Genomic DNA, 56,804 nt, shown 5'->3' with positions numbered 1-56,804 from the left:
GGCCCTTGCCGTAGTTATGAGGCAAGCCGAAAATCACTCTTCGCGGATGGAAACCCTGTGGGCGTGTTTTCTTGCTCCAATCGTGATCGGCTTTGAATCGTTCTTCCCGCCGCTCGCCCAAAACCTTTCCGTCTTTTCCCCAACTGCGATACATCAATTCCCCTCGCCCGAATCCATCGAGCGCCTGATAGGGGGACGCCGTCTCCAGCAATACATCCACCCGCGTGGTATTGGCGAATGCGGAATAAGGCGGTTCGGTCGAAGTCGTGCGTTTGCCGGCGAAAAGATCGCGGACGGCCTTGATGTAGTCTTCTCGGTTGGCCGGCGCCTTCCAGACCGGCTCTTCATTTTGCTGCAATTCGATCAAGCTCAGGCTGCCCATGCCATGACGGGATCGGCTGCCGAGACCCCCCAGCAAGCCCAGAGCAATCAATGCTTCTCGAACAGATTGGCCTTCTTCGCCCCGGCACAGTAGCTTGACTTTGAAGCTCTGGCCTTCATCGATGCAGCCGCGCATGAGTTGCCCGGCTTGGGTATTTTTTGCCTTGCTGGCGAATGCTTCCATGAGGCCGTAACCGAGGTAGCGCGCCGCATCATGGGATTGGAACCGTGCGTGGACGTGGTTCTTGCCCTTGAATTTCAGTGCATTCGATTGAACGGTGAGGAGAAAGCGGCTTTGGCCCCGTTTTACGCTCTTCTCCTCTGCCGCTGCGCCAAACAAATCCGCTTCGGCTTCGTGAAGCCTGCGCAAGGCGGTAGCATCATCGGTGTCTGCCCGAAACCGCCCCCAATTCAACGCCCGCCACCAGAACCGCAGGGCGCCTTTGACCGAAGGCGGGCGTATTTCGGTGGCGTTCTGTTCGGCGTCGCCGAGAAACATCGGGGTGACGATGCGGTAGGTCGCGGTGAGGGTGTTCATGGTGTTCTCCTTGTTTTTATTTGCCGAACAGTTGCTTGCGAATCTCTTTCAGGGCGCTCCGCAGGCTGGCTTCGTCTTTGATCGTCGCCAAAGTTCGTTTATCGTCGGGCTTGACCCCGTGCGCCATCGCGTTGCGCAGATGGGTCAGCCGCCGGAAAGACTCGTTATCGTCTTTGGCTCGGCAGCGGGCCGAATCCCGTGTGTCGAAATCGTTCGTGTCGCCCTTTTGCTCCCGCACCTTTTGAGAAATGAAGGCTTCCTGAAGGTAAATCGCTGTCCGCAGATAATCCCCGCGCGCGAGGCTGGCATCGGCCAGCTCGGATTCCCAGGCATCCCGGTTCGGCGGACGGAACCAGCGAATGCGCTCCGACAGTTCGGGCCGGAACAAACCGCCGATGGCCGTATTCAGGGTTTCGATACCGGCAAACACGCCGGACAAGACCGGGCGGGCCCGGGCCGGATTGGTGGTTCGCTCGAAAAACGCGGCCTTGCCGAGTTGTTCCGCTTGATTCCCGGGAAAACCTTCCTGCCGCAAGAGGTCCGCGAATACCCCATAGTCGCCGTCCTTGTCATAAGCGGCAAGAGCCTGTATCCAGTCCATCAGGCGCAGGAGTCCTGTCAGTTTGAGCACCGGCGTTTCTCCTCCGGGCGGCGTCATTTCCAGCGCGCCGTAGTAAATCTCTTCGATGGCGTTGCCGTTTATCCGCTCCAGATAGCGCGCCGCGACCAGGGACAGCATGGGTAAATGACGGAAGCCGTGCGTCACGTCCAGGATGACCTGTTCGCCGCTTCCGATTTCGGTGGCCAGTATCCTGAGGATTTCGACCTGTTCTTCGAGCGTTTTGGCGTAGGGAATCAAGACCAGTTTGGCGGGGATGCCGAGACGTTGCTCGACCAATGGCGTCACGGCGTCCAATAACGCCGGGCCGACCGTTTCGTTTTGCACGGCTTCCATGAGTTTGATCCGCGCTTCCTCCAGGGCGTCGTCTTTCGCATGGTGTTCGATGAACACATCCCACATGCTCCCGGCGGTGCCGAGCACCACCATCCGATCCGGCCGGCTGAACTCCCGCAAAGCGAGACCGAAAAAAGGCACTTCGCGCACGAATTCGCCGTCGAACCGATAGCGGGCTTTCTTGTAGCCCGTTTGCGGATCGAGCCGGGATTTGCCGAGCGTGCTAACCAATACTTTCATCGTGGGGTTTCCTTGCGACAGGTTGAATGACGAATTCCTCCACCCGTGCCCCGCAGCGCCGCATGTCCTCGGACGAAAGTTCGCTGCCGCGCAGTTCGGGAGTAAGGTCCAGCGACAGGTGCAGATAGCGGCCGCCGCGGGAGCAGACTTCGGCGACCAGGTTCACCGGCAAGGTGCCTATGACCACATCGCCAGGCTGAATGTCGGTTATGTCCAAGTGGTCGATGAAGTGCGTGACCTCGATGCCTTTTTCGTGCGCCCAGGTCACCGCGCCGGGATGCCGAGTGATGAAATAGATAGTCATGTAATGTCCTCTGGAATCGAAACAAGCCGTAAATTTCAGCGCGTACTGTGCCACACGCCGCGTGCGGCTTCAGGGGTTGGCAAGCTTGTCGTCCGGGGGGCGAAAACAAGTGTAGTTCGGCCGAAAAGAATTTCCGGTCTCGTTACACATACAGCACCGGAAGCTCCCCGCCGTTCTCTTCCGGCAAGAGGCCGACGTCGTTCGAGTACCCGACATCGCTGACCTGGACGAATAAGCCGGGCTGCCATTCCTGCACATCCCCAAGCTGTACCCAGCGTTGCACGTCCCGCCGCGGCACCGAGACGGCATAGCGCTGCAATTTGCGCATCAGCCAGCGTTCCGGCCCCTCCTTGCGGAGTTTGCCCAGGAGCGCGTCCACGGTATCGTCGGAATCGTCCAGGCCGCGGTAGCGGACCACGACGGTCGCGCTGTCCTCGTCCCGGATCAGGCGGAACTTCTCGGCGGCGGTGCGGAAGTTGATGGCGAGGGAACGGCCGTCCACTTTCAGCAGTTCGCCGATGCCGTGTTGGTCGAGTCGGCAGGCGTAATAGAACTGCTCGAAATAGCGGGCGAACAGGGCGCGGTCCAAGGGATCGGCAACCTCTCCGTGGAGCACGGCACGGCTGGCGTCTTCGGCTTTGCGCAAGTGGCCGGGCGGGGCCGCTTTGGGAGGCATGAAAACGACCACTTCGCCCTGTTCCAGCCGTCCTTCCCGATTGCATCGGCCGGCCGCCTGGGCGATGGAGTCGAGTCCGGCGAGCGCTCGATAAACCACGGGAAAATCCAGATCGACCCCGGCTTCCACCAGTTGCGTACTGATGACCCGCACGGATTCTCCGGCCTTGAGCCGTTCCTTGATCAGCCGGATCACATCCGAACGGTGCGCGCCGCACATTAGGGCCGAAAGATGGAGCGTGCCTTCGGGCATGAACTTGAAAAGCTCGCGGGCATCCTTCCGGCGGTTGACGATGCACAGGACGCTGTCGCGTTCTTGCAGTTCGCCGGCCAGCGACTCCCATGTCAGCGGAGTGTTCCAGTCCGCCGGAAGACGGACATCGATTCGCTTGAGCGTTTGGTAAAGATCGTCCGGATCGCGGACGAAGGGGCCGTCCTTCATCAGTTCGCGCACATTGTCCAAGCCACGCAAGTTCTGGCCGGGGTCAAAGTACTCGCGGGTGGACAAAGCCGGTTGCGTGGCGGTGGACAGCACGACGCTAACGCCATAGTGGCGGGCGAGAAGATTGAGAACGTCGAGGATGGGTTGCAGAAATTCCGGCGGCAACAGTTGCGCTTCGTCCAGCACCACCACGCTGTCGACGATGTTGTGCAGCTTGCGGCAACGGGAAGTCCGGGCGGAGAACAGGGATTCGAAGAACTGGACGTTGGTGGTGACGACGACGGGCGCGTCCCAGTTCTCACAAGCCAGCCGGCTTTTCAGGGTTTCTTCGCTCGCGTCCGCGTCGGCGTTGCTGTGGTGTTCGACGACCGGATCGGGGTCGAGATCCCTGAACACTCGGCGGAATATGTCGGAGGTTTGCTCGATGATGCTGGTATAGGGAATGACGTAGATGACGCGGCGCTTGCCGTGGCGTTTGGCATGTTCCAGGGCGAACGCCATGCTCGACAGGGTCTTGCCGCCGCCGGTGGGGACGGTGAGGGAGAACAGGCCGGGCGATTCGGCGGCGCGTTCCCGGCACTGGCGCTGAATGTCTGCTCGCAGTCGATTGACGGGCGTCAGCGGGCCTTTCTCGGCCAACCGGTCGGCCATTTCTTTCATATAAAGATCGAAGCATTCCAGAAGCGCCGGAATCTCCGGATAGCCGCCGCGCCGCTCGGCCTTGCCGTCGTCCATGAAAGCTTCGGTGTCGAGAAAATCGGCGTCCACCAGACAGGAAAACAGCATCCGTATCCACAGGGCGAAGCCGTCCTTGAGACCGGGCACGCGGCGCAGATCAGGCCGGAAAGCATCGCCGGCCGCGAGAATTTCAGGGGGATGGATGGCGTTGACGGCTTCTTGCAGTTCTTGGCGGGCGTCTTCGCCGTTTAGCCGCGATTCGAGTCCGCCGTGCCAGTCGTACAGCCCGGCATGATGTCCCGCAATCAGGTAAGCCAGAACCCGTCCCGCTTCCTCGAACCGATCGCAAGCCAGCAAGGCGCCCGCCGTGGAATGGGGCGCCTTGCCGGGCTTGCCTTCGATGTGGGCGTCGGAATCGTAGCCGCTGGACCGGCGGATGTAGCGCTGAAACCGCTCCCGGTATTTCCCGAGATCGTGCCAAATACCCGCCAGATAAGCCCAATCGCTGCTTCCGAATGTTTCCGCGAATTCGCGGGCGCGTTCGGCGACGCCGAGGAGATGTTCGGCAAGGTCATGGGTGATGAATTCACCGGTTTCGGCTTGGCGGACGTGGGCGATCGGATTTGTCATGGCTCGGATACCTTTTTAGCCATCAGCTTAGTCCATCGATCCCGCTGAGCCTGATGCCCCGGCGGATATACGTCGGAATGTCGTAGTTGACGCGCGCGGGGGCATCCGGCGTTTGACCGGACGACGGCCGAGGTTTTAAAGGGCAGGCGGGACGGTCGACGGGGGTGCTTGCAAGAATCCGCGCGTTACGGCATTTCAGGATCGAAAAGAAGACGTTGAACATGATCGTATCTCCGATGGATGTCACGACGGAGATACTCTATGACAGGTAGTCGCTCAGGGCGTGAGCCATTGAATCGGTCGGTAAAATTTTTTATTCGTAGCGGACCGCCATCGCCCGAGTCGTTTCTTGCAGTTTTTTCCGAAGCGATTCGGGCGCAATCACTTCGACCTCGGCGCCGTGTTTGAGGATGTCCATGACCAGTTCGCGGTCGTCGGAGTAGGGGATTTCGAGCAGGTAATCGCCGTTCGGCTCGAAGTGGCTTTTTTGCTCGGGATGCCAGATTTCGCGGCTGACCCAGCGCGCGCGCTCGGGCGTGAAGCGCAACTCGGCCCAGCGGATTTCGGCGCCCGAGAAAATGCCGTAACCGGAAGCCAGTTCCCGATCCAATTCTTCGTCCGGGATGTCTGCCGCGGGTTCGTTCAGCGTCGATGCGGAGCGGAGCGCATCGACGGCAAAGCTTCGGAGGGCTTCGCGGAGGTGGCACCAGGCGTCCAAATACCAGTTTTCGCGGTAGTGGATCAGGCGCTGCGGCGATACGGTGCGCTCGGAGGTTTCGTCGGTACCTCGGTTGTAATGGACGATCCGAAGACGGCGGCGTTCGAGCAGGGCGGTCGCGACCACTTCGAAATGCTGAAGATCGACCGTTCGCCGTGCGACGTGGAACACCCGGACGCGCTTTTCCACTTCCTGCCATTCATGGTCGCCGGTGCCGAGGAGAGCGTTGAGTCGGGCGACTAGCGGCTGAATATGCGGTTCGAGCAGCCCCGGCTGAAGGTCCGCGAGCAGTTGTCGCATGGTGAGGAGGGCGTGGATTTCCGAGGCGTTGAACCAAAGCCCCGGCAGTTCGTACGCCGCCTCGCCGGCGCGCGGCTGAAAGCGGTAGCCTCGGGTTTTCCGGTCCCAGACGATCGGCGCGTTGAACCGGTTGCGCATATATTCGATGTCGCGCTTGAAAGTGGCCGCCGATATGCCCAATTCTTCAAGGAACGCCTTTTGAGATACGTTTTGCCGATCGCGGATCAATTGGTCGATTTTGTAGAAGCGTTCGGTGCGGTCCATGTTCTTTTTCTCGGAGTAGGGTTTCGCACGAACGGAATCTTAGCTCATGAGGAATCCGAATTTGCGCGACTGTTTCACGCAGGGCGCGCGAGTCCCGACCTTGACATGAAATATTCGACGGCTATGATTGGCACTCGTTTTGGTCGAGTGCTAACAATGGAGGGTTCGGTCGATCGCTCCGTTAGCCCATAAATCATCAGACAGAACAGGAGAGTATGATGAAAATTCGTCCCTTGAGTGACCGTGTCATCGTGAAACGCCTCGAAGAGGAGCGTACTTCGCCGGGCGGAATCGTGATTCCGGATACGGCTGCGGAAAAACCGATGCGCGGTGAAATTCTTGCGGTGGGTAACGGCAAAACGCTGGACAACGGTCAAGTGCGCGCGCTGCAAGTCAAAGTGGGCGACAAGGTGCTGTTCGGCAAATATTCCGGCACCGAAGTGAAACTCGACGGCGAGGACATCCTTGTCATGCGCGAAGAAGACATCATGGCTGTGCTCGAAGACTGAGCGCGCCCGGAATTCAACATTAACCAACGAAGGTAAATCGTAATGGCAGCGAAAGACGTAAGATTCGGCGATGACGCGCGGACCCGCATGGTACGCGGGGTTAATATTCTGGCGCAGGCGGTGAAAGTGACCTTGGGTCCGAAGGGCCGCAACGTCGTGCTCGAAAAGAGCTTCGGCGCGCCCACCGTCACCAAGGACGGCGTGTCCGTGGCGAAAGACATCGAACTCTCCGATAAATTCGAGAACATGGGCGCGCAGATGGTGAAGGAAGTCGCGTCCCAGACCTCCGATGTCGCGGGCGACGGCACCACCACCGCCACCGTTCTGGCTCAATCCATTCTGGTCGAAGGCTTGAAAGCCGTTGCCGCCGGCATGAACCCGATGGATCTGAAGCGCGGCATCGACAAGGCGACCGCCGCCGCGGTGGAAGCCATCCACGCCATGGCCGTGCCCTGCGCCGACAGCAATGCGATCGCCCAGGTCGGCACCATTTCCGCCAATTCGGACGAGAGCATCGGCAAGATCATTGCCGAAGCCATGGATAAGGTGGGCAAGGAAGGCGTCATCACCGTGGAAGACGGCTCGGGCCTGGAAAACAGCCTCGACGTGGTCGAAGGCATGCAGTTCGACCGCGGCTACCTGTCGCCGTACTTCATCAATAACCAGCAGAGCATGGGCGCCGAGCTGGAAAACCCGCTGATCCTCATCTGCGAGAAAAAGATCTCCAACATCCGCGACATGTTGCCGGTGCTCGAGGGCGTGGCCAAATCCGGCCGCCCGCTGCTGATCATCGCCGAGGACGTCGAAGGCGAAGCCCTGGCCACCCTGGTGGTCAACAACATGCGCGGCATCATCAAGGTCTGCGCCGTTAAGGCGCCGGGCTTCGGCGACCGCCGCAAAGCCATGCTGGAAGACATCGCCATCCTGACCGGCGGCATCGTGATTTCCGAAGACGTGGGCCTGAGCCTCGAAAAGGCCAGCCTGAACGATCTCGGCAGCGCGAAGCGGGTTCAAATCAGCAAGGAAGAAACCACCATCATCGACGGCGCCGGCAGTTCGGACAAGATTCAGGGCCGCATCGCTCAGATCCGGAAACAGATCGACGAGACCACTTCGGATTACGACAAAGAGAAGCTGCAAGAGCGTCTGGCCAAGCTGGCCGGCGGTGTCGCGGTGATCAAGGTCGGCGCGGCCACCGAGGTCGAAATGAAGGAAAAGAAAGCTCGCGTGGAAGACGCGCTGCACGCGACCCGCGCCGCGGTCGAAGAAGGTATCGTGCCGGGCGGCGGTGTGGCCCTGATCCGCGCGCTGCAAAAGATCAAGGATCTAAAAGGCGCGAATCACGACCAGGACGTCGGCGTCGGCATCGCCCGCCGCGCGATGGAAGAGCCGCTGCGCCAGATCGTGGCCAATGCCGGCGACGAAGCTTCCGTCGTTCTGAACAAAGTGGCCGAAGGCTCGGGCAATTTCGGCTACAACGCCGCGACCGGCGAGTTCGGCGACATGGTTGCCATGGGCATCCTGGACCCGGCTAAAGTGACCCGCACCGCGCTTCAGAATGCGGCTTCCGTGGCCGGCCTCATGATCACCACCGAGGCGATGATCGCCGAAGAGCCGAAGGAAGAGGCTCCGATGCCGGGCGGCATGGGGGGCATGGGCGGCATGGGCGACATGATGTAATCGCCGTTCGGTCCCTTAAACGTAAAAAGCCCCATCTTCGGATGGGGCTTTTTTTATAGTGATGGAAGCTTGGTTATCGCTAATTCCGGAGTTTGCTCGGGCCGAGCGTCAAGCCGGTTGTAACGAATACCCTCGTAGCGCCAGAGCGAAATCGTGCAAGGCCTGGATGCGGGTTTCTTCGGCGCGCTTGCACCAGTCTCTTAGGGATTGAATGCGTGCTTCGTAGCTGATCGACGAATTGCTCCAGAGCTGTTTCAGTTCCTCCTTGAAGCGATAAACCGTGTCGAGCTTCTGGCTCAGATTCAGCGCTTGGTTAAGGGTGTGAGTAGTCGCTTCGTCTAGCTGGATGTCCTCCCGAACCAATAATTTTTTTACGCTGCGCAAGAGGCGGCGGTCGGCAGGATGTGCGCTTTTCCATTCGTGGTTCAGCACCGGCATGACCACGTTGCGGCCATATAAGGCCAGCACATGGACTCGGTTGCGCACCACGGCTTGCGCCGTCGCGAGATCGATCGGGTTTTTATTGGGCAGGATGCGGATTTTGGGAGCGACCCGGCGGACCTTTGCCAATCTCAAGAATTCCATCAGCCGGATATAGGCCCAGCCGATATCCAATTCCCACCAACGAGAGGATAGCCGTGCCGAAGAGGGATAGGCGTGGTGATTGTTGTGCAGTTCTTCGCCGCCGATCAGAAGGCCGATGGGGATGAGATTGGTCGCGGCATCGCGGGTTTCGAAGTTGCGGTAACCCCAGTAATGCCCTAGGCCGTTGACTACGCCGGCCGCCCAAAAGGGTATCCAGAGCATCTGCACCGCCCACACGGTGATGCCGAACAAGCCGAATAGCGCGATATCGGCGAGAAACATCAGGGCGACGCCCAGGCCCGGGTGCGGCGCGTAGAGCTTCCGCTCGATCCAGTCGTCCGGAGTGCCGTAGCCGTATTTTTCCAAGGTTTCCGGGTTGGCGGCTTCGATCCGGTAGAGCTCCGCACCTTCCCACAGCACTTTGTTTATGCCGAACACGCGCGGGCTATGAGGATCTTCCGGCGTTTCGCATTTGGCGTGGTGTTTCCGATGAATCGCGACCCAGGCCTTGGTGGTCATGCCGGTCGTCAGCCACAGCCAGAGCCGAAAAAAATGACTCACCGCGGGATGCAGCCCCAAGGCGCGATGGGCTTGATGGCGATGGAGAAAAATCGTGACGCTGGCGATGGTGACGTGGGTCAGGCCGAGCGTGATGGCGATCAGTCCCCACCAGGGAGCATCGAGTAAACCGTCGATCATTTTTTACTATCCAATGAGAGAAGAAGATAAAGGGTAGGTATCAACAAAGGTCATCATGGTCGTTAGAAACCGTCCATAGAGTCGCGCAAAGAAATCGATATGAAAAGAGCGGCCGGCATTGAGAAAGTTTCGATGATCCCGGTCCCGGCACCAAGAGGGCGAGGCCGAATGACGATCGAGTAAACCGTCGATCATCGGCTAGAAGCCGAACTGAAAGCCAAACCCGATACCGAAGCGAGGTCCTGCATCGTATTCGGAGAGCAATTTGATCTCCAGGGGACGTAACAGCGGAAACGCACGGTTCGTATTATCAGTTTTTGCCGCGCGCTCACCGATTATGCGGCCGGCAGCCACGATTCGCCGCCCCTGTTGATAGATGAGGGTATCTAAATAACCGGGGTACAGCAGAAAGAATCTGCCCAAGGCGGGCTCGTCGAGCTGCGGGTCGCCGCGTCTGTCGGTGGGATAGGTTAAAACTTCGACCAACGTGCCTTCCTGTAGATTCTCGGCGTCGAGAATAGTTCCGCCGACGAGAACGGTTTGGCCGATAAAGGCTTTGGGGTTGTTCAGGACGATGCCGGGAGAAAGATTCGGACTGACCTGATCCATGGTTTTTCGCGAAAGCACCGATCCGCATCCGCCGAGCTGGAGGATGGCCGCAAGCAGGGCGGCAATGCCGAGAAAACGAGCCCGGATTATGGCCGATCCGGATCGCCTGTCGTTATTCGAGCCCCCGATTCCGCCGACGTTGCGGTTCAGCCTCATGGATGCGGCGAACCCTACCAGTAAGGGTACCAGTAAGGGTAATAACCGGGCCAGCCGCGCCACCAGGGATCGTACCAATAAGGCGCCGGATAAGGATAATAGGTATAGGCCGGGCGGTTGGCCCAAAGGTGAATCTCGTTGCACCCGATCACCGGATAGGTGTAGTTGATTTGATCGAGGGGTTTGCTTTCTTTTCCTTCGACCTTGCCGGCGACCGTTACTTCGCGTCCTTTTGCATAAACCGCCGAATCCAGGAAACCTTGGCAGCGAATGAGGAACCGGCCGTCGGAGATATCGACGTCTTCGGGGCGATCCGAGCTATCCAGTGATTTTTGCAAGACTTCGACTTCGGTGAAGTTCGGCAGATTGTTGGTTCGGACGATGACGCCGCCCAGCATCACCATCCGGCCTTTGTAGGCGTCGGGACGGGCGCTGATTTCCGAAAAAGACGGCTGCCGTTCCGTCGACAGGCGAATGGATTTCGAAAACGGGCTGGTGGCGCATCCGGCTACGCCTAACAGAGTTGCCCATACTACCGCCCATCGGAGCAGGCGCGACCTGCCGGGCGGAACGGCGGAAATCAGGGTTTCGATCGGTGATGTGGCCATGATTATCATCCTCGCGGAAACCTTTCCTATGATGTTGGACAGGACTGTTTCCGACGAATTCGCATATTTCGCATATATGGCGAGCATCATAACCAATTCGCCGAGGCGCGATCGCCAAAATCTTTTCATCGATGCGCGAGAATAAAAACTTTGATTAAACGAAAAAAAGCTCTATAATTACCGCTCTTGACTTCAGGCGCGTAGCTCAGTTGGTTAGAGCACCACCTTGACATGGTGGGGGTCGTTGGTTCGAGTCCAATCGCGCCTACCAAATTCCAAAAAGCATCGCTGGTCGATGCTTTTTTTCGTTGAAGAGGTTTTGGCTGATGCCCGTGATAAGCCTGCCGGATGGTTCCGCCCGCACGTTCGATCGCCCTGTGACGCTCATGGAGGTGGCGCAGTCCGTTGGTCCCGGGCTGGCTAAGGCGGCGCTGGCCGGTCGGGTCGACGGGAAGCTGGTCGATTTGTCCTACGTCGTCGAAAACGATGCCTCGGTGGAGATCGTCACCGGTAAGGATGCGGGCGGGCTGGAGATTGTTCGTCATTCGACCGCGCATCTCCTGGCTCAGGCCGTCAAGTCGTTGTATCCGAGCGCTCAAGTGACGATCGGGCCGGTGGTGGAGAACGGGTTCTACTACGATTTCGCCTTCGAACGTCCGTTTACGCCGGAAGATCTCGAGGCGATCGAGAAAAAGATGGCGGAGTTGGCGGCCAAGGTCATTCCGGTCAAGCGGGAAGTGGTGCGCCGGGAAGACGCGATCCGGTTTTTCCGCGATCAAGGCGAGCAGTATAAGGCCGAAATCATCGAAGCCATACCTCCGGGCCAGGAGATTTCTCTCTACTCGCAAGGGGATTTTACGGATCTCTGTCGCGGCCCTCATGTGCCCGATACCGGGAAGCTCAGGGCGTTCAAGCTTATGAAGGTGGCGGGCGCCTATTGGCGCGGGGATTCCCGCAATGCCATGTTGCAGCGCATATACGGTACGGCTTGGACGGATAAAAAGGAATTGGATGCCTATCTGCGCCGCCTCGACGAAGCGGAAAAGCGCGACCACCGCAAGATCGGCAAGCTTCAGGACTTGTTCCATACCCAGGAAGAAGCTCCGGGAATGGTGTTCTGGCATCCTAACGGCTGGGCGCTCTACCAGCAGGTCGAGCAGTATATGCGGCGAGTGTTTCGCGAGAACGGTTACCAAGAAATCCGCTGTCCTCAAATTCTCGACGTAAGTCTTTGGAAGGCTTCGGGCCATTGGGATAACTTCCACGAGAATATGTTTTTTACCGCTTCGGAAAACAGGGAGTATGCGGTAAAACCCATGAATTGCCCTGGCCATATCCAGGTTTTCAAGCAGCATCTGCACAGCTATCGCGAATTGCCGATCCGGTTCGGCGAGTTCGGATCCTGCCACCGCAATGAGCCTTCCGGCACCTTGCACGGAATCATGCGCGTGCGCGGCTTCAACCAGGACGACGGCCATATTTTCTGTACCGAGGATCAGATTCAGGACGAAGTTGTCGCATTTATAAGCATCTTGCGTAAGGTTTATGCGGATTTCGGATTCACCGATATCCTGTACAAGCTGTCCACGCGCCCTGCCAAGCGGCTCGGCAGCGACGACATTTGGGACAAGGCCGAAGGCGCGTTGGCGGCGGCTTTGGCCATGCAAGGCATCGAATACCAATTGCAGCCGGGCGAAGGGGCTTTCTACGGACCCAAGATCGAATTTGCGCTGAAGGACGCTATCGGCCGGGTTTGGCAGTGCGGCACCATTCAGGTGGACTTCATGATGCCGGGGCGTCTCGGCGCCGAATATGTGGGCGAAGACAATGCCCGCCATACCCCGGTCATGCTGCATCGGGCCATCATCGGTTCGATGGAGCGTTTCATCGGCATTCTCATCGAACATTACGCCGGGTATTTCCCGCTCTGGCTGGCGCCGATCCAGGCCGTGGTGCTCAATATTACCGGAAATCAAGCCGAATATGCGGGCGATTTGGCTGCGGAGCTTATAAAACAAGGCTTTCGGGTAAAGACCGACTTGAGAAATGAGAAGATCGGCTTTAAAATTCGCGAGCATACCATGCAGCGCGCGCCTTATTTGTTGATCGTCGGCGATAAGGAATTGGATTCCGGCACCGTTTCTGTGCGTACGCAGAAAGGCCAGGATCTAGGGAGCTTCAGCTTGCCGGACTTGATTCGCAAGCTTGCCGGCGAAGTGGCGAATCGCGCTGTTTTTCAATAATTGCCTTTGGAGGAATAGGATATCACTGCTGAAAGAAAAGAGCCGCGCCTGAACGAGGAGATTACGGCGCCCAGCGTCAGGCTAATCGGACCTGATGGCAATCAAATAGGGGTCGTTTCGACCAGGGAAGCCAGGCAAATCGCTTATGATGCGAGTTTGGACTTGGTCGAGATATCGCCTGCAGCCGACCCGCCGGTTTGTCGGGTGATGGATTACGGAAAATTCCGTTTCGAGCAGAATAAAAAGCTGCAAGCGGCCAAGAAAAAACAAAAGCAGATTCAGGTCAAGGAAGTCAAGTTCCGGCCGGGGACGGACGAGGGCGATTATCAGGTCAAGCTGCGCAGTCTTGTTCGCTTTTTGTCGGAAGGGGACAAGGCTAAGGTTACTGTTCGGTTTCGCGGGCGAGAATTAAGCCATCGCGAATTGGGCATGGATCTTCTGAAGCGGATCGAGACGGATCTCGTGGAGCACGCGGTCGTAGAGCAGTTCCCGAAAATGGAGGGCAAGCAGTTGAGCATGACGCTTGCGCCCAAAAAGAAAAAATCTTGAGTTAATTTGGAGATTCAGATGCCTAAGATGAAGACCAATCGCGGCGCGGCGAAACGTTTCAAGCGTACTGCGTCCGGCGGTTTCAAGTGCAATCATTCGCACCGCCGTCACATCCTGACCAAGAAGAGTACCAAGAGAAAACGCCAGTTGCGCAATCCCGCCGCCTTGCATCCTTCGGACGTGCGGAGCGCGATTCGCTTGTTGCCTTATAGCTGATTTTATATTGCCCATCGAGAGAGAAGCCCATGCCTAGAGTAAAACGAGGCGTCACTGCGAGAGCCCGGCACAAAAAGGTTCTCAAGCAAGCAAAAGGTTATTACGGCGCTCGTAGCCGGGTCTATCGCATTGCCAAGCAGGCGGTGATCAAAGCCGGTCAATACGCTTACCGCGACCGCAGGCAGAGAAAGCGTCAATTCCGCGCGCTTTGGATCGTGAGAATCAACGCTGCGGCGCGCGAGTTCGGACTTTCCTATAGCCGCTTCATGGATGGCCTGAAAAAGGCGTCCGTCGAAATCGACCGTAAAGTTCTGGCAGATTTGGCCGTTCGCGACAAAGAAGCGTTCGCCGAATTGGCCAAGATCGCCCAGGGTTAGCCCGCGTCCGGTCTTCACGGGAAAGACTCTTTGCGGAGTTTTTCCCGTTCTTCATTTCAAAACCGTTGTCCAAGCGAGCAAGGCTGTGAGCACACCCCTTGAAGAGCTTCTCGTGCAGGCCCAGAATCAGGTGGCCGAGGCCGATACGCTCGGTAAACTCGATCAAGTACGGGTCCATTATCTCGGGAAGAAAGGCATCTTTACCGAGCGCATGAAAGAACTCGGCACGCTGCCGCCCGAGCAACGGCGGGAGGCGGGGGGCTGGATCAATCGGGCCAAAGATCGGTTCGTGGCCGATTTGGAGGCTCGGAAGAGCGTTCTGGAAGCGATCGAGCTGGAAGAACGTCTCAAGCAGGAAACCATCGACATTACCTTGCCGGGGCGCGGACAGCGTACCGGAGGACTTCATCCGGTCACCTTGACGTTGCGGCGTATCGGCCAACTCTTCAAGAACGTCGGCTTCGACATCGTCGAAGGCCCCGAAGTGGAGGACGATTACCACAACTTCGAGGCCCTGAACATACCCGCCCATCATCCTGCGCGGGCGATGCACGACACTTTTTATTTCGATGAGCACACCCTTCTGCGCACCCATACGTCGCCGGTGCAGGTGCGGATCATGGAAACCCAGAGTCCGCCGCTGAGGGTCATCGCGCCGGGCCGGGTTTATCGCTGCGATTCCGACTTGACCCATACCCCGATGTTCCATCAGGTGGAAGGATTCGTTGTCGATCGGGACGTCAGCTTTGCCGACCTCAAGGGCATTCTCTACGAATTCCTGACCTTGTTCTTCGAAAAGGACGTGCAGGTCCGGTTCCGTCCGTCGTATTTTCCGTTTACCGAGCCGTCTGCCGAAGTCGATATCGAATGCGTCATTTGCGGGGGCGGGGGTTGCCGCGTCTGCAAGCAGACCGGGTGGCTGGAGGTGATGGGCTGCGGCATGATCCACCCGCGGGTGTTCGAGTTCGTCAAGATCGATCCGGAGCGCTATACCGGTTTCGCCTTCGGCTTGGGCGTGGAGCGCCTGGCCATGCTGCGCTACGGCATCAACGACCTCAGGCTGTTCTTCGAGAACGACCTGAGGTTTCTCTCGCAATTCGCGGCATTTTAAGAACAACATACGGTCCTTCCCATGCGCTTCAGCGAAGCCTGGCTACGAGAATACGTCAATCCATCGATAGACACGCCGAAACTGATTCATCAGTTGACCATGGCGGGTCTCGAAGTCGACAGCGCCGAACCCGCCGCCGGATCGTTCAGCGGCGTCATCGTGGCCGAAGTCCTCGAAGTGTCGCCGCATCCGCAAGCGGATCGGCTGCGAGTCTGCCGCGTGTCCGGCGGTTCCGAGGAGCCGCTGCAGATCGTATGCGGAGCGCCCAATGTCCGGGCCGGGATGCGCGTGCCGCTCGCCATCGAGGGCGCATGCCTGCCGGGCGATATTTCGATTCGGAAATCGGAACTCCGGGGCGTGGCCTCGTTCGGCATGCTGTGCTCGGCCAATGAACTGGGCATCGACGATCCGCAAACAGGCCTGATGGAATTACCCGAGGACGCGCCGGTGGGCGCCGACGTTCGGGATTATCTGAAGCTGGACGACCGCATCGTCGAGGTCGATCTGACGCCGAACCGCGCCGACTGTCTGAGCATCGAGGGCATTGCGCGCGAGGTGGCTCTGCTCAACGGCATGGATTGGATGGCGCCGGACGCGCCGGCCGTATCCGTGACCAGCCGAGATACGCTCCCGGTGAGTGTTTCCGCGGCCGAGGCGTGCCCACGCTATCTGGGACGGCTGATCAAGGGCGTATCGCGCGCGGCCCGGACGCCGCTGTGGATGCGCGAACGCTTGCGCCGCGCCGGCATCCGGTCTCTGGATGCGGTGGTGGACGTGACCAATTACGTGCTGCTGGAAATGGGGCAGCCTTTGCACGCCTTCGACGCGGCCAAGCTGGAGGGCGGCATCCAGGTTCGCTATGCCGCGCCGGGCGAGAAATTGTCCCTGCTGAACGGCGAGGAAGTCGCGCTGGATTCGGATGTCCTGGTCATCGCCGATCGACGAAAAGCCTTGGCGCTGGCGGGGATCATGGGCGGCAGCGACTCCGCCGTGGGCGACGGCACCACCGATATCTTCCTCGAATGCGCTTTTTTCACCCCGAGCGCGATCATGGGCAAGGCTCGGCGTTACGGGCTGAACACCGAATCCTCTCACCGCTTCGAGCGAGGAGTCGATCCCGAATTGCAGCGTCGCGCCATCGAACGGGCCAGCGAACTCATTCTGACCATCGCCGGCGGAGAAGCGGGACCCATCGTCGAGGCGGTCAGCCACTCGCATTTGCCGCAACGCGCGCCAATCCTGTTGCGTTACGAAAGAATTACCCGACTGCTCGGCATGAGCATCGACCGGTCCAAGGCGGCCGAAATTCTTGTGCGCTTGGGAATGACGCTGGCGGATCATGCGGAGGGCTGGACCGTGACGCCTCCGGGGTTTCGTTTCGACATCGCCATAGAAGCCGATCTCATCGAGGAGCTCGGGCGGGTCTACGGTTACGAATCGCTGCCGCGCCGCCATCCCGTCATGGCGACGGCCATGCGGCCGGTATCGGAAGGAGTGCTCGATCTGGACCGTGCGAAGAATCTCCTGGTCGATCGCGGCTATCAGGAAGCGATCACCTACAGTTTCGTCGACGAAGCGCGGCAAAAGCTGATCGAGCCTGAAATACCCTATCTGGCCCTGAAGAATCCGATTTCCTCGGATCTGGCCGTGATGCGCACCGGCCTTTGGTGCGGCTTGCTGGATGCGGCCCTCAAAAACACGTTCCGCCAGCAAAGCCGGGTGCGTTTGTTCGAAGCCGGCCTGCGCTTCGCGCAGCGGGGCGGCGGGATCGAGCAGCGGAAATCCCTGGCCGGCCTGGCGATGGGGCCGGTGTGCGAAGAGCAGTGGGGGGAAGCGGCCCGTTCGGTGGACTTTTACGATATCAAGGCCGACGTGGAGGGCCTCGTCAAACTGACCGGTCGGGAGGCCGGTTTGAAATTTGCCGCCGCGGCTCATCCGGCGCTTCACCCGGGGCAGGCGGCGGAGATTCGGCTCGGCGGCGAACGGCTCGGCTGGATCGGAATGTTGCATCCGCGCCTGGAAAAGCAACTGGGCTTCGAACAAAACGTGTTTCTGTTCGAACTCGATCAAGACGTTCTGCTGGGCCGGAAAATTCCCGTATTCCACGGCGTATCGAAATTCCCGCAGGTGCGGCGGGACATTGCGGTCATCATCGATGCGTCCGTCGCTGCCGGTCGTTTGATCGATTGCGCGAAGGAAGCCGATGGTTCTATCCTGCGCCAGGTCGTGGTGTTCGACGTCTATCGGGGGCAGGGTGTCGAGATCGGCCGGAAGAGCGTCGCTCTCGGATTGGTGTTGCAGGACGAGACCGAAACCCTGACCGACGCCAGAGTCGACGAAATCGTGGGGAGAGTCGTGGCTCGTCTGGGCCAAGAGTTCAATGCTAGGCTGAGAGATTGAAAAGATGGCACTGACCAAAGCAGACATGGTTGAGAGGCTTTTCGAGAACCACGGTATCAATAAACGGGACGCCAAGGAGTTGGTCGACCAGTTTTTCGAAGAGATCAAAACCGCTCTGGCGCAAGGGAGTTCCGTGAAATTGTCCGGGTTCGGCAATTTCGATCTTCGCGACAAGAACCAGCGGCCCGGCAGAAATCCGAAAACCGGCGAAGAGATTCCGATAACCGCGCGCCGCGTGGTGACGTTCAAGCCGGGGCAAAAATTGAAGGTCAGCGTCGAAGCGTATTCGGAAGAAAATGCTCGTCAGGAAGGCGCTTCGCGCCGTGCCAAGTCTTGAGGGGAGCCGCTCTTCAAGTTTGTTTGGATCCCATAATTCACCGATAGAACGACGAATTTCATGTCGGTTCGCGGTCCGGCATAGCCGGACATGAGCCGGTTTCCGGCGAACGCCGAGTCCGCGCGCCCATCGCCGGACGCTGAGTTTGCGGCGCCGGGCGCCTCGGTTTAACCTCTTTTTTCGTTTAAATTCACCCTCAACCGTTTCGAACGAGAGAGTCGAAAATGATCCGAGCAGGTATCGTCGGTGGTACCGGTTATACCGGTGTGGAGTTGCTGCGGATTCTCGCGCTTCATCCTGGCGTCGCCATAACGGCCGTGACTTCGCGGGCTGATGCCGGAAAGCGGATCGACGAGCTTTATCCGAACCTTCGGGGTTTCGTCGATACCGTATTCGTCGAACCTTCAGCGGACGCGCTGGCCGACTGCGACGTGGTTTTTTTCGCGACGCCCAACGGCACTGCGATGCGGATGACCGAAGCCTTGCTGTCGCGGGGCATCAAAATCATCGATCTGTCCGCCGATTTTCGCCTCAAGGATCCGGACGTGTGGGCGCGCTGGTACGGCGAGCCGCACCTTGCTCCGCACCTCCTGGATGAAGCCGTTTACGGTCTGCCGGAAGTGAATCGGACCATGATCGAATCGGCGCGGTTGATCGCCTGCCCCGGTTGTTATCCGACTTCGGTTCAATTGGCCTTGCTCCCCTTGGTCGAATCCGGCGCGATCCGCCTGGATCGCATCATCGCCGACGTGAAATCGGGCGTCAGCGGCGCCGGGCGAAAAGCCGAAATTCCGATTCTGATGAGCGAAGCGGGCGAGAGTCTCAAGGCCTATAGCGTCAAGGGCCATCGCCATTGGCCGGAAATCAGGCAAGGGCTGGAGCGGGCGGCCGGGCAGTCGGTGGGCCTCACCTTCGTGCCGCATCTGATCCCCATGATCCGGGGCATTCACGCCACGGTCTATGCCGAGTTGAACGCCGGATACGGCGATTTGCAGGCATTGTTCGAGGAGCGCTACCGTGCCGAACCGTTTGTCGACGTCCTGCCGGCCGGTTCCCATCCCGACACGCGCAACGTGCGCGGCGTAAACCGGTGCCAGGTCGCCGTCCACCGGCCTTTGGACGGCAACACGGTGGTGATTTTGTCGGTCATCGACAATTTGGTGAAAGGCGCGGCGGGTCAGGCGGTGCAGAACCTGAACCTGATGTTCGGCCTGGACGAAACGACAGGGCTCAGGAGCGTCGGGCTTTATCCCTGAAGCAACGTTGCCGCCTGAAAGTTCTTCGCTCGAACGGGAGCTGCGGAGAAACGAATTACATGCGCGTCGGGTCCAGCGTCAGCGCGTCGATGGGTACGCCCTCGTAGATTTCGCGCATATCCAGTCTCAAATCCACCGAGGCGAACTCCACGGTCTCCAACCCGGCGTATTCGATGTTTTCCCAGCCTGACTCGTGAATACGGCGGTGGATTTCCACCAGCGCCTCGTTTTGGCAGACCAGCACGTATTCCTTCAGAGAAGGCAGGGTGCGGTAGGCCAGAAGCTTTTCCCGTCTATCCGTGGCTTCGGTATGGTTGGACAGGACCTCGACGATCATGATCGGGTCCTCGACGGCGCGAGTTTGTAAGTCGATTTTCTGCACACCAGGGCCGCAGCTCACCAGGATGTCCGGATAATAGTGTGCATTGGCTTTTTCCACCCGCACTCTGATGTCGGCCATGAATACCCGGCAGGGGGTTGCGCGCAAATGAGCACGCAGGGCCACGAACAAGTTACCGGCAATAACGTTATGGCGAAGCGTCGTTCCGGTCATGGCGAACACTTCGCCGGCCACATACTCGTGACGCACAGGGCTGTCCAATTCCATCCGCAGATAGTCCTCTTCGCTGAGTATCCGGTGTTTTCGGCTTAGCATGACGGTTCTCCGACTCGAAGCGCGGTCATTATACGCTCCGGCCATATTGTGCGAGATTGGTATTTGAATATACACGCTCCGTTCTTCTCAATGGCGGATTTTCTCACGCTATTCGCCGGTAAAGCGCGATTTTCGATTACAATAGCGGGTCTATCGGAATCTTCGCCATGTCGACATCATCCCATCCGTCTGCAATCTTAACCACCATTCGCGATTACATCCGTTGGGCCGCCAGCCGCTTCGCACAAGCGGGCTTGTTTTTTGGCCACGGCACGGCCAGCGCGCTGGACGAAGCCGCTGCCCTGGTGCTCCATACCTTGCACATGCCTTACGATCTTCCCGGCGGCTATTTCGCGGCGACCTTGACCATGGACGAGCGGGAGCGCGTGATCGCGCTGATCGAGCGCCGCATCGTCGAGCGCAAGCCTCTGGCGTATCTCACCCACGAGGCCTCTTTCGCGGGCTTGTCCTTCTACGTGGACGAACGGGTATTGGTGCCGCGTTCGCCCATCGCCGAATTGATCGAAAACCATTTCGCTCCCTGGATCGAACCGGACCGGGTGCACGACGTGCTCGATCTGTGCACCGGCAGCGCGTGCATTGCCATCGCTTGCGCCTATGCCTTTCCGGAGGCCCGAGTTGACACCGTCGATATTTCGTCGGACGCCCTGGAGGTCGCGCGTATCAACATCAAGAAGCATCACCTGGAAGACCGGGTGAGCACCATCGAGTCGGACATTTATTCGAAGCTGGGCGATCGACGTTACGATCTAATCGTCAGCAATCCGCCTTACGTCAATCTCGACGAGTGGCGCGGCCTGGCGCCGGAATACCACGCCGAGCCGAGACTGGGCCTGGAAGCGGGCGAGGACGGACTTGATTGCGTACGCCGCATTCTCCGCGACGCCCATCATCATCTCAAGCCGGACGGCATTCTCGTCGTCGAAGTCGGCAGCAGCGCCGAGGCCTTGGAGTTGGCGTACCCGGAAGTTCCCTTTTATTGGCTCGATTTCGAGCGGGGCGGCGAAGGGGTGTTCCTGTTGACCGCCGAGCAGGTCGACCGGCGTAACGAGCTTTTTCAGGAGAGTTGAAAGAAGTTCCGCCAAGTTCGCCGGCGCCGAGAGAGTATGACGTTCGCTCATGTGGAATCTCTGCTAACCGTCAATCCAAGGCACGACTATTCTTGTAGGGGCAGTGAATGCGCGAATCGCATCGCTCGTTCGCGATGCGATTCCTTTTCGCCGCCACCTCGGATGGGTCGTCGCAATGATTCGACGCGATTGGCCCGTTACCAACGAACAAGATCGAGCAGACGGAAACGATGAGTGTTCAGTTAAAATTTGCCGGTATGTTTGCGCTGCTGTTATGGCTGGCGGCCTGCGGCTCCGGCGCCAAACTGCCGAAGCTTCCGGCCGAGGCGAAGGTGCTGGCGTTCGGCGATAGCTTGACTTTCGGAACCGGCGCCGATTCTGCACAGAGTTATCCATCCGTATTGCAGGGATTGATCGGCCGGGAAGTCATCAACGCCGGCGTGCCGGGCGAAACCAGCGCGGAAGGTCTGGAGCGCCTGCCGGTGCTGCTGGACGAGCATCAGCCTACGCTGTTGATTCTGTGCCACGGCGGCAATGATTTTTTGCGTAACCTGGGCGAACAGCAGGCGGCCGCCAACGTCCGGGCCATGGTCAAACTGGCCAGGGACCGCGGCATCGGTGTGATTTTGGTCGCCGTGCCCAAGTTCGGGCTGATGTTCTCGCCGCCCGAGTTTTATGAAAAGATCGCCGAGGAATTCGCGATTCCTTTCGAAACCGGGACGCTGAGCAAAATCATCCGGGACAATTCGCTCAAATCCGATTCCGTTCACCCCAACGGACCGGGCTATCGAATGCTGGCCGAGGCGGTGGCGGAGCGGCTCAAGGTGGCGGGGGCGATTTGAACCTTTCAGCTTTACCGTTCAGGAATCTTTGAAGTTTTTACCATGTCCGGAAACACCCTAGGCAAACTCTTTACCGTCACCTCCTTCGGCGAGAGCCACGGCCCCGCGATCGGCTGCATCGTGGACGGCTGTCCGCCGGGTCTGGAACTGTCCGAGGCAGACATTCAAGGAGAGCTGGAACGGCGGCGCCCCGGCAAATCCCGGCATACCACCCAGCGCCGGGAGCCGGACGAGGTGAAGATTTTGTCCGGAGTGTTCGAAGGCCGTACCACGGGCACCCCGATCGGTCTGCTGATCGAGAACGTGGATCAGCGTTCCAAGGATTACTCCACCATCGCCGACCGCTTTCGGCCGGGGCATGCCGATTACACCTACCATATGAAATATGGCTTCCGCGATTACCGCGGCGGCGGGCGCTCCTCCGCCCGCGAAACCGCCATGCGGGTGGCGGCCGGCGCCATCGCCAAGAAATATCTGAAAGAGCGGGTCGGCGTGACGATCCGTGCCTATCTGGCCCAGCTCGGCCCAATCAAGATCGATCGGGTGGTTTGGGAGGAGGTGGACAATAACCCGTTCTTCTGCCCCGATCCCGACAAAGTCGCGGAACTGGAAGCCTATATGGATGCCTTGCGCAAGGAGGGAGAGTCCATAGGCGCGCGCATCAACGTCGTCGCGACCGGCGTGCCGCCGGGCTGGGGCGAGCCGATTTTCGATCGTTTGGACGCCGAGTTGGCCTATGCCTTGATGAGCATCAACGCCGTCAAAGGGGTCGAGATCGGCGACGGCTTCGCCTGCGTCGAGGCGAAGGGCACCGAGTTCCGCGACGAGATGAGCCCGCAAGGTTTCTTGAGCAATCATGCCGGCGGCATATTGGGCGGCATTTCCTCGGGACAGGATATCGTTGCCAGCATCGCGCTGAAGCCGACTTCCAGCCTGCGCCTGCCGGGCCGTTCGGTGAACGTCCGGGGCGAACCCGTGGAGGTGATCACCACGGGCCGGCACGATCCCTGTGTCGGCATCCGGGCCACGCCCATCGCCGAAGCCATGACGGCTCTGGTGCTGATGGATCATTATCTGCGCCATCGCGCCCAGAATTCGGACGCGAGGACGGAAATGGCGCCGATCCCGTCCAAGGTTTCGTAGCTCGAACGATCTTCCGCCAGCTATGGTCCCCTCGGCGCGTAAAGTGCCTTACGGCCGGCTGTCCGGCTTTTATTTTTTCTATTTCTCGGCCCTGGGCGCGTTTCTGCCGTACTGGGCGCTTTACCTCCAGGACGCCGGATTTTCGGCGGCACAGATCGGTCAGTTGATGGCGATTTTCGCGGCGACCAAGATCGTGGCGCCGAACCTCTGGGGGTGGCTGGCGGACCGGACCGGCCGGACCCTGTCCTTGGTCCGGCTTGCCGGATTTCTGACCCTGTGCGCGTTCAGCCTGATTTTCGGGCCTGAAGGATTCGGCTGGCTCGCCCTCATCATGCTGGCATTCAGTTTCTTCTGGAACGCCACGCTGCCGCTTTTCGAAACCATCACGCTCAATCATTTGTACCATGACACACACCGGTACAGCCGGGTGCGGGTGTGGGGCTCGATCGGCTTCATCGTGGCGGTCGCGGCGGTCGGCGAGGCTTTGGACGGCGTGCTGTCGATTGCTTGCCTGCCGCAGTTGATCGTGTTGCTGTTCGGCGGCCTGTGGCTGGTCAGCCTGACGGTGCCGGGATGTCCCGAGGACATCCACGGCACGGGGCCAAGCGCCCTGTCGAACATCTTGAAGCGCGGCGACGTCATTGCTTTTTTTCTGGCGTGCATGCTGCAACAGGTCGCGCACGGTCCTTATTATGTGTTTTTTTCGGTTTACCTCGAAGATCACGGCTTCGGCAGCGGCGAGACCGGCCAGTTGTGGGCGCTCGGCGTTTTGGCGGAAATCGTGCTGTTCGCATTTCTGCACCGTCTTTTGGCGCGCTACAGCCTTAGGCGGATCTTTCTGGCGAGCCTCGCCCTCAGCGTAGTGCGCTGGCTGTTGATTGCCTGGGGCATCGACAGTCTTGCGGCGATTCTTTCGGGCCAACTGCTGCACGCGGCGAGTTTCGGCTCCGCCCATGTGGCCGCCATTCATCTGGTGCACCGTCATTTTCGAGGTCCGCACCACGGCAAAGGGCAAGCCCTTTACAGCGGCCTCAGTTTCGGCCTGGGCGGCGCGCTGGGCAGTCTCTATAGCGGATATTTCTGGGCGGCGTGGGGGCCGCACTGGGTCTACACGGCGGCGGCGGGCGCGAGCTTTTTGGCTTTGCTGATCGCCTGGCCGTCCGTTGGCAAGCGGGATGCGGATTGACCGTTTCGCCGCTGGTATTGAAAGATGTAGCAATGAATGTAAGACGAAACCGGAGTCATGGGTATGAGTAATTCCCTGAGAGATCAGCTTCTGAAGGCGGGCCTGGTCAACGACAAGCAGGTCAAGCAGGCCGGCAAGGAGGCGCGAAAACAGGAAAAGCAGAGCCGTCACGGCAATGCGGCCGCGAAAGACGAGGACAAGCGCACGATTCAGGAGGCCAAGGCGGCGAAAGCCGAACGCGACCGCCAGCTCAATCTGGAAAAAGCCAAAGAAGCGGAAAGAAAAGCAATCGCGGTGCAAATCAAGCAGTTGATCGAGGAAAATCGCGTCCCGCCGGGGGAAGACGAGATCGCCTACCGGTTCGCGCACGACAACAAGGTCAAGACTCTCCATGTATCCAAGGCGATACAACAAAGTCTGGTTGCCGGCAGGCTCGCGATTGCCAGTCTGGAGTCGCGGTACGAAATCGTCCCGCTGCCGGTGGCCGAAAAAATCAGGCAGCGGGACGAAAGCCGGATCGTCCTGCTCAACCCGCCCGAGCAAGCGCGGGAGGCCGACGACGAATATGCGGATTACAAGGTGCCGGACGACCTGATGTGGTAGGTCTCTAATTCGACGGGTTGATCAAATCATTCCCAGTTGAAGCTTCGCCACTTCGGACATCATGTCGCGCGACCACGGCGGATCGAAGACCACCTCGACGTTCACCCTGTTCACGCCGGGGAGATTCTTGACCGCCGCCTCGGCATCGTATTGCAGGACGGGGCCCATGCCGCAGCCCGGCGCGGTGAGGGTCATGATGATGTCGACGTCGTTCTTGCCCTCTTCGAGAGGCGTCACCTTGCAGTGATAGACCAGCCCCAAGTCGACGATGTTGACCGGTATCTCGGGATCGAAAATGGTTCTCAGCACTTCCCAGACGTTTTTTTCGACCGTTTGGGGATCCGTGCCGCTGACCAGATTGCCCATGATCGGCGGCTCTTTGCCGAGCGCGTCGGCATCGTTTCCGGCGATGCGCGCCATCTGGCCCATTTCGGTGACCACGGTGAAATTGCCGCCCAGAGACTGGTACAGGGTGACCACATGGCCTTTCGGCAGTGAACCGGGCGTGCCGTCGGGGATCTGCACGACGTTGACATCCCGTTGAAGGACGATGCTTTCGCGACCGTAACCGTACATAAGTGTTATGCGTTGTTGATCAAATAAGTACTTGAAGTCGTTTCGTTTGGACTCAGCAGGCGGGCGATTTGCTCCGCATGGATGTCCGGCAAAGGCAGACCCGCCGGGTTCTCGGCCGGATAGGCGCGCCGGCGAAGCGTGGACTGCATGGGACCTGGCGAATACAGGTGAACGCGGACCTTGCGGCTTTCCAGTTCGTCCGCGAGCATCCGCCCGAAGCCTTCCAGTCCGATCTTGGCCACGCCATAGGCGCCCCAATAGGCTTTACCGGTTCGAGCCACCGAATCGGTAACAAAGATGATGGCCGAACCGGGCGATTTCGAGATCAGCGGCAGGAGCTCCCGCGTCAGCAGAAACGGCGCGGTCAGGTTGACGTGCAGCAGACGCTGCCACAGCCCGCCGCCGATATCGCTGACCGGCCCGAGCGCGCCGAGTTCGGCGGCGCAGTGCGCCAGGCCGTGCAGCGCGCCGAATTCCCGCTCGACCGTGGCGGCGAGATCGCGGTAATCGTTCTCGGCGGCGCCCGCCAGATCGAGGGGATAAATCGCAGGCTGCGGACCTCCTGCGGCCACAATCGCGTCGTAGACCTTTTCCAACTTGGGTATGGTCTTGCCGAGCAGAATCACCGTTGCGCCCTCGGCGGCGCAGGTTTTCGAGACCGCCGAGCCGAGCCCGCCGCCGGCGCCGGTGACGAGAACGATGCGGTCTTTAAGCCGCGATCCGCTCATGACGGCGCCCCGTCCAGCCAGGGGATTAAATCGCAGGGCGTCGCAAGCAGCCCGTCGGCGCCCCAGTCGCGGGGCGTATCGTCCGCGGCGATATAGCCGTACAGCGCGGTCAGGGTCGTCATGCCGGCGCGGCGGCCGGCCTCCGCGTCTCCGGGGGCGTCGCCGACGTAGACGCAAGCTTCCGGAGCCAGCTTCAAACGCCGGCTGGCTTCCAGAAGCGGCAGGGGATGGGGCTTCTTTTCGGCGGTCGTGTCGCCGCTGATGACGCATCCGGCGCGATCGGCCAGGTTCAGCTTTGCCAGCAAGGGATCTGTGAAGCGGCTCATCTTGTTGGTGACGATGCCCCAGGGAAGGCCGCGCCGTTCGAGCTCGTCGAGTACGGATTCGATGCCGTCGAAGAATCGGGTGCGGTCGGCGACATGGGCTTGGTAAAGTTCCAGGGTCCGTTGCAGCACGCGGTCGAAAAGCATTTGTTCGCAGTCGCCGTTGAAGGCGCAGCGCAGCATGGCGGCGGCGCCGCCCGAAATGCGGGGCTTGAGTTCGTCCACGGAACGCGGCGGAATGTCGGCTTCGGCGAGCGCGGCATTGGCGGCGAAGACCAGGTCGGGCGCGGTGTCGAGCAAAGTTCCGTCCAGATCGAACAGCACGGCGGAAACCGTCGGGTTCTCGGCCATGTGTTTATGCCTCGGGTCTCGAGAATGCGGCCAGGTAATTGACGTCCAAATCGCGGCTCAGGGTGAATTGGCCGGTGATCGGGTTGTACGCGATGCCGTCCATGCCGAGAAGCTCGAGCCCCGATTCCCGCGCCCAGCGGCCGAGTTCGGACGGCTTGATGAAGGTCGCGTAATCGTGGGTGCCCTTGGGGATCATGTTCAACAGGTATTCCGCGCCGACGATCGCCAACAGATAGGCTTTGAGCTTCCGGTTCAGCGTTGAGAAAAACACCCGGCCGCCCGGTTTGACCAGCCTGGCGCAGGCCCCGACCACCGATGCGGGGTCCGGCACGTGTTCCAGCATTTCCATGCAGGTCACGATGTCGAAGCCGGCGGGTTCCGCTTCGGCGAGCGCCTCGGCGCCGATACGCCGGTACTCCACGACTATCCCGGATTCGTCCGCATGGGCTTTCGCGACATTCAGAAGCTCTTCGGCGAGGTCGATGCCGACCACCTGAGCGCCAGCCCGCGCCAGTCCCTCGCTCAATATTCCGCCGCCGCAGCCGACATCGACGATGCGCTTGCCTTCGAGTTCCGCGAACGACCGGATGAACTGGATGCGCAGGGGATTGACCGCGTGCAGGGTCTTGAATTCGCCGCCGGGGTCCCACCAGCGATCGGCCAGTGCGCCGAATTTCCGGATTTCGTGTTCGTTGACATTTTCGGTGCTGGTCATGGCCGTTCCTGTACGCTGATTAATTTTTCCCGCCAGGCGGCGGCTTTCTGGAAAATTTCTTCGGTGTTCAGGGTCGTCAGCTCGCGGTTTTTCAGAAGCTGTCGTCCCGCCACCCAAACGTCGCTGATCTGATGGCGTCCGGCCGCATAGACGACGTTCGAGATCGGGTCGTACAGCGGTTGGGTTTCGAGTTCGTCGAGGCGGATGGCCGCGATGTCGGCGGACTTTCCGATCTCCAGCGAGCCGATCTCCGCTTCGAGTCCCAAGGCCTTGGCGCCGTTGAGAGTCGCCATGCGCAACGCGGTATGGGCCGGAACCGCGCCGGCGTCGCCCGAGACCGCCTTGGCGAGGAGAGCGGCGGCGCGCATTTCGCCCATCACGTCGAGGTCGTTGTTGCTGGCCGCCCCGTCGGTGCCGATGGCGACGTTGATGCCCGCCTTAACCAGCTTGGCGACGGGACAGAAGCCGCTCGCCAGCTTCAGGTTGGATTCGGGGCAATGCACGACGCTGCCGCCGGATTCGGCAAAATATGCAATTTCTTCATCCGTGAGCTGGGTCATGTGCACGGCGACGAACGAGGGCCCCAAGAGGTCCAGTTGTTGAAGCCGCTTCATGGGGTGCATGCCGTAACGCTGCCGGCCCTGCTCGATTTCGTCCCGGGTTTCGTGCAGGTGCATGTGGATCGGACGGTCCAGTTCCGCCGCCAGGGTGCGGACTTTCAGCAAGGGCTCGTCCGAGACGGAATAGGGCGCGTGCGGCGCGAAAGCCGTGCTGATCAAGGAGTTATGGCGAAGTTCGTCGTGCAGCGCCAGTCCCTTGGACAGATACTCGTCGGGTCCGCTCGCCCAGGCGCTGGGGAAATCGACCAGGATCAGGCCGACCACGGCGCGTATGCCGCAGCGCGCCGCCTGACGGGCGCTGACCTCGGGGAAGAAATACATGTCGTTGAAGCAGGTGACGCCTCCGCGAATCATCTCGGCCATCGCCAGATCGGTGCCGTCGCGTACGAAATTTTCGCCGACCCATTTCTGTTCCAGCGGCCAGATGTGTTCGAGCAGCCATTCCATCAGCGGCCGGTCGTCGGCCACGCCGCGCAGCAAAGACATGGCGGCGTGGGTGTGGGCGTTGACGAAGCCCGGAATCAAGGCGTGGCGATCGAACGACTCCACCGCTGCGGCTCGATATTTGGCTTCGGCTTCCGAGGCCGGCAGGATGTCCACGATCCGCCCGCCGTCGACGGCGAGCGCATGATTTTCCAGTGCGATACGGTCGGGCTCGACCGGAATGATCCAGCGCGCCTTCAGCAGAGTGTCGATCAGCATTCGATAACCCAGTGTTTCACTAAACTTTATCACGAGGCGTCCGGCCTGTGCATCCCGCGCCGAACGAAGGGGGCATTTTAACCGATGCGGCAAAGACCCTTACAATTCATGTTTTTGAGCGTGACGATGACATGACGATGCATCAACCGAGAGCCGGTCGGCGCATGAGCGCCGTGCCACAGCCTATCATTCCCGTCATTGCCGAGTTGATCCGGAGCACTCCCGGAACCATTTCGCTGGGGCAGGGCGTGGTGTTCTACGGTCCGCCGTCCAGCGCCGGCGAAGCGATTCGGGATTTTTTCGGAAAGCCCGAAAATCAGAAGTACGGCCCGGTTCAGGGCCTGCCCCGGCTGCTCGAATCGATCGAGCGCAAACTGGCGGCCGAGAACGGCATCGTCTGTGCTGCGGGACGGCGCATCGTGGTGACGGCCGGCGGCAACATGGAGTTTCTCAACGCTCTGTTCGCCATCGCCGATCCGGGCGACGAAGTCATCCTGCCGCTGCCGTATTATTTCAATCAGGAAATGGCGATCCGGATGCTCAACTGCACGCCGGTGTTCGTGCCGACGGACGAGAACCATCAACTTAGAACCGATCTCATCCGCGCCGCCGTTACCGGGAAAACGCGGGCGATCGTCACCATTTCGCCGAACAACCCGAGCGGAACGGTTTATTCGGAAGCGGCTCTGCGGGCGGTCAACGCCATTTGCCGGGAACGCGGGATTTACCATATCAGCGACGAAGCCTACGAATATTTCACCTACGGCGGCGCGACGCATTTTTCGCCGGCCTCCGTGCAGAACTCCGAGCCGCACACCATCTCCCTGTTCTCGCTCTCCAAAGCTTACGGTTTCGCAAGCTGGCGCATCGGCTACATGGTGATTCCCGAACATCTGTACGAGGCGGTGCTGAAGGCTCAGGACACCAATCTCATCTGCGCGCCCTCGATTTCGCAGCACGCCGCGGCCGGCGCGCTCGAAACGGGTTCCGGCTATTGCCGCGAAAAGCTCGAGACCATCGGGCGGGTTCGCGATATCGTTCTGGACGAATTGCGGAGTCTTTCCGATATCTGCCGGGTTCCGGAAGCCCAAGGCGCTTTCTACATTCTGCTCAAGATCGACACCGGTCTCGATTCGATGACGGTCGCGGAACGGCTGATCCGGGAGCATAAGGTGGCCGTCATTCCGGGCAGGGCGTTCGGATTGGAAGAGGGCTGTTATCTGCGGGTGGCCTACGGCGCCCTGGAGCCCGAGACGGCTGCCGCGGGCGCGCGGAGGCTGGTGCGGGGAGTGCGCGCCCTTGCGGAGGCTTCATCCGCCGGATTCGCATTGGATTGACGGAGATTCCCTCGGTGGATGCCGCTGCGCCGTGAAACTTCTCCGCGATGTCCGCAGCGGTTTTTCGGAAAGCCGAATGGCGCGGGCGGCCGCTGCCGAAGCGCTATATCAGATCAATTCGGCTATGCTGTTGGCGGCTCTTTTAACGTCCAGGAAGATCAGGCCCAGTTTGGCGTTGGGTTTGGCCAATACGGTCAAAACCGCATCTTTGCCGGCATAAGTCATCAGCACATATCCCCTGTCGCCTTTGATGAGCACCTGTTCGAGAGTGCCGCGAGACAGTTCCTGGGCGGTGCGGTCGCCCAGCGACAACATCGCGGCGCTCATCGCGCCGACCCGGTCTTCGTCCAGCGAAGCGGGCAATACCGCGGCCATCATCAAACCGTCGGTCGAGACGACGCCCGTCGCCTCGATATCCGCGGAAGCGCCGTTCAACTCCGAAAGTATGGAAACGAGCATTTCTGAACGCATCGGATTCTCCTATTTGTCCTTATAAGCGCTGGCCAGATTGGTAAACAGTGCGCGGCTCATGCCGGAAATCTTGAGAAATTTTTCCAGTTCTTCCGAGAGGCTGGACTCCTGATAGGATTGCTGCATCACCAACAGCGACATGCCTGTTATGGCGTTGACCGCAGCCAGTATTCGGCCGCAACGTTCCATCTCGTCCCCATAGGTGTCGATGATCAGTGTGGTCAGGCTGTTATTGATAAAGGTCATTGCGCCGGCCATGAACTCGACGGGCATATTGACTTTGACGTGTACATCGCCCACCTTGTACATGTATTCGGTATAAGTCTTGTCGTAAGGTCCGCTGAATAATCCTTCCATCCAGCGGACATGCGTTTTCTTCAGCGATTCGACGCGTCCCCCGAGAAAAGAGGAGGCTTCCGGAACGGCGAGCAGTTGCCGGTAAAAATCTTCGGTCACTTCGGCTAGCTTGGGTTTGATTTGCGCGCCCACTTCGACCAGCAGGGCTTCCCGTTCAGGCGTTAATCCGCTAAACGATTTGGCGTACCGGGTCAGTTTGTCAAAATCGTTTGACATGAAAGACTCCTTCAACTTGTTTTAAATATAAATTGCGGCCATCCGAGCCATGTTGAGAACGGCCATAGGGGCGAGGGCGTTTGTTAACCCTCGATGATCAAGTCTATACCAAGGATTTCAGTCAGGAATTCAGCCGCTCCGCTATTTTTTGTTTCTGTGATCTGCGTCACAAAACATTAAATTGGCTGTTCGATTCGGAATTGTCGATTCGGCGGCTTGGGGCGTTTCCGTAACCGGTGCGGAGGGAAATGCGCGGTTCGTTTCGGTAAGGAAGCGGCGCGACTCAAGCAACCGCTCGCGATGGGTGCGTTCATGCCGCACGATCCCTGTGCGGCCCGAAGGGCGAGACGAGTGAATCGGCTTCTCTGCCGGTTTGTGTGCGTTCGCACCCTGCGATGCCGGAGTTTTCAAACGCAGGCGGGATGAAGCCCGGTTCCTGGGATTTGGCTTCCGATCCTTCAGCGTACCGCCTGCTCCAAGCGGCGCAGAATGCCGTCGGGTTCGGCCACCGCCATAGCGGCGATGGCGTCGGCCCGCGCCTGGGCGTCCGCGACCGCGTAGATCCGCAGTTCGTCGGCGTTGCCGGAAGGCCGCAGGTGAGCCACGTCGCCGTTGTCGAACCGAATGCGCACCCCGTCGATGAAGTTGAGCGCGGTAATGGCGCCGAATCCGAGATCCGCCGTAAAGAAATCCGCCAGTTCCCGACGAATCGTTTCGAGCGCGCGGATTTCCGCATCATCGGCTGCGAGTGTCCGGCCTTCCACGTTCAGCACCGAGATGCGATCGGACGAGAACCGTGCTTCGCCGATATTCCGGTCGGAGGGCGAGAAGCGCCTGACGATTTCGAGCCCGACCGGTCTCGGGAACTGCTTGAGCAGGGCGGCGCGGCTGTAGCGTTCGGGCAGCGAAGCGAACAGTTCGGTCAGGCGAAGTCCCTGCTCGCGGCCGGCGCAGAGCACGGCGAGGATCGGCAGGACGGCGTCGCGCGTGGGCAGCGCCTTGAGGGTTTTTCCGTTTTTGACGATATCGGAGCCGGTCAGAAACCCGCCGTTGGCTTCCCAGCCGCAGACCGCCCGCTTGCCGCGGGCGCGCGCGGCTTCCATGCCGGCGATGACGAACGGCGAGCCGATGCGCGTCTTGGGTTCGGTGATGTCCTTGAGCTTGCCCCGGTCGATGGCGTCGTTGCAGCTGATCGGCACGACCACGGCATCCGCCCTCAGATATTCCGCCGTGATCATCCCCACCAGATCGCCTCCGAAAAAGCGTACGGCCGAGGTTTCGGCATCCACGCCGAGAATCAGCGGCCGGTCGCTGTCGCCGTCGGTGGAGACGACGGCATCGATCCGGCCGTGCTGCGCGACGGCTTGGTCGAACAGCACCTGAATTCCCGCCAGTTGCTCCGCGTCGATGTTCTCGGTGTCGATCGGGACGAAGGTTTCGCTGCGGCCGGCGACGGCGACTTCGGCGCCGAGCTTTCGCAGAATCTCGACCAGGAGATCCCGGCCGACGGCGGAATGCTGATAGACCAGGAGGCGCAATCCATCCAGCGACGCCTCTCCGAAAAAGTCCGCGTAGCGCCGGATGTAAGCGGCGGCGGCCTCGCCGCTTTCGGTGGAGAGTTCCAGCGAGCCCGCCTTGAACAGCCCGTGCTCGTCGAACGGGGAATCCGCGAACGGCTGCTCGTAGAGTCTTTCCCGCACCTCCCGCACCTTTTCGTTGACCGGCTGCTCATGCCGCTTCAGCAATTCTCCGCGCGAAGTGTTGGTCTTGTAGCCGTTGCGGTCGAACGGGATGTGACTGCCCGTCACCATGATGCTGCCTTTGCCGCGCGACACGGCATGGCACATCAGCGCGGGCGTCGGGATGCGGCCCAGATTGACCGGCTTCATGCCGGCGACGCGGATGGCGCATTCGATGGCCTGGGTAAGTTCTCCGCGCCGGGGTTTTCCATCGATCAGGCGGCTGGAACTGGGGCGCAGATCGTAGGCGAAAAAGAATTCCTCGCCGCGCGCGATGCCGCCTTCGGCGCGGGGCAGCGACTGGAGGTATTCGAGTTCCGCAAGGGCGTTGATGAAGATTTCCAACTGGCTGAGGTGAACCAGCAGGCCGCGCCGGCCGCTGGTTCCGAACTGTAGAGCTTGCGGTTCGTACAGAAGTCGGGAACGGAGCGTATCGATCGGAGTGGTATTGGCTGTCATGGGTTGCGCTTCGCGTGAATCCAAAGCCAAGAATACCAGGAATGCGGGGCTTCTCGGTCGACGGAGAAGTTCTCGATCGGAGATCTTCGCCGAGCCCGGCCCGAATCGGAAAAGATATTCGAACCGCCGTGCGCTTCTCGAGGCTTGTAAAGCTTTTCGTACCGACCGCGGTATCGTTCACGGCATCGGCCGTTACGCCCTTGTCGACGACGGTAGCATTCGGCCGCCTGTGTCATTCATCGAACGGAGGCGGGTTTGCTCCGCCTGAAAACGAAAAATAAGCTCGGCCCTTTACTCCGGCCGTTTGTTTTTTGCGCCGTTTTCGATGGCCAGCAAGAAAATTCCGGCGGCTTGAATGGCCGTCAGTTCGTTGCGGCTGGCAAACTTCAACACTTCGATCCCGCTTTGTCGGCGGCGAATCCGATATTGGCCGTCGAGCAACTGCGACAGTACGAAATCGGGATATTCCTGGATGACTCTGTCGCTCATTTCGTTGCCTTTCGGATTGGGCCGGCGCGGACAAAAAGGCCCGGTTTAAGACAAGGGGGGCTGATCGGGATGATTCCATGATGCTTAAACCGGGGAACGTAGCATACCCGTCACGACCACGTTCGCCGTTATTAAGCATGGTCCGTGCCAGAGCTGTAATGTGCTGGCGCGCGCCATGAAGCGCCGAGAATCCGGCAAAGATCGGGCGCGCCGCGCGCGGAGAACGGTTCAAAGCCACCGCGCCCGATGGTTCATTTCCCCTGTTGCCGCCTCCCCGACCCAAAGGCTTTTCCCCTAAAAAAGAGGGGCCTTTGCGGCTTTATTTTCTTGGCCATCGGTAACCGGATGACGACCGTTCCCGGCGTCGTCTCCAATATTGACTGCGGCTTGCCGCGGGTGCATCCTCCGGCACTATGAGTATCGGACTGATTGCGAGCGGGAGTCGGCTCGCCGGTTTGTCTGCGCGATGAAGCGGAATCAGCGAGCGGGCTTTTGCTGAACTCAGGGCGGAACAATCGCTCTACGGACAGGCGTCGTTTGATGGTCGCGATACTCTCTGGGCCGTCAGGAGGACTGGGATGAAGCCGTTGAAACAGGTTTTTTTTCTCGCGGATTACAACAGCCGGCCATTTCCGATGGCAGAGCGGCGCCGGGCCGAACCACTCGTGTTTTGCCGCGAATGACGATGCGCGCCGTATCCGGCCGGCCAGTCCGCGAGCCGCGCGCCCGATCGCACGCGGCCGGCTCCCGTGCGAATGCGACGACGATGTCGTTTCCGATGGGACTCGGGGCATGGGGGGCGCGATTCGCGCTCGTGCTGGCCTTGGTCTGTTTGGGGCTGTCCGGCGCCGCCCGGTCCGAGTCGGCCCGTCCGCTGATCGTCGGTTCGGAGACCGGCTTTCCTCCTTATACCGATGCCGATGCCGAGGGGCGGCCGACCGGTTTCGCCGTCGAACTGTTCGCCGCGGTCGCCGCCGTGATGGACATTCCCGTCAGATTCCGCCTCGATAAATGGGATACGGTCTGGCAGGGCCTGATGGCGGGCGAGATCGACGCCCTGCCGCTGGTTGCGCAGACCGACGAACGCAAAGGGCAGGTGGAGTTCACTCGGCCGTACGCCATCGGTTACGACAGCTTCTTCGTCCGCAAGGATCGTCCGCCCATCCATTCGATCGGCCAGGCCCGCGGCCTGAGCGTCATCGTCCTGCGCTCGGATGTTTCCCACCACGCGCTTGCCGGCCGTGGATTTACCCATCAGTTGGCGATCGTCGACAGTCTGCCGGACGGTTTTCGCCTGCTGGCTTCGGGGCGGCACGACGCGATGCTGGCGCCGCGCTTGCCGGGCGAGCGCCTGGTGGAGGCGAGCGGTCTGAGAGGGGCGGTCGAAGCCGGCCCGCTGCTCAAGGATTATCGACGGGAACTCTGCTTCGCCGTCCGCAAGGGCGGCACCGAACTGCGCGACCGCCTCGAACAGGGGCTGGCCATCGTCAAGGCGAACGGAGAGTACGATCGTCTTTACGGAAAATGGCTCGGCCTCTACGAGACTCCCGCCTTTCCGGTCAAATATGCAGCCTGGGGCGCCGCAATCATCGTCGCCCTGCTGGCTCTCCTGTGCCTGTGGACCTGGCAACTGCGCCGGCAGGTCGCGCTGCGCACCGAGGAACTGGCCCGGGCGGTCGCGGCCGTGCGGTCGGAACGTCAGCGGCTGCACGACGTGCTACAGGCGCTGCCGGTCTACGTGGTGCTGCTGACGCAGGATTACCGGGTGGCTTTCGCCAACCGCTTCTTCGAACAGCGCTACGGCAAGGCCCTCGGACGTCGCTGCTACGATTATCTGTTCAATCGTGGCGAGCCGTGCGAGCGATGCGAGACCTTCAAGGCGTTGAAGGCCAATAGGCCGGCGGATTGGGAGTGGACCGGCCCGGACGGTCACGAATACCGGATTCACGATTTTCCCTTCACCGACATGGACGGCTCTCCGATGATTATGGAGGTGGGCATCGATGTCACCGAGATGAATCGGGCCAAGCGGTCGCTACGCGATGCCAATGCTTCGCTGGAACGGCGCGTCGCCGAGCGCACGGCCGAACTGGAAGCGGCCCGTCGGGAAGCGGAGGAAGCGCGCGATCTGCTGCGCGTGACCATGGACAACGCGCCGGCCCTGATGTCCTACATCGATGCCGACTGTCGCTTCCGCCGCGTCAACAGGGCCTACGAACAGTGGTTCGGCCACGGCTGCGAAGAGGTGTATGGGCGTCATCTCCGGGAAATCCTCGGCGAGGCCGCCTGGCAAAGTTTTGCCCCCTATGTCGAGCAGGCTCTGGCAGGCGAGCGGGTCGCTTTCGAAATCCCGGTCTTCTTTGCCGAAGGCGGCACGCGCTGGATTCACGCGACCTACTCCCCCGATCGCGACGCCGAAGGGCAGATCCGGGGATGCGTGGCGCACGTGCTCGACATCACCGAGCGCAAGCTGGCCGAAGAGGGGCTGCGCCAGGCCGACCGGCGCAAGGACGAATTCCTGGCCATGCTGGCTCACGAACTGCGCAACCCCCTGGCGCCGATCCGCAACGCCGTTCAGATCATGCGCCGACTGGAGACGGCGGACCCCAAGCTACAGTGGGCGCGGGACGTGATCGATCGGCAGGTGGATCACCTGACCCGGCTGGTGGACGACCTCCTGGATGTCTCTCGGATCAGCCGCGGCAAGATCGAGCTCAAGAAAGAGCCGCTGGCTTTGGCGGACATCGTGCAGCGGGCGGTGGAGACCAGCCGGCCGCTGATCGACGCCCGCCGGCATCGGTTCGCCGTACGTCTTCCGACGGAACCGGTGCATGTCGAGGGCGACCTGGTCCGGCTGGCGCAGGCGGTGTCGAACCTGCTCAACAACGCCGCCAAGTACACCGACGAGGGCGGGCAGATCGAGCTGGCCGTCGAACCGTCCGAAAACGATGTCGTGATCCGGGTGCGCGATACCGGCCGCGGCATCGACCCCGCGCAGGCATTGAACCTGTTCGACCTGTTCTATCAGGTGGATCGAACCCTCGACCGGGCCGAAGGCGGGTTGGGCATCGGTCTCTCGCTGGTCAAACGCCTGGTGGCGATGCACGGCGGCGAGGTATGGGCGGTCAGCGAAGGCCGCGGCAAGGGCAGCGAGTTCGTCATCCGTCTGCCGCGCTTGCAGGAACATTCGACGCTTCACCCGCCTTTCCGTCCAGACCGGGACCGCCGGGCGGCGGGCTCCGCATCCTAGCGCGTTTTTCGCTCGGGCGTCGCGGCGGCCGGCCGTGGATTCAGGCTGGACCGCGGCGGCAATTTCCGCCACGATTCGGAATTCGACGAATACGGCGCTTCCGGCAGGGTAGCCGCCGGACCATGTTCGAGGAACGCTTCAACCGGTACGAGACTCCAAGGCCGGATCTTCCGCCGATTCCATATCCCGAGGTGTAACGCGATGTCCATGTTCAGATTTTTGCCCGGAATCCTCGTCGTGCAAGTGGCGACGGTCGGTCTGGTGATGGCGGCGCAAGGCGCTTCCACCGAGGCGAACTGGGCTCCGCTCGCGGGACTCGCTCTCATCATCACGATCCTGATCGCCCTGTGGTTCGGGTCGATCGCCGATCACATGAAAAAGGATGCGCTGACCGAGGCCCGGAATGGCTTCGCGCGAGAGCGCGAGAGCCTTTTGGTCGCCGCCGAAACCGACAAGCGGGCGACGCTCGAGGAAACTCATCAGCGGCTTATCCGGGAAGTGAGCCGTGCCCACCGCAGGGCCAACATCAAGCTGGGGCTCGGGCTCTTCGCCCTGTTGAGCATCGGGGCGGTTCTGCTGGCCATCGAGCTCGTGACGGTGGGACTGCTGACCTTCGCCGCCGCCGGCGGCGCGGTGGCGGGCTATCTGGTTCGCAGCCGGCAGGAGTCCCTGGCGTATCGAAAGAAGACCGCGCTGAGCGCGCCGCCCCAGCTCGACCGCGTGATCGAAGCCGGATCGTCGAAATCCGCGTCGCGCCTCGTCCGGCCGCGGGGCCGGGAGGAACGGCCTGATGCGCGTTGAAGCGGTCGCGGGAGCGGGCTGAAGCCCGCTCCCGCGACAATCTTGGCTACACGCGATCTCCGGCCGATGGGCGCTTGCACCGGATCACGATCGTTTTCTTGACGACGGGCGCAGTCTTTCCCTGCCGGATCGCGCCCGTCACCATATCGAGAATTTCATTCATCTGCCGTTCATCGCCCAAAACGACTTCGTCATACCCCCGTGTCCCGCAGAGGTCGCCGGCCTTTCGATAGCAACTGTCTTTCGCGAGACCCGGCTCCTCGCAGGTGATCTGATATGCCGGCTCGCCGCTGGACAAATAAATGGACCTCGCCGTCGGCTCCGGTATCGAGTGGGCGCAGCCCATCAGTCCGGAAAACAAGCACACCGTACCCAGCCGCTTTTTCATGGATTCGCGCCCTCGTGCCAAGCTTTGATTCCTTTTGCATCGTCTTTCGGGGGGATGTTCCCGGTTAGACCTCGGCCGCCTCCCACTCCGGATTTCGAGCGGTTTTCGCCTCGATGTATTTTCGATGCGATGCCAGATAGATCGTCCGCACCAGTTCTTGCGCCGCCGGCAGCGTTCCGAAGCCTCGGGAAAAATCGGGCACGACCGGATCGATCGTCAGCCGGGCCGCGCCGATCAGATGCAGGATCAGATCGAGCGGGTCCTCGTCGCCGACGGCGATGCGGATGGTGGTCGGCGAGATGCCGCTGTCGCGCAGCGCCTTTTCGTCCAGCTCCGAATGCGTGGTCAGGGCCGGGCAGGCCACGATGGTGTTGCTCTGGCCGAGGCTGATCATATGGCCGAAAGTCGGCGAAAGATTGTCGAAGAACCGCTGGAAAGCGTCCCGCGGCAGGGCGCCCATGTCCACGGTGAACAGCGGTGCGGGCAGGCCGAGCGATAGCGTCTTTGCCATGATCTCGTGGTTCGGATCGCCGGGCAGCGCGTTGCAGCGCACCGTGACGCTCGGATGGGCGGCCAGGAACCGGGCGAGTATCTGCGTGTTGATGCATTTCCTGAGCATCCGCACATCGAGCGTGCGCAGGCCCTGAAGCACGTCGAACGCGGCATCGGCGTTGAGAAACGCGCCCTTGACGTAATACACGTTCCAGAACAGGGTTTCGTTCCAGGGAATGCCGTTCACCGAATCGCCCTTGGCGATGAACATGTCCTGGTTGCGCCCGATGACGACGCCGGCGATGACCGAGCCGTTGCCGGAGAGATCCTTGGTATAGCTGTGAATGACGAAATCCGGGCGCTCCGCAGGATCGCTCCGTTGCAACGGCGTATAGAGAAACGGCGTGCCGACGGTGGCGTCGAGCATGACGCGCAGGCCCAGTCGATGAGCCTTCTTGCAGATCGCGGGTACGTCCAGGACATAGCCGTGCGGATTGCAGGGCGATTCGAGATAGACGTAGGCCCGCCGCCCGGCGGCGAAACGGTCCGCGTACCGATCGAGCGCGCGCCTCCATGCTTTCAAAAAATCGTCGACGGTATAGCCGTCGAAGGTCTCGACGGCAATGTCCAGGTTGGCGGGTTTGGCGTACCAGTCGTGAATGAGCTGATGGGTGCCGCCGTAGATGTTGCGGCTGGCGATCAGAACGTCGCCGCGCCCGAGGACGTGCGACAGCACCCCGTCGATGGCGGCCATCCCGCTGTTGAAGTTCCAGGCGAGATATTCGCGGACGTAGGGGCCGGCTTCGAGGTCGACGATGTGGTTGACCAGGGCGACCGAGGTCGGATTGAGCAGCCGCGAATAAATCTCCAGCAGCAGTTCCTTGCCCTGGAAGGCGTCTTCGATCCACTCGGCGCAGGCATAGATGTAGGTCGCCGTGCGGGTGATGACCGGATTGGCGGAGAAGATCGCCGTGACGTTGTCGAAGACGCTGTAAGGTCCCTTGCTGGCGATGGTCGCGGTGCTGTAATTCAGGCTCTGATAGCTCTGCCTATTCGGATTCTGCAAGGTGTCGAGCAGCTTCGCCAGTTGAAACGAGAGGAATTTCTTGGCGTTGAAATAGGCGATCCGGTCGGCGCGATCGAGGCTTTGCACGGTCTGTGCCGTCTCGATCCAAAGCCGGTCGAGGTCGGCGTAGCTCTCGTACATCCGCCGCGACAGGCGCGCCAGCGTCTGGCCGAAGGCCGCGCGAGGGTCGATGCCGAAGTGGGCGAGCTGCTCGTCTACCAATTCGTCGAGCGAGCGGGCCGCCGTGGATTTCCGCCGGGGCGAGAGGGTACGCAGGCCATCGATATTTTCCGGCGCCGGTCCGCCCGCCGCCGGAGGCAGGTCCAATCCGTCCTGGTCCATCATCCGATTCTCCTTCCGAATCAAGCTTCACCGAGGCGGCAACCGGTCGGTTGCCCCGCGTCATCATTAGACTCGACAACCGGCCTCGGTTGTCAATCTCGCACGCGAATTGCCGCCGCATACGCTTATCCGTAAGCATCCGATCTTCCGACGCGGCCCGGCAGTGGAGCATGATCGAAGCGCCGTGATCAGCCTCCGCCGGCGTTCGGGAGAGGCGGCTCCTCAACTATCCACAGATTCCGTGGACAACCTTGTGGATAAGTATGGGGATGAAACGGGCGGCGCCTGATGTCATCAGGCTTTAGCTTAGCCTGGCCAGGTTTTTTTCAGATTCGGCCGCTGCGCCGGATAAAATCGTAAGTGATTGATTTTGACAGGCTGATTTATGATGAAATGATGAATTGATAATTTACGCCAGTCGGCCGATCGACTGCTGCCCGCCTGAAAGCCTGTCAAGTCTTGACAGTGGATAACTTCCCGAAATTGTATTCAAGACGTATGGCCGTGCCTCGGAAACGTACCATTGTGCGCGCTGACGGATTGACGAATTCCGGACTTTACCGGAAAGTCGCCATGCCTTCTATGTCGAAGGTCGGCCGGAAACGAGCGGCCGCGGAGCCCGTGTATTTGGTCACGATCGAGTAAAGTCATGAATTCAAGAAAAGCCGCGGCAAACGGCGGTCTCGTCTACTCCACGGAACACGGCCGGATGTGCCCGGCCTGCCGCAAACCCATCGCGGAATGCCTTTGCAGGAAAGCCCGGCCGGCGCCGAAATCGGACGGCATCGTGCGGGTGCGTCTGGAAACCAAGGGACGCAAGGGCAAGGGCGTCACGGTGATCGCCGGGGTTCCGCTGGATCCCGCGGCGCTTGAAAATCTCGGCAAACAGCTCAGGCAGCGCTGCGGTTCCGGCGGTACCGTCAAGGACGGCGTCATCGAGATTCAGGGCGACCATCGCGAACGGGTCATCGAAGACCTGGCCCGGCAGGGCTGGACCGTCAAGCGCGCGGGCGGCTGAATCGGGCGCTTTCCCGGCCGGAGGACGCTCGCCGCGATTCGGCGCTCATCCTTGGGCCGGCCAAGCCGCTGCGGCGCCACGGCGAACCGGAAAAGGCTCCGATCGCGAGCATTCAAGCCGATCGGGCGGCATCCGGAGGAAGCAACCGGGCCGCCTCGTGAAGGCCGTCGAATATCGGGCCGCGCCGCATAGGCATTAGTATATATTGACATTCTTCTGATATGCTGTGCTCACAGGTATTGCCGGGAAGCAGACCTGCGATCCTTGATGCATTTTCCCACCATCGATTCACGCCACCCCTCGGGATGCGGCGGCATTAGCCGGGAAGAAACAGTCGGGGGGCTTGCGCCCGCCTTTTTTGTATCGAGCGAAAACGATCTTTCAGCGCATGACAGTGCCCTGGACCGGCATTCCATGCCGATATTTCGGAACCTTTATATATGTACGCCTTATTGATAATCGTGTTCGGACTTTTGCAAGTCGCAGACGGAGTGGTGACCTATCTCGGACTGAATAGCTTCGGTTTGGAAGAAGTGAATCCCGTTCTCAATGCTTGCGCCGAGCTGATGGGGCTCGGATACTCCATCGCCCTGATCAAGATGGCGGGCCTTGCTTTCATCGCGCTTTTGTTTCTCGAACGGCACAAGATGAAAAGCCGCTGGATCAAGGCGACCTTGACTTCGGCCGTTGCTTTTTATAGCTGGGTCGTGACGAACAATGTGTTGTTGGTCATGGAGGCGTAGACCGCTTCACGTGCATTCAAGCGCGGGCGTCCGGTCTTCAGGCGCTCCGCGCGTTGCGCTTCGGCTCCGTGTCCGCCGCGTATTCATCGAACGGTAGCCGCACGATGAACTCGCTGCCCTTGCCGGGCCCCTCGCTTCTCGCCTCCACCCGTCCGCCGTGCAATTCCGCGATCTTCTGCACGATGGTCAATCCCAGGCCCAGCCCGCCCTGGGCGCGGTCCAGCGTCCGCTCCGCCTGGGTGAATACGTCGAAGAGGTGCGGCAGCAGCGTGTCGGGGATACCTTCGCCATCGTCGCGCACGGTGATCACCGCGGTGTTCTCCGCCTGATCCAGGGTAAGCCAGATCCGGCCTCCGACCGGGGTGTATTTGTTGGCGTTGTCCAGCAGATTCGAGACCATCTGCGTCAACCGCACCGGGTCGGCCTCGAACCGTATCGGATACTTGGGAAGATGCGCGATGAACGAATGGCGGCGGGCTTCGAGCAGCGGTTTCGTGGCTTCCGCGGCTTGATGGAGAAGAGCCGTGAGGTCTACCGGGATTTTCTGAAGCCGCAATTTGCCCTGGACGATGCGCGAGACGTCGAGGAGGTCGTCCACCAGCCGGGTCAGGTGATCCACCTGCCGATCGATCACGTCCCGCGCCCACTGTAGCTTGGGACTCGGGGCGTCGAACTTGCGTATCAGATGAACCGCATTGCGAATCGGCGCCAGCGGGTTTCTCAGCTCATGTCCCAGCATGGCGATGAATTCGTTCTTGCGGATGTCGGCCTCCTTGAGCGCCGCCTCGGTCTGGGTGCGTTCGATGATGTCCGCGGTTTGCCGGGCCAGCAGGTCGAGCAGCCGCAGCGCGCGCTCGTCCGGCAGGTGCGGCGTGCCGTGGTGGGTGGAAAACACGCCGAGCAGCCGGCCGCCGCGGCTCAGCAGCGGCGTCGACTGGATCGCCCGCACACCGGCCTCTAGCAGCGCCTGCAACCCCGCGTCGTCCCTGAATGTGGCGCTCCGGGCGATATCCTCGACGATCACCCGTTCTCCACGGCCCAGCGCGGCGCCCCAGGGGGCTCGATCTGCGCGGATGCCGTCCCAGAAATCGAGGAACGGCGGCTCCGGACCTCGCTGCGCCACGGTTCGGAGATGGCCGGACGGCGCGTCGACCAGTTGGATGTGGCCGCGATTTGCGCCGGTAATGGCCAGGGCGGTTTCCACGATCCGATCGAGCACGGCCGGCAGCCCGTCCTCGCGCACGAAGAGCGCGCCGACCGCTTGCAGCCTGGTCATGGCGTCCAAATCGGCCGCCAGGCGATCGTTCGCCGCCGCGAGAGCCTGTTGCGCCTGTTTGCGCTCGGTGATGTCGTGGCTTACCGTCGCGAATCCGACCGGCTCGTCATTTGCATCCCGGATGTAGAACACGTTGCAAAACATCCAGATCGCTGCGCTGGTTTTGAAATGGCGGAAACGAATCTCCACTCCGGCGCGACCTTCGCGCAGCACGAGCGGAAACAATTCCTCATAGACGAAGCTCCGGTCCTCGGGGAAAAGGAATTCGCTCACCGACATCCGGCGCGCCTGTTCGATGCTGTCCAGCCCGACCAGGTGCAGCCCGGCCTCGTTGACGTAGAAAGGGTTGAACCGAAGGTCGCACATGGCGATGAATTCGCTGCTCTGATCGGCGAAGGAAACGAATTTCTGGCGCTCGATCTCGATCTGTTTGCGCTCGGTGATGTCCAGGAACGTGGCCGTGGCGCCGCGCACGCGGCCGCCGCTGTCGTACAGCGGCGCGGCGGCGCTCAGGACGAATCTGCGGGTGCCGTCGGCGCGGACGATCTCCCGTCCTCACGACCCGCCGCATGGGCAGATCCCGGCGGGGGACTTCCCGCCCGTCGCTGAGGAAGCGATAAGGGGCAACGCTGTCCGTATCCGCCATCGCGGGCAAATTTTCACCTTCCGGCACGCCCAGCAATTGGTGTGCCTGAGCGTTGCCCGTGATCAGGCGGCACTCGGGATCGTGAGCGACGCAGATCGCCACCCGGGCCGTCTGCATGATGGCCCGCATCTGGGCGCTGGCCGCGAGCGCCCGGGCTTCGCTGGTCCGCAGCGCTTCCTCGGTTCGCACCAAATCGTCGATGTCCGTGAGCGAGCCGGTCCAGCGCACGATCCTGCCGTCGGCGTCGCGATCGGGCAGGGCGCGGGCGATAAACCAGCGGTACGAACCGCCGGCCGACTTCAGGCGGTACTGGCTCTCGAACGACGTTCCGGTCCGCGCCGCCTTGTTCCATCGCGCCATGACCTTTGCCATGTCGTCCGGGTGCAGCGCCGACAGCCAGCCCTGGCCGGCGCTCTGCTCGGGAGAAAGGCCGGTGTAGGCGCACCATTGCTCGCTTGCGAAGGTATTGTTGCCTTCCGGATCGCTTTCCAAGGTCAGGCTCGGGACAGCCTGCACGATAGTGCGGAAGCGCGCTTCGCTCACCCGCAGCGATTGCCGGTCGAAAACCCGCTGCATGACTATCGCCACCTGGTCGGCGACCGATTTCATCAGATCCAGTTCTTCGGCGGTGAAGGCGGAGCGGGTTTTGGAGCCGAACGACAGTGTCCCGATGATCCGCCCTTGCACGAGCAGCGGATGACAGGCATAGGCCCGGATGCCGTAAGGCTTGATCCGGACCGCGCAGAATTCGTCGCCGGGCCGGATGCCTTCGCTAAGAATGCGTTCGCCGTTGCGCGCCACGCAGCGGCAACCGGTCGCGTTGCAATCGAGCCATGCGAACTGGCGAATCTCCTCGTCGGAAAATCCCGCGCAAGCATTGAGGCGCAAGCGTCCATTGGATTCGTCGAGCAAAAAGTTGAAGAAGCAGTCGCAGCCCAGTTGTCGCATCACGACGCGGCAAAGGTCTTCGATGATCGTCTGCGGCTCGTCGGTGGCCAGCAGCCGTGCCGATGTTTCGGCCAGCATTTTGAAGCGCTGCTCGCTCGCGGCCATGATGTGCTCGGCCTGTTTGCGCTCGGTGATATCGATGTTGCTCCCGGTCATGCGGGCCGGCCGACCCTCGGCATCGTAGCGAATCGCGGCCCGCAGCTCGATCCAGCGGACGGCGGCGTCGTGCCGGCGAACGATCCGAAATTCGCTGCTGACATCCGGCGCCTGTCGTTCGAGCGCCGTATCGATCGCGGATCTCAAAGCGTTCCGGTCATCCGGATGCACCAGATCCAGCCAGGCATCGAAGGAGTGTTCGAACTGTTCCGGCGCGATTCCGTAGATCGGGTACCACTGAGGCGAAACGCGGTGATGGCCGTTCTGAGCAAGATCGGCTTCGAAACCGGCCACCTGGACGATTTTTTGCGATAACTGAAGGAGTCGATCGCGTTCGTGCAACGCGGCTTCGAGCGGCCGCCGCTCGGCGAGGGCTTGCTTGAGCTGCGACTGGCGTTCCAATGCGGCCTTGAACGCGTGTCGCTCGGCCTTGCGTAGACGCGAGATGCCGACGCTCAGCACAACGCCTGTCCCGAGAAAGAATGTTACGCGCAGGACCTCGGCGGGGGGCGCGCTGTCCAAAAGAAACAAGCCCGCCGCGGCGCTCGATGCGGTGGCTAGAAAGCCCGCGTACATTCCGCCGCGCCATGCCGCGAGCATGACCGCGACCAGGAACGGGGACATCGGCGGCGGGCCCAGAACGGACTTTAGAGCCAGTAATGCGGCCGCGATAGAGGCGGTCGCCATGACCGCAATCGAATATCCGTTCCATAGCAATCGCTGAAGGAAGCTCTGAACAAGTGAATTCCGTCCATGATTCGACGGGCCTGTCCTGAGTCGAGCCGAAGGGCTCGCCACGAACGGAATCGATACGTTACCGTTCGCCCTGATCCTGTCGAAGGATTTAATCAGAGTTTCCTTAATGTTCACGCCGTCGTTCCCTCATGCCGGCATCGAGTCGCGATTTAAAAAATCTAGTTTACTGCGGGTTGTCGAAAGGGGGGAAGGTTTTATCGAGAGCGCGCGGCGCGGCAGCCGTCCGGCGGGAAAAATGCCCGGTCAGCGATGGATTCGCGAGCGGATGTCGTTTTTGATTAATCGGGCCCGTCAATACCTCCCGGCATTTCGGGCCGGCGCGGCCGAACCGATCCGCAAGAACCGAAGGCGCGATGGCTAAACGGCCCGCATCGTTCCGGGAGCGGTCGCGTCCGGAAAATTCTTCGGCTTTAGGCCGGCCGGATTCGGCCGCCGCTCGAGAGGGCATTATGGCGTCGCCGGCGGGGCGGCGATGCTCGCCGATCGAAAAGTCGATTGAAAGAGAAGGCGGCGTCCCGACACGGACGTGGGGTGTTTTAGGGCGGGCTGCCGTGTTCGGATCGACGGCATGAGATGGAGTAACTGGGCCGGATCAACCTCATCCTCCTCCTCTTGACAGACCACCGGCCAGTGCCGAGCCGATGCTTGTTTCTTTATTAGTGCTTCCCGGTCCAGTCACTCGATCTTGGAACATCCTCTGTTCCGGCGACATCCCTATTCCCTTCGCTACGTCCCGGATTCCTGCCGAATCATCCCTGGTCCGGATTCGAACGGCGCGAGCCGCGGCCCGCTGGATGAAAGTGACGCGTATTTAAGCGTGATGTTTCCGGCAGCGACATCCGCAAGTCTACGTATGGACGGTGGCGCGCCGAAAAGCAGCCAGCAAAAGACGGCGGTCCATGCCGGAGAGACCGGGTGTGGTATCTGACATAGGCATTTTTGCGTATTTTCGAAAAAATGCCGGCGCGCTTTAATGACGCCGGCTCGACGATCGCCGGGGCAATCCCCGAACCGTCTTGGGCAATCGTCGAATGGGAATCAGGGATGTTCCGATTAGGATCAGGACGAGCGAAAGGAATCAGGATGTCGCTTGGAACGGGATGTTCCGGGAGTAATGATGGCTGGATGCTGGTGGCAAGCCACCCGGCGCCGCGGAGCGCGATGCCGAAACAAGGAATGTTTAGGTCCAGTCATCAAGACTCTTTCGTCACGCTTCGATTATCCCGTCTTCTCGCGCTCCCGGCACGGTCCCGACGAATACGGCATTCTTCGTGTCCGGTCAGGATGCGTGACGAACCGCGCTTGTCCCTGCCGCGCCTTTGCCGTCAGTGCAAATGTTCGATTTGCTTGTCGAGAAATTCTCGGGCGCGGAAGATCCGCGAGCGGACCGTTCCGACCGGACATTGCATGACACGGGCGATTTCGTCGTAACTCAAACCGTCAAATTCGCGCAAATGAATCGCAGTCCGCAATTCTCCCGGCAATTTGTCCAGCGCCTGCTGAATGGTCTGCGCCAGTTCTTCGGTCAGCGCCAAGCCCTCGGGCGTTTCCTGATCCTTGAGCCGAACGGCGGATTCGAACTGTTCGGCTTCCTCGACGTCGAGTTCGTCTTCCGACGGGCGGCGCAGCCGCATCGCCAGATGGTTCTTGGCCGTATTGATGGCGATCCGGTAGAGCCACGTGTAGAAGGCGCTGTCTCCCCGGAATCTCGGCAACGCGAGATAGGCCTTGACGAAAGCTTCCTGAGCCACATCCCACGATTCGTGAGGATCCTTGATATAGCGGCCGATCAGTTGCAAAAGTTTGGCTTGGTACTTGCGTACCAGCCGATCGAAAGCGCTGCGGTCTCCCTGTTGAACTCTGCGCACCAATTCCCGATCATCGATATAGAGAGTAGCCATAATAAGATCCTCCGTGAAAAGATCCTGTCAGATCCCATGACGGCTTCGGTATTCGAGTTCATCAAGCCCGTCCGATCCAGGAAACCATCCCGCCCGGTTCGACAATCCTCGCTCTCTTCTCGTTATTCGGCTGCGGGTCCATGAGCGCATAAAACTATGCGACCCGGGCAAAACTACCGTTACAGAAACTGTCCAAGCCGTCCGGCGTTCCGACATTAAATAAGAATTAATTTATGGTCTTATTAAACACCCGGGCGCCGCCTTAAAAAATTCGTATGACTTCGCACGGATATCTACGGATGAAATCCGTTTTTGTGCGTTCGGAGCGTTCGGCCCGGCAGACAGGATTTCGACATCCTTGTGGCGGATGGGACTGGCCGCATGATGATCGCGGACGGGCGAGCGGAGACCGGCCGGCTTGCCGCTGAAGGTTCGGAACCGATGAAAACGGAGCGGCCGGCTCCCGCGCCTGTTCCGGCTCGATCTCAGCCGGATTTGACCGGAATCCGCAGGCGTTGGCCCGGGCGCAGCACCGTCCGTTGTTTGATCGCATTCAGCATCAGCAACTTATGAAGCCGAACGCCGTATTTCGCGGCGATCAGATGCGGCGACTCGCCGGGACGAACCACATGCAGCCGATTCCGTTTCGATGCCCGCCCGGATTTCAGCGCCGCCTTCCTCGCGCCGGCCTTCGCCGGCCTGGACGCTTCCGCGAGGTCGTCTTCCAAGACGGGCGCCTGCGCGACGAACAATTGCGATTGGGTGTCCGCCGGTTCCTCGCCGACATCGATCAGCCCGGCGGTGACGATACGCCCCTCGATCCTGACCGATGACGGCTGGCCGCGCCGAGATTCATCGCCCGCCACGATCACGGGCTGCACATAAGCCGACGCATCCGGCGCCCGGGCCAGGGCGCCTTGCGGGAGCCAGACATCGACGCCGGCGGGGAGCAGAGCGCGTCCGCTGATCGCCGCTCGCGTCCAGGCCGGATTGAGATCGGCCAGCGTGTCGCGGTCGACGCCGTGCATGCGGGCCAGGCGGCTTACCGGCAGGGCGCTGGTCAGACGGACCAGGTCGTGATCGAGGGGCGGTTGAAAGAATACGCCTTCGGGAAAATAGGCCGCCAGATTGCGGACGATCGACCGCACGGCAAGAAACTCGGCGTAAAAATTCCGCGACGCAAAGCCGAAGCTCGAACCTTGATAGTAACGGACGATCCGCGCCAAATCCGAACCGAACCGCTTTTTGGCGCGCGCTATCCCGGCGACGCCGTGATTGTACGAGGTGATCGCGAGCCCCCAGTCGCCGAGCGCCTCATAGGCATGGGCGAGATAGCGAGCCGCGCCGCGCGCGGCAAACACCGGATCGAAACGTTCGTCGACCGCCCGGCTAACGTGCAGGCAGTGGCGCGCGGTCGCGCGCATGAACTGCCACATTCCGGCGGCGCCCACCGATGAGTGCACGCGATTGACGAAGGACGACTCGACGTGAGGCAGATAGGCGAGATCCTCGGGCAGATCGGCTTCGCGAAATACTCGCCGGAACAGCCGATCGTACCGGCCGCTGATCTCGACCCCTTTCAAAAAACGCTCTCGCAGACCGCGCTGACTGCGCACTCGCGTACTGGCGCCGTAAACGGCGTCCTCGCCGCCGCGGCGGGTCAGAAGCTCGAACAGGCGTTGCTGGGAATCGCTCAACTCCGCGCCGAGCCGCACCCGCTCCTCCAGGTCGCGAAGCTCGTCTTCGAGCGCGTGGACCTGCCATTCGACCGCAGCCCGATGCACGGGTGCCAAGCCTTCGCCGTCGACATCCGGCAGCTCGACGACGTCGTACACCACGCCCAAATGAACGCTGTCGTGGATCGCAAACTGATTCAGATGCCACACCGCAAAGACCTGGCGCCAGAACTGAACCGCATCCTGCAATCCGGGCGGCTCCGGGAACGGGACGTCGCTCAGCTCCTGCGCCACATCCGGAATATGAGAAGAGATGGAGACGGTATCCGCGGCAGCGTGTCCGACAAAGGCCATCGCCAAAATGCCGCGCGTTATCCAAGACCGAAACGAGATTCCCTGTTTCATGACGATCGAGCTCCCATCCGTGACAAGCCGTCGTGTCGGCACGACGTTAAGGCGAAGTCGGTTGTTGCTTCCGAACGTTTGTGAAAACCCGGAAAGCCGACGAGATTTCCGACCCGAGTATCTCTCCGAAGAGCGTCCGCGGCAAGCGATATCCGCAAAAAAACTGCGGAGGCGAACCTGCTTTTCGGCGGCATGGGCGCCGGAAAAAGCGAAGATACGCGCCGGCGTCCTAAAGCGTTTTCAGTAAGGACGCAGGGGTGACTTCAGCGGCCTTCTCGACCTACGACACGCACGTTCCGCACGGAATGCCGTTAACGCGAGATGAAAACGCTCTAGCGTAGCGCGCTCAGCAAATCTTTACCTTTTTCGATCAAGAAAATGCCATCCGGAAAATATTGAAGCCCCAGGCTGGCGTTTTCCGAACGGCTCGCCAAGGGATAGACCCGCACGTCGTCGGCGCGCTCGTCGATCCGGTCCGTCAATCCTTCGATGATTCGGCCGAGCTCCTTGGCCGTCAGCCGGGCCGTGAACACCGAATATTGCACGGGAATGCCCTGCTCCCGGAGAAAACGGTGAACCCGGCCCAACCGTTTGGGGTCGGCGATGTCGTAGCAGACGAGATATGTTTGAGCTTGATTGAACGCCATCACGCGATCTCGATGAGCCAGCGGTGCAGCCGGTTGAGCAGCCCGCGGGCCAACGATTCGGTGCGTTCCCGACGGGCTTCGAAAAAACCGACGATTTCGAGACGGTCGGGGATGCCGAGCCGATTTTCGCGAAGCCGGTCTTCGAGCCACGCCAGCCGCGCCAGCCGGAAATCCCAGAACAGGATGGAACTCAAGGAGGTCACGGGATCGAGGTCTTCCATAGACTCGCACTCGGCGGCGATTCCGGCGTCGGCCAAATGCTTCGTCACCAGGCTCGTCAATAGCCCGAAGATTTCGCGGCCGATACGGTCATAGGCGGATAGCTGATCCATCGACTGCGCGCCTTCCCGGAACAAACGGCGCAAGTCTTTCGCCGAGGGCGGGCGGTCGAAATCGAGACCGGTGCGGCCGATCACGCTGCGCACCGCCATGCGCTCCATCGCCTCGGCCCATTGCGCATACAAATCCCGCCAATCCGGGCGCAGCAGAAAATCCAGAAGGCGTTGCCGAAGCTCCCGGCATTCTCCGGGCTTTCCCACCAGTCTCGCCGTCACCGCGCCGTCGTGGTCGATGAAACTGACGGTGATGCCGTTCTCCGCGCAGGCCAGCAAGGCATCGACGGACCAATCGATGCACCCCGCCGACACCACTTGCGAGATCCGCCGCAGCGGAAACCAGCGTTCCGCGGCGCCGGGGCGGGCGACGCGGAGGGCCGGGCCGTCGCGCCTGACCGCGGTGCCCGAACCTTGCAGATACAGCGGCCTCATGGCGCCTCCTCGATCAGACGGCGCGCGATCAACAGGCTGTAGCGCCGCAACAGGCCGCGCAGAGGCCGGACGAAAATCTCGTAACGGGCGTAAAAGATTTCCCGGCCGGCCTTTTTCAAAAGGCAGCGGTCGGCTTCCGTAGCGAACGAATCGGCGCGCAGGATTCGCTCGGCGAACAGCCGCCACACCCAGCGATCCACTCTCGGCCGCAGCGGCTCGATCAGGTCGGACGCCAGCGACTCGCGCGAGTAGGCCGGCTCATGGTAAAAGCCGACGCAAGGGTCCAGCCCCGCGGCGTGGCAGGCGTTGACGGCCTCGAAATGGAGCAGGGTATAGGCGAGCGACAGGGCCGCGTTGACCGGGTCCTTCGGCGGCCGGCGATTGCGTCCGGTAAACCCGAGACTGGCCGGAAAGAGTGGCGTGAAACCCGCGAAATAAGCCGCCGCCGCAGCGCCTTCGATGCCTTGGAGCCGAACCAGCCGCGCCGCGTCATCGACGGTAGCCAAGGCGCGTTCGAGGCGCGCGATCCCGTCGGTGAGCGGCTTGCGGCAATCGGGTCGGACTTGCAGTGCCGACCGCAGTAGCCGAGCCTGTGCCTTCAGTTTGAGCGCCACCAGCCGGCGTGACCAGGGCAACCGGAACTCGTCGTCGTGGTGCCAACGGTATTGCGCGATGCGCCGGGCGGTGTCGCCGTGTTTCTTTCCATGCAGAATCGCCGCGGCGCGGCCCTGCCGACCGCTCAGGACCAGAAGGCCGACGCCTTCCTCGGCGAGCAGTCCCAGCGCGCCCGTGCTGAGCGTCGCCTGTCCGCGGACGACCACCCGTTCGACCACGTTCAGGGGAATCGTCGCGCGGCGGCTGCCCGCCTCGTAAAGGCAGAGATGCCGACCCTCGCAACGTATCTCGATATCTTTTCTGTCCAGGTAAAGCGTGCCCATTCGATCCTCAGCCGACGTAGAAGAATTCCGGGTCCGCCGGTGGAACCGCGATGCCCAGCACGCGAACCTTCATCCGGGGATCCAGCCGCAAGAGCAGAAAGCGGTCGGCTTCCTCGTCGATCACCTCCCTGACCTCGTCGATCAGTTGGCGCTTCTCGGCCTCCGTCAAAAAACATTCGAACACCGATTTCTGCCCGCCGGTCGAATAGTTGCGCAGCACGTAAAGCGCCTTGCGCAGGCGGGCCTGGTCGGAGATGTCGTAAGCGGCGATATAAAGCGACCGTTTGCTCATGGCCGCTACTGTAATGGCGTGCGGGGAAGTCGGGGTGTCTCGCAAGCTTGCGGAAGGTCGCCTCGTAGGGTGCGGTGAGGAGCGAACCGCACCGATAGGCCGCGAGTGATGCGGTTCCCTTTGGTCACCGCATCCTACAAGCCGTAAGGTGCGGTGAGGCACGAACCGCACCGATCGCGTCCCCGCACGATGCGGTTCGCTTCGCTCACCGTATCCTACAAGCCGTAGGGTGCGGTGAGGCACGAACCGCACCGATCACGCCGCGAATGATGCGGTTTCCTTCGTTCACCGCATCCTACGGCCTCCGCGTCATTCCCCGAACGTAATGCCGCTTGCCACGCCCTCGCCGCCCCAATTTTCCGGATATAACCCATGTCGGCGATACGCATGGAAGCTGGAATGGGGCCAATTCGCCACGTGTCGAACCCATCCGTGTTTCACCGGATTCCAGTGGATGTAATCGATGTGTCGGTCGAAGTCGTCTTGGTCGCGGATCAAATGATCCCAGAAGCGGCGCTGCCATACGCCGCGCTCTCCGCGTTTGGCGCGGCTTTGAGAGATGCGCTCGCGTTTCTCGATGGCGCGGGAAAAGTGTGCTTTGATCAGCCCCCACCGGGCCGAAAAGTCCGAATCGCCAGGCGGGAGCGTCCACAGGCAATGCAAGTGGTTCGGCAAAACGACCACGGCTTCCAGGCCAAAAGGATGCCGGCTCCGCACCCAACGAAAGGCGTTCCGTAAGACATCGATCCGATCGACCAACAAGCGGTTTCCCCTTCGTTCGGCCAGATTGACCGTAAAGAACCAGGTGGCTCCGGGGACGTAAATGCGACGGTATTCGGACATCGGGTTGTCAGGATTTCGGAGACATTTATCGAATTCAGGTTGATGCGGCTCCGATGATGCAGTTTCCTTCGGTATCCTACATCGTAGCACCGATAGGCCGCGAGTGATGCGGTTCCCTTCGGTCACCGCATCCTACATCGTAGGGTGCGGTGAGGAGCGAACCGCACCGATAGGCCGCGAGTGATGCGGTTCCCTTCGGTCACCGCATCCTACAATCGTAGGGTGCGGTGAGGAGCGAACCGCACCGATAGGCCGCGAGTGATGCGGTTCCCTTCGGTCACCGCATCCTACAATCGTAGGGTGCGGTGAGGAGCGAACCGCACCGATAGGCCGCGAGTGATGCGGTTCCCTTCGGTCACCGCATCCTACAATCGTAGGGTGCGGTGAGGCACGAACCGCACCGATCATGCTCCAACTCAAACCCCAAACCGATCAAGCACCTGCCGGTAAATCGCGTCGTCCACCCGTTTCAGCAGGGTTTCCTTTTCCTGGCTCGGCAGGAATGCGTGGACGAACGCTTGCTTGATCATGGCCAAGGCGTCCCAGCAAGTGAATTTGTCGTCGCCGACCATGCGCGCGGCGGCCAGGTATTCGCCGGTCAGCGTGGTGCGGCTGATGCCGGGATTGTCTGTGCACAGCGTCAGCGGGAGTCCGGCCTGCCAGAGTTTCCAGAGCGGGTATTCGCGGCAGTCCGCCGTTTCCGGGTACGCCGGATCGCGGTAACCGACCACCTCCCGATTCGAGCTGGGACAAAACTCCAGGCAGATGCTCCTGTCGCGGAAGCGCTGGGCGAGTCGGGTGTGATCGCCGATGGTCAGACCGTGGCCGATCCGGTCGGCATGGAAGTGGTAGGCCGCTTTCCAGATTTGTTCCGCGGTTTCGCCCTCGCCGGCATGGATAGTCAGCGGCAGGCAGATTTCGAAGGCACGGGCGAAGGCGTTCGCGGCATCGGGAGGCAGCGCTTGCGTCTCGTCGCCCGCCATGTCGAGCCCGACCACGAAGTTCGGCAGCCGCTCCTTCGCCCGAACCGCCAGATCGATTACCTCGGGGAGCCTTTCGTGTTGGCGCCGGTCGGCGATGAGTATGAACCGGAACAAGGGCCGCGGATCGTGCGGCAAGCTTGCCGCGGCGGTTTGCAAGGCAGCGGCCAGACGCTCCAGGAACAGCAGTCCGTCGCCGTATTTGTGCGGACTCCCGCGCAGTTCGACATAGGCGAGACCCTCGGCGTGGGCCTGGCGCACGAGGCAATCGGCATACGGCTCGATCGCGGCGGAATGCGACAGGATCGACGAGCCGGACAGTTCGCCCGGCCGCTCGTAGGCCGCGAAGCCGAGCGGATGACGCGATTTGAGCGCAACCCGCGGCTCGGTGGCGTCGAACAGGTTGCCGGTCAACCGGCCGGCGCCGGCATGGACGAGCAGGGCGGCGGTCCAATGCGGCCTGGGGATGTCGGGTGTCGTCAAGCGGTTCGGCCAGTCCGAGGGCCAGAGGGTTTGTTCCAGCAGCGGCGCGACATGGTCGAGAGCGCGGCCGCGCTCGGAAGGCGTCAACGCGTCCCATACCGCTCGGCCAACCGTGCGCTGCGCGTCGAGATCGAGACAGCCGCCGATGTGCCGGTGCAAGTCCGCCTTGGGCAGCGCTCGAAGCCAGCCGGCCAGATCCGGATTCAACGCCCGCGTCCGCAGGGTTTCGATGACCCGCGGGGGCAGGCGATAAAGGCTGCGCCAGTTCTCGTGGTGTTCAGCCTCGCCCAGGGCTCTCAGATAATTGCCGAGCAACTGGCTTCCGGCCGCTTCGCGCTTTCGGATTTCCTCGCAAAGCGAAGGTCCTTCGGCGTGTTCCCAGGCCAGCAGCGCGCCGGGTTCGGCCAGCGGTAAGGGAAAATCGCGATTGGAGACCGCGCCGCGGCCGTCGAGTTCGACATCCAGCAGTTCGCTGCGCCGGCCGGCCCCCGCCACCAGCGGCACCACCGCGGGGACGATCTCGGCCGGCAGTTCGCGGGTGAAAAACTCGACGGTTGGTTTCCTGAGCGGCTCCGGAAACGGCTCTTGTCCGACCACATGAATCAGCGCGTCGCAGCCGAGCACGGAACCCGCCCATTGCAGATCGGCGCTCATGGTCTTGCGCCCGCCGGCCAGCGAAAACACGACCTGGCCGCCTCCGGCGCGCTCGTGCGCCAGAAGGCAAAGGCGCAGCAGGACTTCGCGAAACCGCTCGCACTCGGCCTGGCTGGCGAGCTGGTCGGTCCCTTCGGCCTGCCAGATCCGGAGCGTTGGCGGGCTCTCCAGCCGCGCGTGCCAATCGAGCAATGCCGCGATGCCTTCCCGGGGTTTATCGCCCTGCGTGGTGCAGACCCAGATTTCGTCCGGCGCTTCGAGCCGATACTCGTTGCGCTGGCGGTCGAAGTCGGCGCGTTGAGGATGGCGGCGGTAAAGCGGCAAGCGGTCCGGGGCGAGGAAACCGTAGACTTCGGGAATCACCGCCCACGACGCGCCCAGCGTGCACAGAAGAATATTCGTTTTCATGCGGAATTCCGGATCAGAAAGCCGGCGGCGAGACGGCTCCATAACTCGAAGCGCGGATCGTCCGCGATCCGCTCGGCCGGGACGAAACCGATGCTGTTCAATCCCTGGCCGTCGACCGGTTGCGGCGGTTCCTCCTCGCGCCAGGACAGAACGTAAAGCAAGCCGATATGCACCCGTCCGACCGCCGAGAGTCCTTCGTAAATCCAGGCGGCCGGTTCCGGGACAACGAGCTCCGAACGCAACTGAAGCTCCTCCCGCAACTCGCGGCGAAGCGCCCGTTCGGCCATGGCCCCGATCGATTCCGCCGTGTCCGCTTCATCGACATGCCCGCCGACGCCGGCACTGAGCCGGTCCCGCAGCCGGGCATCGCCGCCGGTTCGCGCATAGCACCAGATGTCGCCCGAGCGATTTCGGAGCAGCGCGTACGGAATGATTTGCAGAAAGCGCTCGTCGGTTTCGGCTTCGGAGCGTGGCCGCCAGGCCCATTCGCCGGGGCAGGGCCGGTCGGACAGACGCCGGGCGCCGGTTTCCGGCAAGGGCGGCCATGCGGCGCGGGGAACGACCAGGATGCGCTCGCTCAAGGGGTTTCCCCTCCGGCCTCGACCACTCGATATTCGACGATGCGGGCACCGAAACGCCGGAGATCCTCGGCCGACAGCTCGCGCCCCCGCCATTCCGGCGGTATTTCGAGCGCCAGATGAAAATAGCGGGCGCCGAGCGCGCACACCGCCGCCGCCAAATGGACGGGCAGGGTGCCGATCACCCGGTCTCCGGCTTTCACCACGGCCATATCCATGTGCGCCAGTTGCCGGTCGACCGGAATTCCGCTCTCGCGCGCCCACTCGACGGCGCCGGGATGACGGGT

51 protein-coding genes, 1 tRNA gene and 1 pseudogene (2 of these 53 cut by a window edge) are annotated in these 56,804 nt (G+C 61.1%); 21 read left to right on the top strand and 32 right to left on the bottom strand.

Going from position 1 to position 56,804, the window contains the following annotated elements; translation table 11 throughout:
- From cmr1 to ACWJKU_RS11735, 5 genes are all read right to left on the bottom strand, one after another.
- Nucleotides 1-919, bottom strand: the 5' portion of a protein-coding gene (cmr1, locus tag ACWJKU_RS11755) for a type III-B CRISPR module RAMP protein Cmr1 (RefSeq protein WP_454142489.1). Its footprint begins 254 nt before the window's first position; only the first 919 of its 1,173 coding nucleotides appear in the window; it begins with the start codon at nt 917-919; its stop codon lies off the left edge, out of view.
- Between the two features lie 16 nt (nt 920-935).
- On the bottom strand, nt 936-2,114 hold the full coding sequence (csx2, locus tag ACWJKU_RS11750; RefSeq protein ID WP_454142488.1) for a TIGR02221 family CRISPR-associated protein: 1,179 nt from the start codon (nt 2,112-2,114) through the stop codon (nt 936-938).
- Nucleotides 2,098-2,418, bottom strand: coding sequence for a CRISPR-associated protein Csx16 (csx16, locus tag ACWJKU_RS11745; protein ID WP_454142487.1), 321 nt, complete (start codon nt 2,416-2,418; stop codon nt 2,098-2,100). The genes csx2 and csx16 (ACWJKU_RS11745) overlap by 17 nt, the downstream gene beginning before the upstream one ends.
- Nucleotides 2,419-2,560: 142 nt before the next feature.
- Complete coding sequence (cas3, locus tag ACWJKU_RS11740; RefSeq protein WP_454142486.1) at nt 2,561-4,843, bottom strand: CRISPR-associated helicase Cas3'; 2,283 nt, start codon at nt 4,841-4,843, stop codon at nt 2,561-2,563.
- Nucleotides 4,844-5,156: 313 nt separating this feature from the next.
- Nucleotides 5,157-6,125: a helix-turn-helix transcriptional regulator gene (locus tag ACWJKU_RS11735; protein ID WP_454142485.1), complete on the bottom strand. Its 969-nt coding sequence runs from the start codon at nt 6,123-6,125 to the stop codon at nt 5,157-5,159.
- 218 nt (nt 6,126-6,343) lie between these two features.
- On the opposite strand from ACWJKU_RS11735, the gene groES reads away from it, so the two are divergent.
- A complete protein-coding gene (gene groES / locus ACWJKU_RS11730) occupies nt 6,344-6,634 on the top strand; it encodes a co-chaperone GroES (protein ID WP_454148122.1) in 291 nt (96 codons plus the stop codon).
- A 42-nt stretch (nt 6,635-6,676) separates the two neighbouring features.
- The gene (gene groL, locus ACWJKU_RS11725; RefSeq protein ID WP_454142484.1) at nt 6,677-8,314 is read left to right on the top strand and encodes a chaperonin GroEL; all 1,638 of its coding nucleotides are present in this window, start codon (nt 6,677-6,679) and stop codon (nt 8,312-8,314) included.
- Nucleotides 8,315-8,422: 108 nt separating this feature from the next.
- Here groL and ACWJKU_RS11720 read toward each other — a convergent pair whose 3' ends face one another.
- The 3 genes from ACWJKU_RS11720 to ACWJKU_RS11710 form a co-directional block, all read right to left on the bottom strand.
- Nucleotides 8,423-9,598 carry a DesA family fatty acid desaturase gene (locus tag ACWJKU_RS11720; protein WP_454142483.1) on the bottom strand — a complete coding sequence of 392 codons (1,176 nt, stop codon included), beginning with the start codon at nt 9,596-9,598 and terminating at the stop codon, nt 8,423-8,425.
- A 198-nt stretch (nt 9,599-9,796) separates the two neighbouring features.
- Complete coding sequence (locus ACWJKU_RS11715; RefSeq protein WP_454142482.1) at nt 9,797-10,426, bottom strand: Slp family lipoprotein; 630 nt, start codon at nt 10,424-10,426, stop codon at nt 9,797-9,799.
- A complete protein-coding gene (locus ACWJKU_RS11710) occupies nt 10,378-10,971 on the bottom strand; it encodes a Slp family lipoprotein (protein WP_454142481.1) in 594 nt (197 codons plus the stop codon). The genes ACWJKU_RS11715 and ACWJKU_RS11710 overlap by 49 nt, the downstream gene beginning before the upstream one ends.
- A gap of 194 nt (nt 10,972-11,165) precedes the next feature.
- On the opposite strand from ACWJKU_RS11710, the gene ACWJKU_RS11705 reads away from it, so the two are divergent.
- The 9 genes from ACWJKU_RS11705 (at nt 11,166) to argC (ending at nt 19,460) form a co-directional block, all read left to right on the top strand.
- Nucleotides 11,166-11,242 (top strand) — tRNA-Val (locus ACWJKU_RS11705).
- A 55-nt stretch (nt 11,243-11,297) separates the two neighbouring features.
- Entirely contained in the window at nt 11,298-13,214 is a 1,917-nt protein-coding gene (gene thrS, locus ACWJKU_RS11700) for a threonine--tRNA ligase (protein WP_454142480.1), read from the top strand.
- 21 nt (nt 13,215-13,235) lie between these two features.
- Nucleotides 13,236-13,763, top strand: coding sequence for a translation initiation factor IF-3 (gene infC / locus ACWJKU_RS11695; protein ID WP_454148120.1), 528 nt, complete (start codon nt 13,236-13,238; stop codon nt 13,761-13,763).
- Nucleotides 13,764-13,781: 18 nt separating this feature from the next.
- Nucleotides 13,782-13,979 (top strand): 50S ribosomal protein L35, encoded by a 198-nt coding sequence (gene rpmI / locus ACWJKU_RS11690; RefSeq protein ID WP_454142479.1) that lies wholly within the window; start codon nt 13,782-13,784, stop codon nt 13,977-13,979.
- A 29-nt stretch (nt 13,980-14,008) separates the two neighbouring features.
- Complete coding sequence (rplT, locus tag ACWJKU_RS11685; protein WP_454142478.1) at nt 14,009-14,356, top strand: 50S ribosomal protein L20; 348 nt, start codon at nt 14,009-14,011, stop codon at nt 14,354-14,356.
- A gap of 85 nt (nt 14,357-14,441) precedes the next feature.
- On the top strand, nt 14,442-15,467 hold the full coding sequence (gene pheS / locus ACWJKU_RS11680) for a phenylalanine--tRNA ligase subunit alpha (protein ID WP_454142477.1): 1,026 nt from the start codon (nt 14,442-14,444) through the stop codon (nt 15,465-15,467).
- Nucleotides 15,468-15,488: 21 nt separating this feature from the next.
- A complete protein-coding gene (gene pheT, locus ACWJKU_RS11675) occupies nt 15,489-17,867 on the top strand; it encodes a phenylalanine--tRNA ligase subunit beta (RefSeq protein WP_454142476.1) in 2,379 nt (792 codons plus the stop codon).
- 4 nt (nt 17,868-17,871) lie between these two features.
- Entirely contained in the window at nt 17,872-18,204 is a 333-nt protein-coding gene (locus tag ACWJKU_RS11670) for an integration host factor subunit alpha (RefSeq protein WP_454142475.1), read from the top strand.
- A gap of 224 nt (nt 18,205-18,428) precedes the next feature.
- Complete coding sequence (gene argC, locus ACWJKU_RS11665) at nt 18,429-19,460, top strand: N-acetyl-gamma-glutamyl-phosphate reductase (protein ID WP_454142474.1); 1,032 nt, start codon at nt 18,429-18,431, stop codon at nt 19,458-19,460.
- A gap of 55 nt (nt 19,461-19,515) precedes the next feature.
- Here the strand turns inward: argC and ACWJKU_RS11660 are convergent, their stop codons facing one another.
- Nucleotides 19,516-20,115: a Uma2 family endonuclease gene (locus ACWJKU_RS11660; RefSeq protein ID WP_454142473.1), complete on the bottom strand. Its 600-nt coding sequence runs from the start codon at nt 20,113-20,115 to the stop codon at nt 19,516-19,518.
- A gap of 167 nt (nt 20,116-20,282) precedes the next feature.
- Here ACWJKU_RS11660 and prmB point away from each other — a divergent pair, with 167 nt between their 5' ends.
- From prmB to ACWJKU_RS11635, 5 genes are all read left to right on the top strand, one after another.
- Nucleotides 20,283-21,206 carry a 50S ribosomal protein L3 N(5)-glutamine methyltransferase gene (gene prmB / locus ACWJKU_RS11655; RefSeq protein ID WP_454142472.1) on the top strand — a complete coding sequence of 308 codons (924 nt, stop codon included), beginning with the start codon at nt 20,283-20,285 and terminating at the stop codon, nt 21,204-21,206.
- Between the two features lie 230 nt (nt 21,207-21,436).
- The gene (locus tag ACWJKU_RS11650) at nt 21,437-22,048 is read left to right on the top strand and encodes an arylesterase (RefSeq protein ID WP_454142471.1); all 612 of its coding nucleotides are present in this window, start codon (nt 21,437-21,439) and stop codon (nt 22,046-22,048) included.
- Between the two features lie 42 nt (nt 22,049-22,090).
- The gene (gene aroC, locus ACWJKU_RS11645) at nt 22,091-23,191 is read left to right on the top strand and encodes a chorismate synthase (RefSeq protein WP_454142470.1); all 1,101 of its coding nucleotides are present in this window, start codon (nt 22,091-22,093) and stop codon (nt 23,189-23,191) included.
- 22 nt (nt 23,192-23,213) lie between these two features.
- On the top strand, nt 23,214-24,377 hold the full coding sequence (locus ACWJKU_RS11640; RefSeq protein ID WP_454142469.1) for an MFS transporter: 1,164 nt from the start codon (nt 23,214-23,216) through the stop codon (nt 24,375-24,377).
- A 63-nt stretch (nt 24,378-24,440) separates the two neighbouring features.
- A complete protein-coding gene (locus ACWJKU_RS11635) occupies nt 24,441-24,980 on the top strand; it encodes a DUF2058 domain-containing protein (RefSeq protein WP_454142468.1) in 540 nt (179 codons plus the stop codon).
- 21 nt (nt 24,981-25,001) lie between these two features.
- Here ACWJKU_RS11635 and sufT read toward each other — a convergent pair whose 3' ends face one another.
- Genes sufT through ACWJKU_RS11610 form a run of 5 tightly spaced genes read right to left on the bottom strand, consistent with a single transcriptional unit; the run spans nt 25,002 to nt 28,995 of the window.
- On the bottom strand, nt 25,002-25,556 hold the full coding sequence (sufT, locus tag ACWJKU_RS11630) for a putative Fe-S cluster assembly protein SufT (RefSeq protein WP_454142467.1): 555 nt from the start codon (nt 25,554-25,556) through the stop codon (nt 25,002-25,004).
- A gap of 5 nt (nt 25,557-25,561) precedes the next feature.
- Nucleotides 25,562-26,284, bottom strand: coding sequence for an SDR family NAD(P)-dependent oxidoreductase (locus ACWJKU_RS11625; protein ID WP_454142466.1), 723 nt, complete (start codon nt 26,282-26,284; stop codon nt 25,562-25,564).
- Entirely contained in the window at nt 26,281-26,958 is a 678-nt protein-coding gene (locus ACWJKU_RS11620) for an HAD family hydrolase (RefSeq protein WP_454142465.1), read from the bottom strand. The genes ACWJKU_RS11625 and ACWJKU_RS11620 overlap by 4 nt, the downstream gene beginning before the upstream one ends.
- Nucleotides 26,959-26,962: 4 nt before the next feature.
- Nucleotides 26,963-27,673, bottom strand: a complete 711-nt coding sequence (gene ubiG, locus ACWJKU_RS11615) for a bifunctional 2-polyprenyl-6-hydroxyphenol methylase/3-demethylubiquinol 3-O-methyltransferase UbiG (protein WP_454142464.1) — start codon at nt 27,671-27,673, stop codon at nt 26,963-26,965.
- Nucleotides 27,670-28,995 (bottom strand): TRZ/ATZ family hydrolase, encoded by a 1,326-nt coding sequence (locus ACWJKU_RS11610; protein ID WP_454142463.1) that lies wholly within the window; start codon nt 28,993-28,995, stop codon nt 27,670-27,672. Before ACWJKU_RS11610 ends, ubiG begins: the two co-directional genes overlap by 4 nt.
- Before the next feature lie 137 nt (nt 28,996-29,132).
- On the opposite strand from ACWJKU_RS11610, the gene ACWJKU_RS11605 reads away from it, so the two are divergent.
- Nucleotides 29,133-30,332, top strand: a complete 1,200-nt coding sequence (locus ACWJKU_RS11605; protein WP_454142462.1) for a pyridoxal phosphate-dependent aminotransferase — start codon at nt 29,133-29,135, stop codon at nt 30,330-30,332.
- 108 nt (nt 30,333-30,440) lie between these two features.
- On the opposite strand, the gene ACWJKU_RS11600 is transcribed toward ACWJKU_RS11605, so the two are convergent.
- From ACWJKU_RS11600 to ACWJKU_RS11585, 4 genes are all read right to left on the bottom strand, one after another.
- The gene (locus tag ACWJKU_RS11600; protein WP_454142461.1) at nt 30,441-30,803 is read right to left on the bottom strand and encodes a roadblock/LC7 domain-containing protein; all 363 of its coding nucleotides are present in this window, start codon (nt 30,801-30,803) and stop codon (nt 30,441-30,443) included.
- Nucleotides 30,804-30,812: 9 nt separating this feature from the next.
- On the bottom strand, nt 30,813-31,376 hold the full coding sequence (locus ACWJKU_RS11595) for a protoglobin domain-containing protein (protein ID WP_454142460.1): 564 nt from the start codon (nt 31,374-31,376) through the stop codon (nt 30,813-30,815).
- Nucleotides 31,377-31,834: 458 nt separating this feature from the next.
- On the bottom strand, nt 31,835-33,574 hold the full coding sequence (locus ACWJKU_RS11590) for a hypothetical protein (RefSeq protein ID WP_454142459.1): 1,740 nt from the start codon (nt 33,572-33,574) through the stop codon (nt 31,835-31,837).
- 291 nt (nt 33,575-33,865) lie between these two features.
- A complete protein-coding gene (locus tag ACWJKU_RS11585) occupies nt 33,866-34,063 on the bottom strand; it encodes a hypothetical protein (protein WP_454142458.1) in 198 nt (65 codons plus the stop codon).
- 766 nt (nt 34,064-34,829) lie between these two features.
- On the opposite strand from ACWJKU_RS11585, the gene ACWJKU_RS11580 reads away from it, so the two are divergent.
- Entirely contained in the window at nt 34,830-37,313 is a 2,484-nt protein-coding gene (locus ACWJKU_RS11580) for a transporter substrate-binding domain-containing protein (protein ID WP_454142457.1), read from the top strand.
- Between the two features lie 207 nt (nt 37,314-37,520).
- Nucleotides 37,521-38,114: a hypothetical protein gene (locus tag ACWJKU_RS11575; RefSeq protein WP_454142456.1), complete on the top strand. Its 594-nt coding sequence runs from the start codon at nt 37,521-37,523 to the stop codon at nt 38,112-38,114.
- A 46-nt stretch (nt 38,115-38,160) separates the two neighbouring features.
- Here ACWJKU_RS11575 and ACWJKU_RS11570 read toward each other — a convergent pair whose 3' ends face one another.
- Nucleotides 38,161-38,502 (bottom strand): hypothetical protein, encoded by a 342-nt coding sequence (locus ACWJKU_RS11570; RefSeq protein ID WP_454142455.1) that lies wholly within the window; start codon nt 38,500-38,502, stop codon nt 38,161-38,163.
- Nucleotides 38,503-38,566: 64 nt separating this feature from the next.
- A complete protein-coding gene (locus ACWJKU_RS11565; protein ID WP_454142454.1) occupies nt 38,567-40,405 on the bottom strand; it encodes a trans-sulfuration enzyme family protein in 1,839 nt (612 codons plus the stop codon).
- A gap of 646 nt (nt 40,406-41,051) precedes the next feature.
- Between ACWJKU_RS11565 and ACWJKU_RS11560 the strand changes: the two genes are divergently transcribed.
- The gene (locus ACWJKU_RS11560; protein ID WP_454142453.1) at nt 41,052-41,420 is read left to right on the top strand and encodes a translation initiation factor Sui1; all 369 of its coding nucleotides are present in this window, start codon (nt 41,052-41,054) and stop codon (nt 41,418-41,420) included.
- A gap of 440 nt (nt 41,421-41,860) precedes the next feature.
- Entirely contained in the window at nt 41,861-42,163 is a 303-nt protein-coding gene (locus ACWJKU_RS11555; protein ID WP_454142452.1) for a DUF5658 family protein, read from the top strand.
- Between the two features lie 37 nt (nt 42,164-42,200).
- On the opposite strand, the gene ACWJKU_RS11550 is transcribed toward ACWJKU_RS11555, so the two are convergent.
- The 12 genes and pseudogenes from ACWJKU_RS11550 to csx16 (ACWJKU_RS11495) all read right to left on the bottom strand — a co-directional run.
- The gene (locus tag ACWJKU_RS11550; protein ID WP_454142451.1) at nt 42,201-43,805 is read right to left on the bottom strand and encodes an ATP-binding protein; all 1,605 of its coding nucleotides are present in this window, start codon (nt 43,803-43,805) and stop codon (nt 42,201-42,203) included.
- A 298-nt stretch (nt 43,806-44,103) separates the two neighbouring features.
- Nucleotides 44,104-45,765: pseudogene (locus ACWJKU_RS11545) on the bottom strand (PAS domain-containing protein); the annotation flags it as partial.
- A gap of 1,505 nt (nt 45,766-47,270) precedes the next feature.
- Nucleotides 47,271-47,846, bottom strand: coding sequence for an RNA polymerase sigma factor RpoE (gene rpoE, locus ACWJKU_RS11540; RefSeq protein WP_454142450.1), 576 nt, complete (start codon nt 47,844-47,846; stop codon nt 47,271-47,273).
- 485 nt (nt 47,847-48,331) lie between these two features.
- Complete coding sequence (locus tag ACWJKU_RS11535) at nt 48,332-49,927, bottom strand: transglycosylase SLT domain-containing protein (RefSeq protein ID WP_454142449.1); 1,596 nt, start codon at nt 49,925-49,927, stop codon at nt 48,332-48,334.
- A 332-nt stretch (nt 49,928-50,259) separates the two neighbouring features.
- Nucleotides 50,260-50,574, bottom strand: coding sequence for a CRISPR-associated endonuclease Cas2 (gene cas2 / locus ACWJKU_RS11530; protein WP_454142448.1), 315 nt, complete (start codon nt 50,572-50,574; stop codon nt 50,260-50,262).
- Nucleotides 50,574-51,341 (bottom strand): CRISPR-associated endonuclease Cas1, encoded by a 768-nt coding sequence (locus ACWJKU_RS11525; protein ID WP_454142447.1) that lies wholly within the window; start codon nt 51,339-51,341, stop codon nt 50,574-50,576. The genes cas2 (ACWJKU_RS11530) and ACWJKU_RS11525 overlap by 1 nt, the downstream gene beginning before the upstream one ends.
- Nucleotides 51,338-52,279 (bottom strand): CRISPR-associated endonuclease Cas1, encoded by a 942-nt coding sequence (gene cas1 / locus ACWJKU_RS11520; RefSeq protein WP_454142446.1) that lies wholly within the window; start codon nt 52,277-52,279, stop codon nt 51,338-51,340. Before cas1 ends, ACWJKU_RS11525 begins: the two co-directional genes overlap by 4 nt.
- Before the next feature lie 7 nt (nt 52,280-52,286).
- On the bottom strand, nt 52,287-52,571 hold the full coding sequence (gene cas2, locus ACWJKU_RS11515) for a CRISPR-associated endonuclease Cas2 (RefSeq protein WP_454142445.1): 285 nt from the start codon (nt 52,569-52,571) through the stop codon (nt 52,287-52,289).
- Between the two features lie 309 nt (nt 52,572-52,880).
- Nucleotides 52,881-53,414, bottom strand: a complete 534-nt coding sequence (locus ACWJKU_RS11510; RefSeq protein WP_454142444.1) for an REP-associated tyrosine transposase — start codon at nt 53,412-53,414, stop codon at nt 52,881-52,883.
- Nucleotides 53,415-53,830: 416 nt separating this feature from the next.
- A complete protein-coding gene (locus tag ACWJKU_RS11505; protein ID WP_454142443.1) occupies nt 53,831-55,939 on the bottom strand; it encodes a CRISPR-associated ring nuclease in 2,109 nt (702 codons plus the stop codon).
- On the bottom strand, nt 55,936-56,520 hold the full coding sequence (locus ACWJKU_RS11500) for an NUDIX domain-containing protein (protein ID WP_454142442.1): 585 nt from the start codon (nt 56,518-56,520) through the stop codon (nt 55,936-55,938). The genes ACWJKU_RS11505 and ACWJKU_RS11500 overlap by 4 nt, the downstream gene beginning before the upstream one ends.
- A protein-coding gene (csx16, locus tag ACWJKU_RS11495) for a CRISPR-associated protein Csx16 (protein ID WP_454142441.1) crosses the window boundary here: on the bottom strand, nt 56,517-56,804 show its 3' portion. Its footprint extends 18 nt past the window's final position; the window shows 288 of its 306 coding nt (coding positions 19-306); the start codon falls outside the window, past its right edge — the gene reads right to left on this strand; it ends in the stop codon at nt 56,517-56,519. Before csx16 (ACWJKU_RS11495) ends, ACWJKU_RS11500 begins: the two co-directional genes overlap by 4 nt.

It is taken from the genome of Methylocaldum sp. MU1018 (assembly GCF_053646775.1).
This window is presented reverse-complemented; position numbering and strand designations above follow the sequence as displayed.

Bases quoted from the DNA above. Each gene is read 5' to 3' on its own strand.
- csx2 (WP_454142488.1), bottom strand. From the start codon at position 2,114: ATGAAAGTATTGGTTAGCACGCTCGGCAAATCCCGGCTCGATCCGCAA.
- csx16 (WP_454142487.1), bottom strand. From the start codon at position 2,418: ATGACTATCTATTTCATCACTCGGCATCCCGGCGCGGTGACCTGGGCG.
- cas3 (WP_454142486.1), bottom strand. From the start codon at position 4,843: ATGACAAATCCGATCGCCCACGTCCGCCAAGCCGAAACCGGTGAATTC.
- ACWJKU_RS11735 (WP_454142485.1), bottom strand. From the start codon at position 6,125: ATGGACCGCACCGAACGCTTCTACAAAATCGACCAATTGATCCGCGAT.
- groES (WP_454148122.1), top strand. From the start codon at position 6,344: ATGAAAATTCGTCCCTTGAGTGACCGTGTCATCGTGAAACGCCTCGAA.
- groL (WP_454142484.1), top strand. From the start codon at position 6,677: ATGGCAGCGAAAGACGTAAGATTCGGCGATGACGCGCGGACCCGCATG.
- ACWJKU_RS11720 (WP_454142483.1), bottom strand. From the start codon at position 9,598: ATGATCGACGGTTTACTCGATGCTCCCTGGTGGGGACTGATCGCCATC.
- ACWJKU_RS11710 (WP_454142481.1), bottom strand. From the start codon at position 10,971: ATGGCCACATCACCGATCGAAACCCTGATTTCCGCCGTTCCGCCCGGC.
- thrS (WP_454142480.1), top strand. From the start codon at position 11,298: ATGCCCGTGATAAGCCTGCCGGATGGTTCCGCCCGCACGTTCGATCGC.
- rpmI (WP_454142479.1), top strand. From the start codon at position 13,782: ATGCCTAAGATGAAGACCAATCGCGGCGCGGCGAAACGTTTCAAGCGT.
- rplT (WP_454142478.1), top strand. From the start codon at position 14,009: ATGCCTAGAGTAAAACGAGGCGTCACTGCGAGAGCCCGGCACAAAAAG.
- pheT (WP_454142476.1), top strand. From the start codon at position 15,489: ATGCGCTTCAGCGAAGCCTGGCTACGAGAATACGTCAATCCATCGATA.
- ACWJKU_RS11670 (WP_454142475.1), top strand. From the start codon at position 17,872: ATGGCACTGACCAAAGCAGACATGGTTGAGAGGCTTTTCGAGAACCAC.
- argC (WP_454142474.1), top strand. From the start codon at position 18,429: ATGATCCGAGCAGGTATCGTCGGTGGTACCGGTTATACCGGTGTGGAG.
- ACWJKU_RS11660 (WP_454142473.1), bottom strand. From the start codon at position 20,115: ATGCTAAGCCGAAAACACCGGATACTCAGCGAAGAGGACTATCTGCGG.
- prmB (WP_454142472.1), top strand. From the start codon at position 20,283: ATGTCGACATCATCCCATCCGTCTGCAATCTTAACCACCATTCGCGAT.
- ACWJKU_RS11650 (WP_454142471.1), top strand. From the start codon at position 21,437: ATGAGTGTTCAGTTAAAATTTGCCGGTATGTTTGCGCTGCTGTTATGG.
- aroC (WP_454142470.1), top strand. From the start codon at position 22,091: ATGTCCGGAAACACCCTAGGCAAACTCTTTACCGTCACCTCCTTCGGC.
- ACWJKU_RS11640 (WP_454142469.1), top strand. From the start codon at position 23,214: ATGGTCCCCTCGGCGCGTAAAGTGCCTTACGGCCGGCTGTCCGGCTTT.
- ACWJKU_RS11635 (WP_454142468.1), top strand. From the start codon at position 24,441: ATGAGTAATTCCCTGAGAGATCAGCTTCTGAAGGCGGGCCTGGTCAAC.
- sufT (WP_454142467.1), bottom strand. From the start codon at position 25,556: ATGTACGGTTACGGTCGCGAAAGCATCGTCCTTCAACGGGATGTCAAC.
- ACWJKU_RS11625 (WP_454142466.1), bottom strand. From the start codon at position 26,284: ATGAGCGGATCGCGGCTTAAAGACCGCATCGTTCTCGTCACCGGCGCC.
- ACWJKU_RS11620 (WP_454142465.1), bottom strand. From the start codon at position 26,958: ATGGCCGAGAACCCGACGGTTTCCGCCGTGCTGTTCGATCTGGACGGA.
- ubiG (WP_454142464.1), bottom strand. From the start codon at position 27,673: ATGACCAGCACCGAAAATGTCAACGAACACGAAATCCGGAAATTCGGC.
- ACWJKU_RS11610 (WP_454142463.1), bottom strand. From the start codon at position 28,995: ATGCTGATCGACACTCTGCTGAAGGCGCGCTGGATCATTCCGGTCGAG.
- ACWJKU_RS11605 (WP_454142462.1), top strand. From the start codon at position 29,133: ATGCATCAACCGAGAGCCGGTCGGCGCATGAGCGCCGTGCCACAGCCT.
- ACWJKU_RS11600 (WP_454142461.1), bottom strand. From the start codon at position 30,803: ATGCGTTCAGAAATGCTCGTTTCCATACTTTCGGAGTTGAACGGCGCT.
- ACWJKU_RS11595 (WP_454142460.1), bottom strand. From the start codon at position 31,376: ATGTCAAACGATTTTGACAAACTGACCCGGTACGCCAAATCGTTTAGC.
- ACWJKU_RS11590 (WP_454142459.1), bottom strand. From the start codon at position 33,574: ATGACAGCCAATACCACTCCGATCGATACGCTCCGTTCCCGACTTCTG.
- ACWJKU_RS11585 (WP_454142458.1), bottom strand. From the start codon at position 34,063: ATGAGCGACAGAGTCATCCAGGAATATCCCGATTTCGTACTGTCGCAG.
- ACWJKU_RS11580 (WP_454142457.1), top strand. From the start codon at position 34,830: ATGTCGTTTCCGATGGGACTCGGGGCATGGGGGGCGCGATTCGCGCTC.
- ACWJKU_RS11575 (WP_454142456.1), top strand. From the start codon at position 37,521: ATGTTCAGATTTTTGCCCGGAATCCTCGTCGTGCAAGTGGCGACGGTC.
- ACWJKU_RS11570 (WP_454142455.1), bottom strand. From the start codon at position 38,502: ATGAAAAAGCGGCTGGGTACGGTGTGCTTGTTTTCCGGACTGATGGGC.
- ACWJKU_RS11565 (WP_454142454.1), bottom strand. From the start codon at position 40,405: ATGATGGACCAGGACGGATTGGACCTGCCTCCGGCGGCGGGCGGACCG.
- ACWJKU_RS11560 (WP_454142453.1), top strand. From the start codon at position 41,052: ATGAATTCAAGAAAAGCCGCGGCAAACGGCGGTCTCGTCTACTCCACG.
- ACWJKU_RS11555 (WP_454142452.1), top strand. From the start codon at position 41,861: ATGTACGCCTTATTGATAATCGTGTTCGGACTTTTGCAAGTCGCAGAC.
- ACWJKU_RS11550 (WP_454142451.1), bottom strand. From the start codon at position 43,805: ATGTGCGACCTTCGGTTCAACCCTTTCTACGTCAACGAGGCCGGGCTG.
- rpoE (WP_454142450.1), bottom strand. From the start codon at position 47,846: ATGGCTACTCTCTATATCGATGATCGGGAATTGGTGCGCAGAGTTCAA.
- ACWJKU_RS11535 (WP_454142449.1), bottom strand. From the start codon at position 49,927: ATGAAACAGGGAATCTCGTTTCGGTCTTGGATAACGCGCGGCATTTTG.
- cas2 (WP_454142448.1), bottom strand. From the start codon at position 50,574: ATGGCGTTCAATCAAGCTCAAACATATCTCGTCTGCTACGACATCGCC.
- ACWJKU_RS11525 (WP_454142447.1), bottom strand. From the start codon at position 51,341: ATGAGGCCGCTGTATCTGCAAGGTTCGGGCACCGCGGTCAGGCGCGAC.
- cas1 (WP_454142446.1), bottom strand. From the start codon at position 52,279: ATGGGCACGCTTTACCTGGACAGAAAAGATATCGAGATACGTTGCGAG.
- cas2 (WP_454142445.1), bottom strand. From the start codon at position 52,571: ATGAGCAAACGGTCGCTTTATATCGCCGCTTACGACATCTCCGACCAG.
- ACWJKU_RS11510 (WP_454142444.1), bottom strand. From the start codon at position 53,414: ATGTCCGAATACCGTCGCATTTACGTCCCCGGAGCCACCTGGTTCTTT.
- ACWJKU_RS11505 (WP_454142443.1), bottom strand. From the start codon at position 55,939: ATGAAAACGAATATTCTTCTGTGCACGCTGGGCGCGTCGTGGGCGGTG.